We start from the raw sequence: 57,671 nt of genomic DNA on the forward strand, positions 1-57,671 counted from the left end.
TCTTGGAAGTCTGTTGAAGGCTCTTTTGAATCCAATGTGAATGGGTTCTTTCCTTCTTTTACAAGCTCAGGGTTATATCTCCATAAGTGCCAGTAACCTGCATCCACTGCTTCTTGCTCTCTAAGTTGTGTTTTACCCATGCCGTTTTTGATACCATGAGCGATACAAGGTGAGTATGCAATGATGAGTGATGGTCCATCATAAGCTTCTGCTTCTGTTAAGGCTTTCATGAATTGGTTCTTATTGGATCCCATAGCTACTTGTGCAACATATACGTAACCGTAAGTTGCTGCAATCATACCTAGGTCTTTTTTCTTAACTTCTTTACCACTTGCTGCGAATTTTGCAACCGCTGCAGTTGGTGTTGATTTGGACGCTTGTCCACCTGTGTTTGAGTAAACTTCTGTATCAAATACTAGTATGTTTACATTCTCACCGGCTGCAAGTACATGGTCAAGTCCGCCATAACCAATGTCATAAGCCCATCCGTCACCACCCATGATCCACATGGATTTTTTCGCCAAGTAGTCTTTTTTGGATAATACGTCTGCAACAATTTTCTTAGTTGCTGCGTCTTTGGATGTAATGGTTGAAAGCGCATCTTTAACTGCTTTTGCTGCTTCTTTTGAAGCTTTTGCATCTTCTTTTGCTTCAATCCATGTTTGGAATACTGCTTTAGCTTCTGCAGGTATGTCTGATCCGATAAGCGTATTTAAGTTCATTTCTAAAGAGTTTCTTATTTGCTTAATACCCATGGTCATACCATAACCATACTCAGCGTTGTCCTCAAATAAGGAGTTCGCCCATGCAGGTCCGTTGCCTTCTGCATTTTGTGTAAATACAGTTGCTGGTGCTGAACCACCCCAGATTGAAGAACATCCGGTAGCATTGGCAATCATCATTCTGTCACCATAAAGTTGCGTGATGACTTTTAGGTATGGCGTTTCACCACATCCTGCACAAGCGCCTGAGAATTCAAACAATGGTTGTGAAAATTGGCTACCTTTTAATGTATTTACATCCATAAGGTCTGACTTGTAAGTCACTTCATTGTGTGCATAATCCCAGTTAGCTACTTCTGCCATTTGACCTTCAAGAGGCTTCATGATTAATGATTTTTCTTTGGATGGACAGATGTCGGCACAGTTACCGCAACCTGTACAGTCAAGTGGGCTTACTTGAATCTTGTACTCAAGACCTTCAAATTGCTTTCCAACAGCTTTCTTTGTTTTAAAGCCTTCTGGTGCATTTGCTACTTCATTTTCATCTAATAAGAAAGGACGAATAACTGCGTGAGGACATACGAAGGAGCATTGATTACATTGGATACAGTTGTCTACCTGCCACTCAGGCACGTTGACTGCAATACCACGTTTTTCATATGCTGAGATACCCATTGGGAAAGTGCCATCTTCCCTGCCTTCAAAAGCGCTTACTGGTAATGAATCACCGTTTTGAGCGTTCATAACAAAGGCTACATTCTTGATGAAGTCCGGAACTGTTGTTTCTTCTTCAGCTACGTCTGTTGCAGTTGCCCATGCAGCTGGTACATCAATCTTAACAAGGGCATTAATACCTTTGTCAATTGCAGCATTATTCATGCTAACGATCTTCTCACCTTTTGATCCGTATGATTTGACAACGGCTTCTTTAAGGTATTCAACTGCTTTTTCGATTGGAAGTACATCTGCCAATTTGAAGAAAGCGGCTTGCATAATCATGTTAATTCTGTTGCCTAGACCGATTTCTTCTGCAAGATCGGTTGCGTTTACTGTATAGAATTCAGCATTTTTGTTTGCGATATCTCTTTTTAATGATGCTGGAAGATGTGTATCTAATTCCTCAGTTGTCCAATGTGTATTAAGTACGAATCTTCCACCTTTTTTAAGGCCTTTTAATAGATCGTATTTGTCCACATAGGATTGATTATGACAAGCGATGTAGTCCGCTTCATTGATTAAGTAGGTTGAACGAATCTTCTCTTTACCGAATCTTAAGTGAGAAACTGTAATTCCACCTGATTTTTTGGAGTCATAGGAGAAGTAACCCTGAGCGTACATATCTGTTTTGTCACCAATAATCTTGATGGCTGACTTGTTAGCACCAACGGTACCGTCTGAACCAAGTCCCCAGAACTTACAACGAATAGCTGATTCGTTCTCCGTTACAATGTCTTCACCGATTGGTAAGGATAGTCCTGTTACATCATCAACGATACCGATTGTGAATCCGTTCTTAGGTTGATCTGATTCAAGATTGTCGTAGACTGCTTTTAATACGGTAGGTGTTACGTCTTTTGATCCAAGACCATAACGACCACCAACGATAACTGGTCTGTTTTCAGCGTCATAGAATAACGTTCTAATTTCTTCATATAATGCTTCGCCAAGTGATCCTGGCTCTTTTGATCTATCTAGTACGGCAATCTTCTTAACGCTTTCTGGGAATACATTGAAGAAGTATTTTGCTGAAAATGGTCTGTATAAATGAACTTTGATAAGACCTACTTTTTTGCCCTTAGCATTTAAGTAATCCACTAATTCTTCAAGGGCTTCTGTTACAGATCCCATTGCAATGACAATGTTCTCTGCATCTGGAGCGCCATAATAGTTGAAAGGCTTGTATTCTCTACCAACAATCTTAGAAATCTCAGTCATATAATCGTTAACAACATCTGGAACCGCTGTATAGAAAATATTAGAAGCTTCTTTTGCTTGGAAGAAGATGTCTGGGTTTTGTGCTGTACCTCTTGTTACTGGGTGCTCAGGATTAAGAGCTCTATTTCTAAAGGCATCAACTGCATCCATATCAACTAAATCACTGAATACACTATAGTCAATGGTTTCGATTTTTTGTACTTCATGTGATGTTCTGAAACCATCAAAGAAATGTACAAATGGCACTCTTGACTTGATCGCTGCTAAATGCGCTATCCCGCCTAAGTCCATAACTTCTTGAACTGAGCCGGATGCTAACATTGCAAAACCGGTTTGTCTAGCAGCCATAATGTCTGAATGATCTCCATAGATTGAAAGCGCGTGAGCAGCTATAGCACGAGCACTTACATGGAATACAGCTGGTAAAAGTTCACCTGCCATTTTGTACATATTCGGGATCATAAGCAATAAACCTTGTGACGCTGTATAAGTCGTAGTTAATGCTCCTGCTTGAAGTGAACCGTGTACAGCACCGGATGCACCACCTTCTGATTGTAACTCTGTTACAGAAACGCTTTGACCAAAAATGTTTTTCTTTCCACTTGCTGCCCATTCGTCAGTATATTCTGCCATGTTTGACGATGGGGTAATTGGATAGATTGCTGCTACATCTGTAAATGCATATGCAACATACGCTGCAGCCATATTTCCATCCATTGACTTAAATACTTTGTTAGCCATGTTTTGATTACCTCCATATATTTTTAAAAGATTGATGGTTAGCCTTTTCATAGTGTTTACACCAACCATTAAAACCACAAGGCAATATGAATCATTATTATTTGACGAACAAATAACAATGTTTCTATGCCTTATTGTTTAATAATTAGTATAAGCAATATAATCCACGCTACTTTATATTATATCATACATAAAAACACCATACACTAATGAATTAGTCATGTATTTTATTAGTACAATTAATACGTTTTGACTTTCTTTAATGCTTTGAGTTAGTTATTTTTCTAACATACATTGTATACAATGTACTTTATTATTATAACACATCCTTAGTAAAAAAACATCCTTAATCTTACACAATCAAATAATTTTAATGTTTTTATTTTATACACTTTGAAGCTTTAACATTGGTTAAGGTGTCAAAACTATATAGTTGAACTTTTGCATACAATATATAGTTATGAATGCATCAACGTAATCTATATATTGTATGTAAATTTAGTGAAACTTAGTTTTGACCCTTTAACCAACATTGCTAAAACAAACTTAGTTGGTTGGATTCTTGCATGCCTTCTAGAATACCATTGTCTTTCATAATCTCAATAACCGTCTTGCTAATCTTTGTTCTGGTTCTGAGATCTTCTATGGAAATAAAAGGTCCTTTCTCTCGTTCAAGTACGATGTTCTCTGCGGCCTTCTCCCCCAGCCCTTGAAGGGCACTTAGAGCCGGCATGATCTTACCGTCTATAATCCGAAACTTCTTCGCATCCACTTTGTATAGATCTATAGGAAGAAATTCAATGCCTCTGGCATACATTTCTTGAACGATTTTCATATCTTTTATTGTATCTTTTTCTTTTTTGGTAAACTTCTGTATGCCACCTTCATTAGGATCCATCTCTCGGCTTTTTGCCCGTGATTCTTTTGATTTTAACAGTTGCATATGTTGTTCTAGATGATGCTTGCCATGACACATGGTGCCATAATCAAAATCCGTTGCTCTGATACTAAAATACGTAGCATAATAGGCTTCCTTATAATAGACTTTATAATAGGCGATACGGTAAGCCATCATGACATAGGCTACGGCATGGGCTTTGGGGAACATATACCGAATTTGCTTACAAGACCAGATGTACCACTCTGGGACATCTACCGCTTTCATAGCGGTTTCCATATCTGGTACTAGGCCTTTGCCTTTTCTAACGTCTTCCATTATCTTAAATGAGAGGCCTTTGTCCACACCCATATGAATCAAATAGGTCATAATGTCATCACGCGTAGATATGATTTCTTTAATATTGGCTTTTTTATCTCTTATCAGTTCTTGAGCGTTGTTAAGCCACACATTCTCACCATGAGAAAGTCCGGATATTCTGCACAAATCCGAAAAGCTTTTGGGCTTCGTGTCTTGGAGCATCTGAATAACAAAATCAGTCCCAAACTCCGGTATGCCAAGACAACCCAGATTGGTTCCGCCAATCTGATCTGCCGTAATCTCAAGCGCATCCAAGCCTTGAAAAAGTGACATTACTTTGGGTTCATCCAGTGGTATCTTTGTGGCATCAATACCGGTCAGATCTTCCAACATACGGATCATAGTAGGGTCATCATGACCGAGGATGTCCAGTTTTAATAGATTATGATCAATGGAATGATAATCAAAGTGGGTGGTGATGATGGAGGTCTTCTGGTCATTGGCCGGACGTTGCACAGGGGTAAATTTATATATGGATTGATCTTTGGGTACAACAATAATGCCGCCGGGATGTTGTCCCGTGGTTCTTCTTACGCCTATACAGCCTTGTACCAGTCGATTGATTTCTGCTGTTCTGGCTGTTTGATGATGCTCGTCAAAGTATTTCTTTACAAAGCCAAATGCTGTTTTTTCTGCTAATGTACCAATGGTACCTGCTCTAAACACATGGCCGACACCAAAGAGCTCTTCTGTATATTGATGGGCTATGGCTTGATATTCTCCCGAAAAATTAAGATCTATATCTGGTTCTTTGTCGCCATAGAAACCTAAGAAAGTCTCAAAAGGTATGTCATGTCCTTCTTTTATTAATAGGGTGTCGCACTTAGGGCAGTTTGTGTCCGGCAAGTCACAGCCGGAGTTACCGGAATGATTCTTAATGATGTCTGACTCAAAATCAGAATAATGGCAATTCAGGCATATGTAGTGTGCCGGTAGCGGGTTTACTTCAGTAATGCCGGCCATGGTGGCTGCAAAGGAGGATCCGACAGAACCTCTTGAACCAACCAGATAGCCGTCTTCCATGGATTTCCATACCAGTTTTTGAGCGATGATGTACATCACTGCAAAACCATTGGTAATAATGGAGTTAAGCTCCCTGTCTAGTCTTTCTTTGACCTGTGTTGGTAATTTTTCCCCATAAATGGACATGGCTTTTTCATAACATATGTTGGTCAGTGTCTCATCTGAGCCTTCTATGACCGGTGGGTATTTTTCCGGTGGTACAGGGTCAATCTTTTCAATACTATCCATGATTTTGTTAGTATTGGTTACCACCACTTCATAGGCTTTTTCCCGACCCAAATATGAAAATTCCTCTAGCATTTCTTCTGTGGTTCTAAAGTAAAGAGGCGCTTGCTGGTCTGCATCCCCAAAGCCTTTGCCCGCCATTAGGATACGTCTGTAGACCTCATCTTCCGGATCGATAAAATGAACGTCACACGTTGCGACCACCATTTTCTGATGCTCTTCTCCTAGTGCAACGATTTTCTTATTGATCTCTTTTAAGGCATCCCAGTCATCTACGGCTTCGTTTCGAATTAAAAATTCATTGTTAGCTAGGGGCTGAATCTCATAATAATCATAAAAATCACAAAGTCGGTCTATTTCTTCTTTGGGCTTATCTTCAAGCACCGCTTTGTATAGTTCGCCGGCTTCACAGGCTGTACCGATTAAAAGACCTTCCCTTAATGTATTAAAGATACTTTTGGGTATTTTGGGCTGTCTGTAAAAATAATCTAGATGCGCTTTTGAGACCAGCTCATATAGATTTCTAAGGCCGACTAAGTTTTTTGCTAATATGATGGCATGGGCCGCACGGAGCCTTTTTACTTCTCTGATAGATTGGTTGGCGTAGGTTAAAATACCTTCTACGGTGTGGATATTTATCTGATTCATGTGTTCAAACATCTTGAGCACTATATGCGCGGTTGCTTCTGCATCGTCTACAGCACGGTGAGCATTTATGAGTGGCACATTATAATGCTTGGCAATTGTTTGAAGCTTGTGGTTATGCAAATCCGGCAAAAATATTCTAGCCAGTTCTAAGGTGTCAAGGGTGGTGTTTTTTATTTTAATGTCCAATTTCTTGGCAAAATACTCAATAAAACCAAGATCGAAATCCGCATTATGGGCAACTAAAATGCTGTCTCCACAAAATGTCAGGAAGTTCCTTAGTTCTTCTTCTATGGTAGGGGCATCTTTGACCATGGTTATATCTATGCCTGTTAATTTTTGTACTTTAATGGGTATGCTTCGCTCCGGATTAATAAAGGTGCTATATCGTTCTACGATCTTACCTTCTTTGATCTTGACGGCTCCGATCTCAGTTATCTTGTCTTTACCGGCATAAAAGCCTGTTGTTTCAATATCAAAGACCACATATTCGCTATTAAGATTCTGTCCTCTCGGATGTCTTATGATGTCTTTTAAATCATCTACCAAATAGGCTTCAACACCATAAAGAATCTTAAAATCATCTGAAGGATCAATGGCGTGAAAAGCTTCGGGAAAAGCCTGTACCACACCGTGATCTGTTATAGCCATGGCTTTGTGTCCCCATTCCTTGGCTCTTGTAATTAGTGCTTTGGCACTGGTCATTCCGTCCATATCACTCATTTGTGTATGAACATGTAATTCTACTCTTTTTTCCTGAGCTTGATCCATCTTCTTAAGTCTAAAGTCTTCTGTTTTTTCCATGGTACTGATCATTATGCCCAGTTCATTAGAAAAGGTGTCAAAGGCAACGCGACCTTCCAATCGCACAAACATATTCTTAGTCAACATTGAGACGATTCGATCTTCAAATTCTTCTTTTTTTAAAAAGGCTTTACAGGTGATGGAATTTGTAAAATCGGTGATGTCTATAATCAGCAATACTTTACCTGATTTTGTTATTCGAATCTCTTGACTTAAGACAAATCCTTCAATAATGATTCTATCATAGTCACCATTTAAGTCTTTGATTTTTGTAATAATACCGCTGATACCCTTTCTTCCGATTATTAGATTGTCTGGCAATGGTTTGCCTTTTCCTTTTGGCATATCCGGTGCTTTGACTTCTTTTACGCCTGATTGAGACGGGTTGCTACAAGATATCATCATGTCTTTGATGAGTTTCTTCTCTTCTCTTTTACGGTTCTCTACAAATTCTTCAAATACACTATGGTGTTTTTCTTTTCTTATAAAAGCCACTTTAAGATCTATATCGAATTTCATCTTAAATGTCAATTGGATAAACTGATCAATGGTGTATTGTTTCATATAATCATAGTCAAATTCTTCCAATGCATAGGTCAGTTGTTCCTCTTCCCACTGTGGTTCTAACAGACCTAGCTTGGCCGCCACAAAGGGGCTTTCTTCTTTGATGAGATACATGAGACTTGGCTGGTAATAAGCATAGAGTTCTTTGATATCTAAGCCATGATTGGTCGCGTAACGTTCTTCTATACGCACAAATAGGCCTTCTTCATCTAAGAATTCCACAATCTTGTCTCTTAATAATTGGATAATCTGAGGATGAATGACCTGCTTGAGCAACATCTGTATATAAAGTTTATTCTGGTCTTTATTAAAATATACGTTTTCTATAAGGGCATCATCAAAAACCCGGTTCAACTGACCGGTTAAGGGGATACCTCGAAATACTTCGTCTAATTTTTTACTCACAGATTGATCACCTTACTTGTCGTCATTATTTCTGTCATCAAGGCTTCTACCAGTTCTTCTTCTTTAACTTTTTTGATGATAACACCTTTTTTGAAGATAATGCCAAGACCTTTGCCACCGGCTAGACCAATATCTGCTTCTCTGGCTTCGCCTGGTCCATTGACGATACAACCCATGACAGCGACCTTGATGTTTATGTCTAAGTCTGCACATCTTTTTTCTACTTCATTGGCGATACCAATCAGATTAATGTCTGTTCGTCCACACGTCGGACAGGATATAATCTCTATGCCATGGTTCTCATAGCCTAAGGCCTTCATTATTTGTTTTCCGACTTTTATTTCTTCTATTGGCTTATCCGTTAGAGAGACCCGTATGGTATCTCCAAAGCCTTCTGCCAACATGGCGCCAAGTCCTACGGCCGACTTAATGGTGCCTGCCCAAGCTGTTCCGGATTCTGTGATACCAAGATGAAGAGGGTAATCGATTTCTTTTGTTATCTGTCTATAGGCTTCTATGGATTTGATGACATCTGAAGATTTGATGGATACGACCAATTGATTATAGCCTAGTGCTTCTATGGCTCTACATTGATTAAGGGCACTCTCTACTAAGGATTCTGACGTAGGGTGTCCATATTTGGCCAGAATCTCCTTCTCCAAGGAACCACTGTTAACACCAACACGTATGGGTATTTTTCTTGCCTTGCAAGCATCTACCACTTTTTTGAGACGATCACTTGTGCCAATATTACCTGGGTTGATTCGAATCTTATCGGCACCGTTTTCAATGGAGGCCAATGCCAGTCTATAGTCAAAATGTATGTCTGCCACAAGTGGGATATGAATCTGTTTCTTGATTGCTTTTATGGCCAGTGCTGCTTCCATGGTGGGCACGGCCACGCGAATGATATCACATCCGGCCTGCTCCAATTCAAGAATCTGACTTACCGTGGCTTCTATGTTTTCTGTTTTGGTGTTGGTCATGGATTGTATAGCAATCTTATGACCGCCACCTATTGTGACGTTACCTATTTGAATGGTTCTTGTCTGTGTTCTGTTCATACGCACTCCTATATCTTATGTCTTTGGGACTTTTTATTCGACTTTATTTGTCTTACTGTACAATCTTTATTGTAAAGGTATGGAGGGTATTAATCAATGGTGAATTCGCATAAAAAATATTTTATACCCGTCATTAAGACTTTACCCATATATAAAAATAAAGCTGTCTCAGGTTACAATCTGAGTCAGCTTTATTTTTATTTTAGTAATCCTTTGAGTGATTCCAAATGTCCTTCTTCTTCTTTGATGATAATCTCAAGTGTTTCTTTTGTTTTTTCTTTGGAATATTCATATATATCTTTGTAATACTGAAGGGTTAATGTTTCTGTTGTGATGCCTTCTAATATGGCTTCTCTATTGGTTTCAATGTCTTTGATTTCTCTAGAAAATCCGGCACTTTGAGCAAATGCTTCAAAAAAACTGGTTACAGACTCATCAAACATATAGTCAAAGGCGCCTGCTTCTTTGCTGGTCTCATCTAATAGGTTTTGAAAAAATGCTTTGTGGCGGCGCTCATCGTCAGCCAGTCTTAAGAATAATGACCTAATCTCGCCTTCAGACTTTTTCGCATAGTCTTCATAAAACTTAATACCCATATCTTCCATACCGATTGCAAATTTAATGACTTCTAGATTTGAAAATGATGGTTTCATCTTATTCCCTCTTTTCCATAATAAATATTAGTTAATAAACATTCGTTGAAGTTGTTATGTTTTTAACAATATTTAAGGCTTCAAAACTATATCGTTGAACTTTCACATACAATATATAGTTATGAATGTATCCAGGTAATCTAAATGTTGTATGCGAATTAAGTTTAGCTTAGTTTTGATGCCTTAAACTTACTTGTTACTTTATCATAAAACAGGCCCCTCGTCAATAAGACGGCATCTCCATGAAGGTAATAAAATTATTTCGCGTCTTATAATAGTCCTTATTTTGCCAATTCAAAGATAGCCAAAATATCTGACTTAGTAAGCTGTACAAAGGAACCCATGGTGGTGGTGCCGTTATTGGTTGCTTTATTGGCCATTTCTTCAAATCGTAAGTCATCTATGTTGACTTGTGATAATCTTATTGGCATGCCTATTAGTTTATAGAAGTTTTCCATTGCCTCAATACCATTCATAGCTGTTTCTTCTAAGTTCATGGTATTGATCTCAATATCAAACACCCGGTTAGCAAATTGGGCGAATCTTGGTATGTCCGTTTTATAGACATGCTTCATCCATGCAGGGAAAATAATACTTAGGCCTGCACCATGGGCAATATCGTAAATACCACTGAGTTCGTGTTCAATCCCATGAGATGACCAATCCCCTTGTCGTCCTGTACCAACTAAGTCATTGTGGGCTAATGTGCCGGCCCACATAATTTCAGCTCTGGCATCATAGTCATCCGGAACTTGGTTTAGAATCTGAGCCTGTTTGATGACACTTTTCATTATGGCTTCAGCCAATCGGTCTGTTAAATCTACTTTAATGACTCTGGTGAAATACCGTTCCATAACATGGGCTAGCATATCTGAAATACCACATGCTGTTTGATATGCCGGTAAAGTAAAGGTTAGTTCAGGATTAAGAAGGGCAAACACCGGTCTTAGATTCAAGCTTCCAATATCTCTTTTCCATAAACCGTCTTCATTGGTAACCACTGACCCACCACTGGATTCGCTGCCGGCTGCCGGGATTGTTAAGACAACACCGATTGGTAGACATTCATCGAATGTACCTTCCCTCATATATAATTCCCAGACATCCCCTTGATAATAGAATCCGGCTGCAATGCCTTTGGCAGAGTCAATAACACTTCCCCCACCAACCGCCAAGATAAAGTCAACTTGTTCCTCACGACATAATCTTATGCCTTCTCGTACCAGACTCACTCTTGGGTTGGCAACAACGCCACCCAGTTCCACATACTCTACTTTTGCTTCTTGTAGACTGTCGATTACACGGTCATACAGACCACTTTTTTTGATGCTGCCACCACCATAATGCAGCAATACTTTTTTTGCATTGGCACTTACCAGTTCACCAACTTGTTCTTCTACTTTTTTGCCAAATATAATTTTTGTTTTATTATCAAATTCAAAATTCAACATAATTTATTTCCTACTTTCTTTACTTGGGTTTCACTTTTTACGAAAAAGCGGCTTTGACAATATCATTGAACAAAATGAGTACCATCAAAATCATGAGTAATACATAACCTACAAAGTGAATAAATCCTTCTTTATTTGGGTCGACGGGTTTACCGCGTAAAGCTTCTATCGCTATGAAAACGATTCGGCCACCATCAAGCGCTGGAATAGGTAATAAGTTCATAACCCCTAGGTTTGCACTAAGGAGCACAATATAAAAAGCTACAGTGGCTATGACGGATTTTATACCATATTGGATACTCTCTTGATAGCCGCTACTGATTTCGCCAACAATACCTACAGGACCTGCAATATCATTGCCGGATATACCACCGGTAATCAATTGACCTAATGAATATATGACGATTTTTATCCAAAATACGATTTCTATAGCTGCATTTTTTAGGATTTCTATAGGGTTTTTGATGTCAATGAAGGTGAAGTTGACACCTAAACGATAAATACCGTCTTCACCTACATTCGGTTCCATTACATAAGTTATTTTCTCACCACCACGTTTGACGGTTAATTCCATCTGACTTGGTTTCTCTGTGTTTAAGTATATTCTTATTTCTTTGGATGTTAAGACGCTTCTTTCATTATAACCGATAATCCGATCCCCTGCTTGTACGCCGGACTCATATGCCGGATAGCCTTCTACAACTTCACTGATGGTAGATGTCGTGCCGCCAACCAAACTGATGTAAACAATAGCAAAGAAAAAAGCCAATAAAAAGTTAAATAAGGGGCCTGCAAAAATAACTTGAAATCTAGCCCATGTTGATTTACTTGAATACGCTCTGGGGTCATCTTCCACTTCTTGATCTTCACCCAGCATCCTGCAAAAGCCACCAAAAGGAATGGCTCTAATGGAATACAAGGTGTCTTCCACTTTTTTCCCTACAATCTTGGGGCCCATGCCGATGGCAAATTCTTCTACCAATATACCTGCTTTTCTAGCAAATAAAAAATGTCCTAATTCATGGATTAATATAATAAGTCCAAATATTAATATGGATACTACAATGCTCATTTTTATCACCTATTTCTGACAATATTCCTTGTCCAGCTCTCTATTTCTATAACGTCGGTTTCATCTTTACATATTGTCACATTATGTTTTGTCATAGCTTGATCTATAATTGTGACTATATCTTTGTATTTTATTTCTTGTTTCAAAAACATGTCTACTGCTGATTCATTGGCCGCATTGTAAACGATTGGCATGGAACCGCCTTCTCTTAATGCGTCAAAGGCCAAAGCCAATCCTCTAAAGACTTGTAAATCCGGTTCTTCAAAGGTTAAAGTCCCTATGTCGCCCAGCTTTAATCTTGGATATGGGTTAATGACCCGCTCTGGATATGCTAATGCATATTGTATGGGCAGCTTCATGTCCGGCAGTCCCATTTGAGCTATGATGGACCCGTCTATAAACTCTACCATGGAATGTACAATGCTTTGTGGATGAACGACCACCTGAATCTGTTCTCTTCTTAAGTCAAACAGCCATTTTGCTTCTATCACTTCAAGTCCTTTATTAACTAAGGTAGATGAGTCTATGGTAATCTTGGCACCCATGGACCAGTTCGGATGTTTGAGTGCTTGCTCTAAAGTAACTTCTTCTAAACGCTGCTTGGTATAGCCCCGAAATGGCCCACCTGAAGCTGTTAAGATAATGGACTCAACCGCTGACGTCTGTTCACCGTTTAAACACTGAAAGATAGCTGAATGTTCGCTGTCTACAGGCAATAGTCTTACATTATGTTTCTTTATCAGGTCCATGATGACTGCACCGGCTGTTACCAAGGTTTCTTTGTTAGCCAATGCAATATCTTTACCTGACTTAATGGCTGCAATGGTTGGTCTTAGTCCTATCATACCTACAATGGCTGTTACGACTAGGTTGATTTCACTAAGGGTCGATACGGTTATTAAACCATCCATACCCCATAAAACTTCCGTCTTATGACCTATCTTCTTCTGTAGGGTCATGGCCTTTTTTTCATCCATAACCACAACGCATTGGGGGTTAAACTCATGAATCTGTTGTTCGAGCAACTCAATGTTCTGATTGGCTGTTAAGGCGACTATTTCAATGTTTTTTTGCTCTCTGATGACTTCCAGTGTCTGTTTTCCAATGGATCCTGTTGATCCTAATATGGTTATTTTACGCATATTTACCCTCTTTTTATTATTCCACTATATAATTTCTCTGAATCTAGTATAGCATAGTTACGATGATATAGACATATGGTGCTGTGAAAAGTATGCTGTCCAGTCGGTCTAAAATACCACCGTGTCCAGGTATGATGGTGCCAAAATCTTTAATCTCTGTTTGTCGCTTCATGGCTGAGCCTACTAAGTCGCCTATCTGAGATACCACCGATCCGAATATACCGATGGCAAAAAACATTGGCAATGTCACCCAGGTATCTACTAGTCCATACTGTAACATCAATATGCCAAAGACTGTGCATAAAATACCTGCACCTAAAATGCCACCTACGGCGCCTTCTATGGTTTTTTTTGGACTTAACTTTGGCACCAGTTTGTTTTTGCCAAAATTAATCCCAACAAAGTAAGCCGCGCTGTCACTACCAAAGGCTATGATAAATATAAGCCATACGGACCATATGCCTTCCGGTGTGGTCTCTCTTACTAATGCAATATGTAGCAGTAGATAGAGTATATAGACCATACCAAAGGTTAAAAAACCTAATTGATCTAAGGATATCTTAGGGTATTTGAAGACATATATACCTAGTGACATAGCTATGAAGATCAAAACAGATAAATTCATATAGGTGTAATCTCCTATCCAAAATAAACTGTAGGTAATGATGACCAACAAAAAAGCCATACCTCTTAGCAATCGATCTTCTAGCTTTACGGCTGCAAAAAATTCGTTGAGGCCGATAATGGTTACAACGCATAGAACTATGATTAATGGTAGTCTACCATACCATAATAAAAAAATGATTAATGGCAATAATAAGACTGCAGTTATTATTCTAGCTTTCATCTTTTAGGCCTCCAAATCTTCTGTTCACTTTGTTATAGGCGATTATCGCCTCCATCAAATCTTCACTGGTAAAATCCGGCCAATGTTTTTTTGCAAAGAAATATTCACTATACGCCAATTGCCAAATTAAGAAGTTGCTAGATCTCAACTCACCACTTGTTCTTATCATAAGTTCTGGGTCCGGAATTTCTTTGGTATCTAAAAACTTTGCAAATAGACTTTCATCCAGTTCAATCTTAGGGTTGTTTTCTTTTTCTATTTCATAAGCTTTAATAGCTCTTATAATCTCATCTCTACCACCATAATTAATGGCAATCTGCAAGGTCAGTCCTGTATGATCCTTTGAAGCGGCTTCTAAACTTTCTATGGCATCCCTTATGTCCGGTTCCAAGTCAGACCTTCTTCCTATTACAACGACCCGCATATTGTCTTTTCGGGCGTTCTTGATACTGTCTTTTAGATACTGACGCAATAACCCCATCAAAAAAGAAACTTCAGAAGTTGGTCGCTTCCAGTTTTCTGTTGAAAAAGCATATACAGTAAGATACTTAATGCCCATGTCACTGGCTGCTCGCGCAATGACCTTTAGGTTATCGCTCCCGCTTTTGTGTCCGTAGGATCTTTTTTTTCCTTGATTCTTTGCCCATCTGCCGTTACCATCCATAATAATAGCAACGTGCTTTGGTATGTTTAATTGGTTTGTTGTTGTCATATCAGACATCGCCACCTCAGTATTAAATATTCATCAGTCTACTAAAACGCCCCTCCAAGGAGGGGCACTCTCTTAATCTATTGGTTTTATTTATACAGTCATGATTTCTTTTATCTTGTTTTCAACATGGTTATCGATGTCTAGAATAAATCGATCTGTCAGTTTTTGAGTCTGGTCTTCCAAATCTTTTAAGTCATCTTCTGTGATCTCATGGACTTTTTCAGCTTTTTTAAAATGGTCTATAGCATCACGTCGTATATTTCTTATGGCTATTTTTGACTCTTCGCCTTTTTTCTTAATATCTTTTGTAAGTTCCATTCGTCGTTCTTCTGTTAACTCTGGAAAAATTAAGCGAATAATCTTACCATCACTGTTAGGTGTTATGCCGATGTCGGAAGCATGTAAAGCTCTCTCAATATCTTTTACAATCTTAACATCCCAAGGTTGGATCATTAGCACACGAGCTTCCGGTACTGTTATATTACCTACTTGGTTAAGAGGGGTAGCTTGTCCATAATAGTCAACAGTCACTTTGTCAAGAACATGAGGATTGGCTCTTCCAGCTCGAATACTAATAAACTCACCTTCAAGTACATGAACTGTTTTTTCCATTTTTTCCTCATACTTTTTTAATTCATCATACATACTAAATCCTCCTATACCGTTACAACGGTTCCATTTATTTTGTCACTGACGGCATTGACAATACTGTCCTCATCATTTAAGTAGAACACGGACATAGGCATCTTATGCTCTAAACACATGATTGCTGCCGTATGGTCCATAACCTTGAGGTTTTTATTAATCACTTCTGATAAACTGATTGTGTCAAACTTAACAGCTTCTTCATTGGATTTTGGGTCCGCGTCATAGACACCATCGATGTTTTTTGCAAGGAGTATAATCTCAGCTTCAATCTCAATTGCTCTAAGTGCCGCACCAGTATCAGTTGAAAAATAGGGATGTCCTGTACCACCCGCAAAAAAAACAACACATCCTTTTTTTAGATGCTTGAGTGCAGAATCCTTGGAGAAGCGTTCTGTCATCATACCTACCTCAAATGGGGTTTGTACAACGGTATCTATACCAATGGTTCTAAACATAGCTGATGTGTATAGGGCATTCATTATGGTCGCCATCATGCCAATCTCATCTGCTTTGGTTCGATCCATGAAGTTACAGCTTCTACCACGCCAGAAATTACCACCACCAATTACCACACCGATTTCTACACCTTTTTCAATCAGTTTTTTTACCTGGCTTGCTACAATCATCACGTTAGATTCATCAAATCCTACGGATTTGTCACCTGCCAGTGCTTCACCACTAAGTTTTAACAACACTCTTTTATAATTGGACATTTCAACACCTCTAATAATTAATTTAACATATGTTTGGATTATTTACCAGTCTAAAAAAAAGAAGCACAATAGTGCTTCTTCATTATATCTCTTAACCTTGCATTTGTCTTGCAACTTCTTCAGCAAAGTTCTCTGATTTCTTCTCAATGCCTTCGCCTGTTTCAAAACGTGTAAATGCCTTGACTTTGATATTTGCACCTTGCTCTTTGGCTACTTGCTCAACATACTTGGCTACTGTAAGGTCACTGTCTTTTACATAGGCTTGATCTAACAAGCAGATTTCTTTAAGTTGCTTATTCAAACGACCTATAATCATTTTGTCAATGATGCTCTCCGGTTTGTCAGGGTTTTCATTTTTTGCTTGCTCTTTTAGTATTGCACGCTCTTTTTCAATGTAGGTTTCTGATACTTCTGCACGATCAACATGAAGTGGACTTACTGCTGCAATTTGCATAGCAAGGTTACGTCCACATTCAGCAACGGCATCGTTTACGAGATCTGACTCTAGTTCTACAAGTACTCCGATTTTTCCGCCCATATGAATGTAGGAAGCAACGACACCATTTTCTACTGATACTTTCTTGAAGCGTCTGATTTTTAAGTTTTCACCAATAACAGAGATCTTACTGGTTAGTACATCATTAACCGTTGAGCCTGCTTCAAAAATACTTTCTTCAGCTAAAAAAGCGTCAATATCTTCTGCTGTTGTTTTTGCTGCTTGTTTAGCAACTTCTTGAACATAATTTTTGAATATATCATTCTTAGCTACAAAATCTGTCTCTGAATTCACTTCAACGATTGAAGCAATATTGCCATCAACAAATGTATCTACAAGTCCTTCAGCAGCTATTCTACCTGCTTTTTTTGCTGCTTTTGCAAGACCTTTTTCTCTTAGTACCTCTACTGCTTTTTCCATGTCACCATTTGCTTCAGTCAACGCATTTTTACAATCCATCATGCCTGCGCCGGTGCTTTCTCTTAATTCTTTTACCATTGCTGCTGTTATTGCCATGATCTTACCTCCATAATGTTATCTTATTTTTTATTCTTAACGAAAAAAATGCTTCAACCATTAAGGGTTGAAGCATCAATGGTTTTATTCAGCTGCCACTTCTTCTGCTGGATGATTTTGTAATCCTTGATTCGCTTCAATAACCGCATCTGCCATTTTGCCAGTTAATAGTTTTACTGCTCTGATGGCATCATCGTTACCTGGTATAACATAATCGATTTCGTCTGGATCACAGTTTGTATCTACGATGGATACAAGAGGAATATTTAAAATATGTGCTTCTTGTATTGCAATTCTTTCTTTTCTTGGATCTACGATAAAAATAATGTCAGGAATCTTCTTCATTTCCTTGATACCACCAAGGTTTCTCTCAAGTTTTTCCATTTCATGTTTCATACCGATGACTTCTTTTTTCGTGTATAAATCAAATGAACCATCTTCTTGCATTCTTTCAAGCTCTTTCAATCGTCTTACGCGTCCTTGAATGGTCTTGAAGTTTGTTAACATACCACCCAACCATCTTTGATTGATATAGAACATGCCACAACGTTCTGCTTCTGCTTTGATGGATTCTTGTGCTTGCTTTTTGGTTCCGACAAACAATACCGTACCGCCGTCTGCTACAACATCTTTGATTGCGTAGTATGCTTTGTCTACAAGTCCTGTTGTCTTCTGTAAGTCAATGATGTATATCCCATTTCTTTCAGTGTAGATATACTCTTTCATTTTTGGATTCCATCTTCTTGTTTGATGTCCGAAGTGAACCCCTGCTTCTAATAATTGTTTCATTGAAATAACGCCCATTTTAGTACCTCCGTTTTGGTTGATTTCTTCCGCATCCTTCGTCTTTTTCACAGACCACCCTTTGGTAGCACCTTGTCAAAAATCCAAATGCGTGCTATTTTCACGTCTGCTATTGTATCATATCAAGGTCACATTAGCAAGTATTATTACAAAGGAAGCATCTTCTATTATTCCGAAGGTACTTCCTTATATTCCATACCATAGCTTTTCGCCATTTTTATTATATAATCCTTTGTTAATAGGTCAACGTCTTTGATTTCCGTTATATATATCATGCCTAAGTCTCTGGCTATTTCTACGATTTCTTCATTGGTATGTGTCTGTTTTGTCTGAGTCGTTTGCAGATGAACAATGAGACCATAAAAAATTATGGACATGATAATCAATGTTGTCCCTACTCCTTTTAAGAAGCCTTTTATTTCATTTTTTTCCATAGGAGCCTCATTCAAATAAGTTGATGACCAACTGTACTTCACCTTGACCAATGTTTAAGACTTTGGCTATTTCAGACGCCGGATAGCCTTGACGTTTTAGTTCCAAAATCTTCATATTGGTATTGATGGTGGCTGTATTTATTGTTTTTAGTTCTGTTTTTACTTCCTCTTTTACTTCTGTCGATACCTGAAGGTTATTTTTTGTCGCCTCTTCTTGGTAATGGGGCATCTGAATCTGATACACCTTCTTCTCTTTTTCTGAGATCATTTGATAAAGGAATAGAAGTTCTTTATGCTTTTTTTCCATTTCTTTTTGAACATAATCATGGTATTCGTTCATTTCTAGTATTTTTTCATTGATGATGCTGATCTGTTTCCGAAAGGTTTCATCATCAAGGGCTGCTTCATCTTGATTCATTGTTTTTTTAGTCCCATCATATAGGAAACTTAAAACGATAAACAATATACCTATTGCAATAAAACCTATTGTTAATCCATCATATATTGTCACATCATGCTCCTAAATTCTTATATCTATTTTATGGTCTGATTTTGGTGCTTGTGCCGGTTCCTGAATGCCTTTTTCATTTGCCTTTTTTCGATTGTTTTGATAGTCATTACGCCCTTTTTTACGAGCATCCGCATCTGTGCCTGCTTTTGCATCTTTTTGCGATGCATTGACTGTTTGGCCTTCTTTGTGCCGACCTCTATCCGTAGCTAAAGAACCCTGATCTTGTAACAACCCTGATTTTTGTTGGTCTAAATGACTAATTCTAGACACTTCTGACATCCTTGGTATGGCAACTTGTAAATCGATTGGTCTAATAGGCATAAGCACACCTCCTTAATCCAGATCCGTCTGGTTCGATACAAATGTCATGCATTAACGCCTATAATGATGATACTTTTATATCGGCACCTTTTTTCGTAATAATGACACCTTTAAATTCATCCCTGATATGCGTGCTAATATTGCCGATGGAAATCTTCACGCCAGTATAGAGTTCATGGCTCACTTTTACTACGCCGGCATTTTTATTCTCAACTTCTGTTTGCATGGTTTCAAATTTCTTTTTGCCTTGATTGAGCTTGTTGGTTAGGAAAATCTTATTGCGTACGGCTGACATATACATTTCCTGTTTGTCATCATCTAGTTTTCCTGCCATTTCTTTTCTCTTATTGAGCAGTTGAATGACTTGTTCTAATTTTGAGAGTTCACTTTCCATTTTCGGTATTTCTCGTTTTAGTTCTCCATATTCCGAAAGCATAATTGGATCGATACCAACATCTACATTGGTTACAGTACCCATATGAGAACCTAATATTTTTGTGGTCACACCTTGTCCTGCTCGTACTGTACCACCTGAAATCATACCTTTTTTACCTTCTACGGTTATGGTCCCTTTACAGGTTACCATGCTATGTAAAATGGCTTCACTATGAATATCGCCTCCGGCAGTTACATTGGCATTTTCAATGTATTTAGCTTTTATGTTATTGGCTGCCTGTATATTGCTTTTTCCCATACCTTGTATGCCCTTATGAAGTATGATGCTACCACCCGAGATGATCTCTGCACCTTCTACGACACCTAATACCTCAATGTCACCTCTGGCTTTTACCTTAAAACCGGTAATGACGTTGCCATGTACGATGACAGTGCCGTCAAAATCAATATCGCCTGTAGAGTTACCAACATTATTAGGTACGTCATAGGCATCATTGACCACAACCTTATCTTCTATGATTTTAACTAAGCCATCACATGCAGCCGTAATTTCAGTCTTGTCTTCATTAAGACTAATATTCTTGCCGTATTTTAGTTTAACCACCTTGGCTTTTTGGGGTGTTAGTAAGTTACCATGAAGATCAATACCGTCTACACCTTGCGTACCCTGAATTAACCTGGATAAAAGTTGACCTTCCTTTACATGAGCTATGACATTTAATTTATGATAATTGACATTCCCGTCATCATCCATTGTGGGGCGTACGTCATTTTCAGTCTTGAAATAATGCTCAATAACCGCTTCTGTTTCATGGGTTGGTGGTGTACCTTTTGCAATTAAATAGGCATTGTTTAGCTCTCTTTCCACTTCTAGTGCTTCTAAAAGTTCCATGTCAACACCATGTTTAACCCCTCTAGAACCAAGGTCTTTGATAATTTCTTCCTTGTTAAAAGGTCTACTTGACTTATAGAAGGTTATGTAAGCCGACATCTTATTCTCTGAAATCTCGATTCTGAAACAATCATCGTCTTCATCCAGGACTTCAATGGGCTCAGCTATTTTCATCTCTATGCACTCAAAGCCCTCCATCTTTAATAGTTCTTCTAAAGATGCAAGGTCATATATTTCTATATTCATATTTTTTAATTCATTCGTTATTTCTTTAATTTCTGCGTTCTTTCCGCCTTTTTTTGCTTCTAAAACTTCTAAATATATACCATCACTGCCTGTTTTTATCTCAAAATAGCCGTCGTTAATATTCGCTCCCATAAACACCATCCTTTATAGTGATGATAGCAATTCAATATTATTCCCCAATAATTGCTTCATTTTCCCAAGTGCTTTTGTATGCAATTGACTGATTCGTGATTCTGATACTTCCATGATTTGACTGATTTCTTTTAGTGTTAATTCTTCATAATAGTATAAGGTAATTACCTTACATTCTTTTTCAGATAGATTCTGTATGGCTTCTACCAACATTTTTTTTAACTCTTTTTTCTCTAAGTTGGCCTCCGGAAGCATAAATCTTGATTTGTTGAGAGGCTCAACACTACTTTCTCCTCCCTTTTCAACATAATCTTCCAAAGAAGTGAGCTTTAATGCTTTGGTTTGATCTTGCCATTTTAAATATTCATCGACTGAGATATTCATTTCTTCCGCCATATCCAAATCGGATACCGGTCGGTTAAGTTCTGACTCTAGCTTCTGATAGGTGCGTTCAATGTCCTTCTGCTTTTTCCTAACAGATCTGGGAATCCAGTCCATTTTTCTTATGTTATCTAGTATGGCGCCCCTTATTCGAAGGGATGCATAGGTCTCAAACTTAATGCCTTTATCATAATCGAATTTGTCAATGGCATCAATTAATCCAAAAACACCATAGCCTACTAAGTCATCAAATTCGACGTTGTTCCCTAAGTATATATTTAATCTTCCGGCTACATATTTGACCACTTGAGAGTATTCTATGATGAGTTGCTCTTTTATTTTTTTGTCTTTGGTACGACTGTACATCTCCCATAGCTTATCTGTGCTTTGCTTTTCCATTTTGTGCCTCCATATAATTGGTTAAGTTGTCAAAAGCATACTGATATACTTAAAGTAACTTAATTTTGACACTTTAACCATGGTTAGGATTCATCATCTATGTCTTTAGACGCTTCTTTTCCTTCTTCAAGGCTTTTGGCTTCCTTATCTAATAATTGTTTTTCCTTTTCTCTGGCCGTTTGATCTGCTTTTTCTGCTATCGTATTTAGCATCGTTTGTATCACCGTACCCAAGATAAAAAAGATAATCATAACAATCATCAACGTATACACAAGATGATTCAAGGCGTACTTAGAAATCATGCTTACAAGTGTAACAATAATGCCAGCTATTAGCATTATAATAATGTTCAGATTCTTAAATGGCATAATGACCTCACTAAATTGTTTTTGGCGGTTTACCAATTGTTTTGATAAGCAATTCTCCTGTTTCTGAGTAGAACTCTATGGTTCTACCATAATTTTCACCTATATCTTCCGCTAATAGCCTAATTCTTAATGCCTCGAGCTTCTTTTTAGAAGCAATTGCGTTTCTCTCTCCGATTCTCATTAAGTCATTGGTGCTACCAAATGAAAACATTTGAGCACCTCCGGCTATCTTGGATACAAGTCTATTTCTTTTGGCACCCAAAACTTCCATATCTTTGATGAGCTGATCAATCGCTGTGTCTGCAAATTTTGCTACGTTGCTGTTGTTTCTTATTTGCGTGCTATCCGGTAGCATTACATGGGCTAAACCACTGACTTTTGTGATTGGATCATATAATATGATACCGACACAAGAACCCAAACCAAGCGTTGTCAGGACATCTGGCGATTTACATATGTTCAAATCTGCCATCCCCACTTTAATCATATTTGCAGCCATTAAATATCAATCCCCAAACTTCTTAATATTATGCCATATGAAGGCATGTCCGGTATTAGAATAAAATATCCAAAAACATTTTCATGGTCACCACCGAAATCTGTTTGAATCAGAAGCGCTTTGTCACCTACTTTTCCAAACTCGATTGCAGGTACACTGAGTATGGCACCAGCCATATCGATGGCCATATATGGAACAGTTGCAAGGATTTTCAGGTTGGTCAATGAGGATAATGATGATAAGTAAGCACCTGAAATAATATTACCAATCTCTTTTAATGCTGACAAATCCATTTCATCAAAATCATCAAAGTTATCTATACTCTTACCCATAAGCATATTAATCAATATATGGGCTGCAGACTGTTCAAGAACAAACATAATCATACCACTAATATCGCCTTCAAGACCCAGCAATATACCAACGATTGGATTTTCTGCGCCACCTAATACTTCTGATAATTCCTTAAACTCCAATACCTTAACAACCGGTATGCCCATATCAATACGTCTATTGATTAGTTGTGATAAAGCTGTTGTCGCATTACCGGCACCGATGTTACCAATTTCTTTTAAAATATCCAAATGTACACTATCAATATTATCAAAATTTTCCATCATCACATAATCCTCTCTACACTTTTAAAGGGTCATTAACCTTGATGAGCTCTTCAATGTTTAATAGTGTTACAAGCGATTCACCGATTTTTCCTACACCAAAAACATAGGCGTCTTTTTCTTCATGTGATTCTCTGCTAATGTTATCGACGTCGGCTTCGGATAGTTGGATGACTTCTTTGACCTCATCTACGATTAGGCCAATCTCATTACCTTCTAATTTGACAAATATGATACGCGTACTGTCTGTCTGGATGTCTTCTTCCATGTCAAATTTTAGCCTTATGCTCATGACCGGTATGATATCACCGCGTAGATTAACGACACCCTTAATATAATAAGGTGCTTTGGGTACACGGGTAATGTTAATCATCCTGACGATGTTCTGAACATATTGAATATTAATGCCATATTGCTCGACACCTAATTTTACCACGATAAATTGAGATAATTCTATTTTTTGTGCATTTTCATTGTTTTCCATTTAAAAACCCTCCATTATACCAGTGAATTAACGTCAAGTATCAGAGCTACTTCACCGTCACCTAGTATGGTTGCACCGGCTATCATCCTCAAGTTCGTTAAGTATTTTCCAAGTGTTTTGATAACGATCTCTTGTTGTCCGATAAGTGAATCTACGACAAAACCAGCTAACTTGTCACCTTTGTTAACTATAACCACTGTTATGGATGTCTTGTTCTCATCTTCTACCTGCAAATCTAATTTGTCATGTAATCTGATGATTGGTATGACACGTCCTCTAAGGTTAATGACTTCTGATCCCTGAATATACTTAATATCTGTGATTTTGACATCTTCGATGTTTTGAATGGAGTTCAGTGGTATTGCGTACTTCTCTTCATTCAACTGTACCATTAAAGCTTGTATGATTGCTAGTGTTAATGGCAATCTAATGATGAAATTACTGCCTTTACCCAGTGTTGTCTTAACCTCGATATCACCACCAAGGGCTTCTATCTTAGTTTTTACAACATCCAGACCGACACCACGACCGGATACATCAGATATCTTATCAGCCGTTGAAAAACTTGGTCTAAATAAGAGTTCAATAATCTCTTGATCGTTCATAGTACTGGCTTGATCATAGCTAATTACACCACTGTTGATGGCTTTGTTTTTGACTTTGATCACATCTATGCCTGCGCCATCTTCACCAACCTCAATAACAACATTATTACCATCTTGATAAGCTTTAAGATATACGTTGCCTGTTGCATCTTTTCCGCTTCTTACACGTGTATCTGGTGTTTCAAGACCATGATCGCCTGCATTACGGATAAGGTGCACCAATGGATCTCCTATTTCATCAATAACAGTTCTATCCAGTTCTGTTTCTTCACCTGACATATGCAAGACCATTTGCTTATTGAGCTTTCTTGATAGATCCCTTATGAGTCTTGGGAATCTGTTAAATACTCTTTCTATCGGTACCATTCTAACTTTCATGACGGCATCATGCAAATTGGTTGTAATTCTTTCTAAATATTCTATTTGTTCAGAGAAATTGGTGTTCGTATTCTCAACAGTTAACAAACCATTCTTAATGATGATAAGTTCACTCACTAAATTCATTAAGGTGTCTAGTCTTTCAATATCAACCCTAACGGTTCTATTGGTTACCGGTTTATTTGTTGACTTAGAATCTGAATCTTTTGTTTGTCCTTTTTGCTCTTCATCATCTTCATCACTAACAGGTGCTGTTATGGCTGTTTCTAGATTAACTTCATCAATGAGCACTTTTTCCACTTCAGCTATATTGCCTAATTCTTTTAAAAACTTGTCTTCCCCGTCTGAGGAAACGACCACTACTGAAAAATCATATTCAAATTTTTCATCTTCAATATCTTGAACGGCTGGATTGGATTTTATGATGGATCCTAACTTTTCAAGTGTCCTAAATATTATAAAAGCTCTTGCTGATTTGAGTACACAGCCTTCTGATAGATAAATGGTTACACCAAAGCTTTTTAGGTTTTCTTTTTTTGCCTGAACAACAGCATGCCGCTCAAAATCTGTAAATATAAGTGTTTGATGCTTACGTTCGTTAACAGCTTCACCTGTTACTGCATCTTGACTCAAGACAGGTTCAGCTTCTACCGCTGCTTCCGCTGGTTTTTTTTCGCCATTTAGAGCCGCATTCAATGCTTCTATTATAGCTTTATATTCATTCTCACCTTCATTACCAATTTGAACTATGGATTCTACATATTGTTCCAAAGCATCCAGGCATTTGAACATTGTATCTAATAAAACGGGGTCTATTGACATATTCCCCAATCTAATTTCTGATAATACGTTCTCCATGTCATGGGTTAATTGATTCATTCTCTTAAAGCCCATCGTTGCTGCCATACCTTTTAAAGTATGAGCCGATCTAAATACTTCGTTGATTAAATCCTTATCATTTGGCTTATTCTCAAGGGCTAATAAGCATGTGTTTAGGCTTTGTAAATGTTCTTTTGACTCATCAATGAAAATCTCCAGATATTGACTTACGTCCATTAAAGCACCCCCAATTTCTTGGTAATCGTTTCTGATATTTTATTTAGTGACACAATCTCGTTTGCAAGGCCTGCTTCCACCACGGATTTCGGCATGCCGTATACCACACATGATGCTTCATCTTGAGCAACAATATGAATATCTCTTTTTCCGCTTAATTCTTTTAGCCCTAACATACCATCTGCTCCCATACCTGTCATGATTACACCAATATACTGCCTTTGTTGTAGATTGGCTATGGAGCGCATCATAACATTAACCGCTGGCTTGTGGCCACCAACCGGTGCTTCATTGGATAACTCTATGTATAATGAGCCATCGTTTTTCTCACACACATTCAAATGACGGTCGCCAGGTGCTATATAAGCCCAACCATTTTTAATAACATCGCCATCCTCAGCTTCTTTAACATGGATACTGCTTAATTGATCCAGTCTATTGGACAAAGATTTTGTAAACCCAGGCGGCATATGTTGTACGACGACAATGCCGGCGTTAATATTGGCTGGTAAATAAGGCAGTACATATTGTAGTGCTCTTGGCCCACCGGTTGATGTCCCAATGGCAACAAGCTTATTGCTTGCGCCCTGTTTTATTGTTGCTTTGGTTTTTTTCTGGCTCGGTTGAAGGGTAGCGATTAGAGGCGGCTTCATTTCTACAGCTACTCGTTTTCTAACATTAGCTGCTAAAAAGAGCTTCTCTAACAACTCTTCTGTAATCTCTTCTGAATTAACCTTGAAAATGTTACTTGGCTTACCTAAAAAATCAACGGCTCCAAGTTCTAATGCTTCTATCGTCTCCTTGGCACCTTCTTTAGTAAGGGTGCTCATCATAACAACCGGTGTTGGCATTGTTGACTGAAGCTTTTTCAACATGGTTAGTCCATCCATGATTGGCATTTGAACGTCTAATGATATAACATCAGGTTTTAGCGCTTTTACCTGTTCAAGACCTTCTTTGCCGTTTGATGCTGTTCCGACAACCTCAAATCTATTGTCTGAACTGATTATATCACTTATCACCCTTCTCATGAATGCAGAGTCATCAATTATGAGAACTTTTTTTGTTTTTTCCATCCTAATCACAATCCTTTATTGTTTTTTCTACGGCGTCTTTCCTCTTCAAAGATGAATTTAATGATTATTTCTCTTTCTTCTATAGTAATTTCATCAAAGACAACACGATTTTCATATATGTTATCTTGTGTTTTCAGATTGGATACATCAACAATCACACCTGAAAGATAAAGATGGCATTCTTCCTCGTCATAGTTTAATTGCAAATGATTGATGACACCTTTTTTGTCTAATAGTTTTTTCTGAGAAGTAAAGCGAATACCACCTCCGCTTATATCTAAAATAATACCTTCTTCCCAGTTTCCGTTTGTATCGTCTTTATAGTGAAACGTCAGCATACAATCCAAGCGATAATATTGCCGACGCTGATATTTTTGAAGGGCACTTTGAACCTCTAGCTTAATAAGGTATAGATTATCATTTCTTATACGTTCTGTTACTGCCACTTCACATCTATATAAGCCTTTGCTTGTATAAACACACATACCATAGTTTTGATTAAGCTCTAAGGTGATAATTCTCCCACTTTCCATTGGTGCGAGTATGATGATTTCACCTGTTTCTGTGACTTCCTGTATCTTGCTTAAATACTTTTCTTGCTTTTCTCCCATGAGTTGTTGAACCTCAATTTCAATCTTATCTCCTACCTCAATACCTTTATACATAGCCACCATCCTTATGTGAATTTTTTTAATCTTAATATATTAGTAAACAGGTTGCCTAAACCCCGTTCTTGTTCCGGCTGCGCTGTTCCATTAATCATCCTGTCTGCCAATTCTTCAAAGCCTTTTGTTATAATGGCTTTGGGGTATAGGATTGAAACTGGTTTCTGTTCGACAACAGCTTTGACTAAGTGTTTGTCATTTGGCAAATACCCTATGTTCGTCAATTCTAAGTCCAGATACTTATTGGTAACCTTGTTTAGTTTGTTGAAAATCTCTTTACCTTCTGCTACGGTGTCTGTTCTGTTGACTAATAAATTAATTAATTTCTGGTCAACATTGTCATGACGCCGTTTAATGGCTTTTAAAACCGCATAGGCATCCGTAATGGATGTCGGCTCAGGCGTTGTTACTAACAGCACTTCACTAGAAGCCGCTACAAAGTCCAGAACTGAGTCGGATATGCCTGCACCTGTATCAATAATTATTATATCAGCTAAGCGGTCTAATTCATATAGTTTTTCAATCATGAAGGCCAACTGATTTTTATCTAAACGCAGTAACTCCTGAACACCTGAACCGCCTGAAATGAATTCTATACCAAGGGGGCCTGATGTCAGGACCTCCGTGATTCCCTTATTATTATAAATCATATCAAACATATTGTATTTGGGTACAATGCCAAATATGACTTCTACATTGGCTAACCCAAAATCCGCATCAAAAATAATGACTCTTTTTCCCAGTTTTTTAAACTGTATAGCCAAATTTACAGATACATTAGATTTCCCAACGCCGCCTTTACCGCTTGTTACTGTAATGACACGGGCACCAAGTGGTTTAATATTTATATCAGCTTTTTTTACGATATTTCTTAAATTAGCCGCTTGATCCATATCATTCATTGCCCCCTAATACTTGTCTAGCAATTTCATGTGGATTGATGTCACTGATATCATCAGGAACATTTTGCCCAAATGTTACATAAGATAGCTTAGCACCTGTCGCCAGTTTCACATTCAATACATTGCCGTAACAGGTTGTTTCGTCTAGTTTGGTGAATATAATCTTATAATCTGTCATGGTGTCATAAACACCGGTTATGTTTATAAGATCCTTGTAGCCTGTTGCTACACTAAGTACAAGGTAAACTTCTTTTTCATCAACCGCATCTAATAGCCCTTTTAGCTCATTTTGATGCTCGCTATTCTTGTGAGATCGGCCTGCTGTATCAATTAAGATTAGGTCTTTGTCTTTAAAATCATTTACCGCTTCTGTTAACTCTTCTTTGGTATAAACAACCTTAATAGGTATGTTTAAGATATTCGCATAAGTTCTAAGTTGTTCTATAGCGGCAATTCGATATGTGTCTGAAGTGATAAGTGCCACATCCTTACCCATGTTAAGTGTGAAAAAGGATGCGATTTTGGCTATGGTGGTTGTTTTACCTACACCTGTTGGTCCGACGAAAAATACCGTGTTCTTTTTATCCTTGTTGATGGTCGCATGATCGGATAATAGTTTTATGATACGCTTGTAAACGACGGCAATGACATCTGTGACTTCTTCTTGGTCTTCATTACTTATTTGTTGAATTCCGGCTGTAAGTTGATTCACAATCTCTTCTCGAACCTCATGATCGATCAGTTGTTCATAAACCACTTTGATAACAGATGCATTCACAACTTCATGATTGCTTGCTGCTTCTTGCGGTTCCATCTTATCATTTTTGCTCTCATCCGGTAATTTATCCATCAAGGATTTGAACTTTTCTAGGTAAGCTATTACTTCATTTTCCTCTTCCTTTATATCTTCCTGTTTCACAGATGGTTGATTGGTGTTTTGAGTCTGTCTTTTTCTTAAAAAAATAGGTTCTCTATCACCATCATCCAAAATACTATGATCATCTAGCGCTGCCGTCACTTCCACATACGGTTTCTTAAATAGTTTGTAGAACCCTCTTGGCTTAATATTTTTGACGCTTACAATTAACGCTTCTTTTCCAAGCTCTTCTTTTACTTTTAACATGGCGTCCTTTTCATTGACACCTTCATATTTTCTGATCTTCATTATATAGTCACCATCCCCACTGATTGTAATTCGATAGTTGGATCAAGTTCACTATAGGATATAACAATTATATCCGGATAACGTTCCTCAATCATTCTTTTATAATATATTCTAACGATAGGTGACGTCAAGATAATCGGTACACGACCAGACGCTACAAGTTTTTCGGCTTCTGATCCTGTTGCGTTTAACACTTTCTCCATAGACTCCGGATCCAGTGTCAGATAGGTGCCTTGTTCAGATTGTTTGACATGATCCATAATCAGCTGTTCTATTGTGGGATCTAAGGTGATGACTTGACTGGTGTCACCTTCGAAAAATTTTGCACTTATGGAACGCTTCAATGCTTGTCTAACGTATTCTGTTAATAAATCCGGGTCTCTTGATATGCTTGCATTGTCTGCTAGGATTTCAAAAACTGTTACAAGATCTCTAATAGAAATGCCTTCCTTAAGCATATTCATAAGTACTTTCTGAATCTCACCTACCGACAACAATTTGGGTACCAGTTCTTCTACCAGTGTTGGGTGATTTTCACTTACATTGTTGATCAAGACTTTAACGTCTTGTCTTGTAAGCAGTTCATGAAGATGTTCCTTTACAATCTCAGTCAGATGGGTTGCAATGATAGATGGGGGATCAACAACCGTATAGCCAAGGGTCTCGGCCCTTTCTCTTTGACCTTCTGTTATCCATAATGCTGGTAGTCTGAAAGCCGGTTCAATGGTTTCTATGCCATCGATTTCTTCTTCAACATAACCAGGATTCATAGCCATATAATGGTCAAACAAAATCTCTCCTTCTGCAATCTGAGTACCTTTTATTTTGATTATATATTGATTTGGATTCAGTTGTATGTTGTCCCTTAGCCTTATAATGGGTACAATTGTTCCTAATTCTAAAGCTATCTGTCTTCGAATCATGACCACCCTATCGAGAAGGTCACCACCTTGGCTGACATCTGCAAGGGGAATAATACCGTAACCAAATTCCAGTTCAATAGGATCCACTTGTAACAAGGATACAACATTTTCCGGCTTTCTAACCGCTTCTGCCTCAACATCTTCAGTTGATATCTCATCTTCAATGGCTTGAACTTGCATCTCTTTTTGCATTTTTCTGCCAACCAATACAATGCTCAAACCAAAACCGCTTACAATAATAGGATTAAGGGGGGTGACGATTCCAAGGAATATTAATACACCCCCTGCCAAATAGAGTACTTTTGGTAATGAACCTAATTCTTTTAATAATGTGTCACTGACATCGGCTTCCTTAGATACCTTGGTTACCAATATACCGGTGGCGAGTGAAATGAGCAATGCAGGAATCTGACTGACCAGACCGTCACCAATAGTGAGTATGGTATATACGCTAAGGGCTTGATTTACATCCATTCCCCTTCCAAGAATACCAATTAGAATACCGCCAGTTATATTGATCATGGTTATAATTAAACCGGCAATGGCATCGCCTTTTACGAATTTACTGGCACCATCCATGGAACCGTAAAAGCTGGCTTCATCTTGAATCTTTTGCCGTCTTTCTCTAGCTTGTAGTTCATCAATGAGTCCCGAGTTTAGGTCTGCATCAATGGCCATCTGTTTACCAGGCATCGCATCCAGTGTAAATCTTGCAGCTACTTCTGCAACCCTCTCAGAACCCTTTGTAATAACCATAAAGTTAATAATGACCAAGATAATAAAGATGACCATGCCAACAATTAAATCACTACCACCTACAAAGCCTCCAAAGGTTTCAATAACATTGCCTGCTTCGCCTGTTGTTAAGATCAATCTGGTCGATGAGACGTTTAGAGACAATCGATAGACGGTTACAAAAAGTAGTATTGATGGAAAAGAAGACATTTCAAGTGCTTCTTTTGCAAAAAGGGCGTTAAACAATATAATTAAAGCCAACGCAATATTCAAGGTGATAAATAAATCCAAGAAGATTGAAGGTATGGGTAATATCATGATGATTATGGCCATGATAAGAAACATACCAATAATGATATCCCCAGCTTTCATCTTCATACTCTAGCACCTTCTTTCTGACTGTTCTTCAAGTTGTATACAAATGCCAAAACTTCGGCTACTGTCTGATACAGTTCTGGAGGAACTTCATCTCCAATCTCAACTGTATAATATAATGTTCTGGCCAATGGTTTGTTCTCAACAATCTGAATGTTAAGCTCAGATGCTTTTGCTTTGATTCTACCTGCCATGATGTCGGCACCTTTTGCAAGTACATATGGTGCACCAAAGGTTTGTTCATCATACTTAATGGCAACTGCAAAATGTGTTGGGTTGGTTATTACAACATCCGCTTTCGGCAAATCTTGCATCATGCGGCGCATGGAGGCCTCTCTCATTCTTTGTTTGATTTTGGACTTAATCTCCGGATTACCTTCTGATAATTTGTACTCGTCCTTAATCTCTTGTTTTGACATTTTTAACTTCTTTGCCAAACTGAATTTCTGATATATGAAATCAATAATGGCTACAATCATAAAAAATGAGCCAATACGTATTCCCAAATCAAGGGCTATGTCCATAATCAGTGCATAAGTCTTAAGTACCGGCAATTCATAAAATAGATAAATCAAGTTCTCATATTCGCGTAAAGAAAAGTATACAATGATTAAGATGATACCTATTTTTATAATGGATTTGATCAGTTCTACAATTGTTTTTAATGAAAACATCCTTTTCAAACCACTGATTGGACTTATGTTACTTAGTTTAGGTTGCATCGGCTTCATGTTCGGCTTCCAACCTACTTGAAACACATTCGCTAAAAAAGCCACGGTGAATGAAATCATGCACAAAGGAACAATCATAAATGCACCTTCGATCAAAACATATTGCATTAAGTCTTTGGCAAATTCTGGTGTAACTTCCCTTGTCCCAAAGAGGTTGGCAATTTCTTCCAAGAGATTCATGGTTCGATTAATAATGTTCGGCCCTAAAATTTTAATGGATGCAAACATAATGACCAACATGAATGTGGTCGTTATTTCATTACTTTTTGCAACTTGACCTTCTTCTCTTGCTTTTTCCTTTTTTCTTGGTGTTGCTTTTTCCGTCTTTTCTCCACCTCCGCCACCTTCTGCAAAAAGCTGAAGGGACATAGGTAACATTGTTATTCTATTTTTTTCATACTTCATCTTGGCATCAAACCTTCTATAATATCTTGCATCAGCTTTTCTGCATCGCCGATGAGTACGTCACTTATAATTGAGAATAAAGCTAATGTCAAATAGATTGTAATCAAGCCTAATAATATTTTAATCGGAAATCCGATAACAAACATATTTAATTGAGGTACTGCTCTCGCTAGGACGCCAAGCACGACGTTGGTTATAATCATGACAAAGAAAATAGGAGAGGCTATTTGCAGCGCTAATATAAAGTACATATGTAAATATTCAACAATACTTGAGTATAGTTGATTAGAAAGTGACATCTCACCTAATGGTATTAAGTGATAACTATTTATCAAAGCTCTTAAAAACATATGATGGGCATCGGTTAATAATGTGATTATAATTAACAGATAATAATATAAGTTACCGGTTATGGTTAATTGAATCTGACTGGCTGGATCAAATACATTTACCATGGAGAAACCAATCTGAGCATCTATAAATTGACCGGATAAGGTGACAATCGAAAACACAATATAGGCGCCAAAGCCAATGAGCCATCCGATTAAGAACTCTTTGATAGCAATGGCTGCAAAGTTTATCACATCTGTGCTAGATACTGTTAACTCAAATGGAATGGTCGCTATAAGTATTACACTAAGAAAAAAAGTGACGGCAATTTTGGCCATATATGGTACGCTTCGATTACCAAATACCGGAACTATTAGTAAAAGGCCTAATGCACGTACGAATACCAATAATAAAGCATCTAAAAACATATAAGGATCAGATAATAATAGCTGCATATCCCATCCCCTATCTTGTTATATATTGACCAAAATTATCAGCAACCTGAATGAAAAGTTCAACCATTCTCCCCATCATCCAAGGCCCAAAAAAATAAACACCTAAAAAAACGGCAAATATTTTGGGCACAAAAGCTAAGGTCTGCTCTTGAATTGATGTTATGGTTTGGAAGACACTGATGAGCAATCCTACTACCAGTGCCAACATTAGTAAGGGTCCGGACACAATGATAACGGTCATTACGGCCTGCTGCATCAAATCAATTACCAGATCTTCACTCATACTTCCACCCCTTAATCATAAAACGTCTCTACCAATCTTCCAATAATCAGTCCCCATCCATCGGCCAATAAAAAAAGCAGTAACTTAAAGGGCATCGATATCATAACCGGTGGTAACATCATCATACCCATAGACATCAAAACGGATGCAACAACCATGTCAATGACGATAAATGGAATGTATATCAAAAAGCCGATAATGAAGGCCGCTCTTAGTTCACTGATTATAAAGGCAGGAATAATCACTTCTGTTGGAATATCATCATATGCCTCTACCGCTTCCATATTAGCAATATCCATAAAGAGAGCTAAATCCTTAGGATTTACCTCCCCCAACATAAATTCTCTTATAGGCGCAAGGCCCCGTTCAATAGCTATTTCCTGTGATATTTCTCCAGCAGCATAAGGTTGCATAGCATCCACATTTATCTGACTTATAACAGGACTCATGATAAACAACGTCAAAAATAAAGCCAAACCAACCAAAAGTTGATTCGGTGGTGTTTGTTGTGTTGATAATGCACTTCTTACAAAATGCAATACGACGATGATTCTTGTAAAAGAAGTCATCATTATAAGAATAGATGGCGCAAGAGATATGAGTGTCAATATTACGAGAATTTGAATACTGCTCACTACATCTTGTCCATCTTCTGCAGCACCAATACTCAAGTCAAAAGAAAAGGGGATTGGTGCATTGTTTGTTTCTGTGGCATGAGACCTCATTGTGGTGCTACCAAAAAACAAAAGGAACATAACCGTCACCAAGATTATGGTTATGGCACGTTTTTTATTATTTGCTTTCATCTGTATCTTCCCCTAATTTATTATTGCTTTCATGATGTTTAGAAACAAATTTTTTCATATATGCACTAAAGGGGATTACGGTCTCTTTATTGTTTTCTGAAAATGTCAGCTTGGTTTCATCTACTGACTGAATAAAGGTGATATGGTCTTTTGAAACACCAATGACCATGTATTCACTACCGATACGTATCAACTGCAATGTTTTTTGGGGTCCTACCGGTATAACTTCAATAATCTTCAAATGATTGCCATTGCTTTTATTCATTTGAAGATTGCCAAGGTACTTTGTAACAATATAGGCTGCCCATAGAATAACAAAAAAAAGTATGATGACCGTAATAAATTGAAAATAATCCTTTAGATCCATCTAGAGCTCCTAACCATTAGCCCGTAACTTTTGAAACCGCCTCAATGACACGTTCGGCTTGAAAAGGCTTAACAATGAAATCTTTTGCGCCTGCTTGAATAGATTCAATAACCATCGCTTGCTGACCCATAGCTGAACACATGATGATGTTAGCGTCACCTTTTATGCCTCTTATGGCTTTAACTGCCTCAATACCATCCATTTCAGGCATGGTAATATCCATAATTACAAGGTCCGGATTCAACTCTGTAAACTTTTCAACTGCTTTCAAACCATTCTCGGCTTCACCAACTACGTTATAACCATTCTTAGATAGAATGTCTTTAATCATCATTCTCATAAATGCTGCATCGTCCACTATTAATATATTTTTTCCAGCCATTTTTTTCTCTCCTTCGATATATTACAAATGCATCTATTTCATTATAACATACTTCATTAAAATGTATATCACAAAATTTGTCCGGCTTGCTTAATGATATCTGTTATACGTATGCTAAAGTTTTCATCAATAACGACGACTTCTCCTTTTGCTACGATTTTACCATTGACCAGCACATCTATAGGTTCACCTGCCAGCTTATTGAGCTCAATAATGGTACCTGGAGCAAATTCCAGTATATCATGTATCGACTTATGGGTTCTACCGAGTTCTACGGTCACTTCAAGGGGCACATCCATAATCAAATCTATGTTCTCTTTTTGTTGTACAAAAGAGCCCATATCAAAATTTTGAAATTGTGCCTGCTGAACTTCAACGTTTCTTTGATGGTTCATACCATTTTGATTATAACCTGGTGGCATCATACCTTGATTCATATCTTGATTCATACCTTGATTCATAGCTTGATTCATGCCCTGATTCATGTCAAGTTGTTGATATTGATTTTGGGCTTGGGCTTGTGGTGGAGGCGCACTTGCTTGTTGATTTTGTTGTTCTTGCTTTGCTGATAGTTCTTTTTTCTGTTCTTCTTTCTCTTTTGTGTTCGAGAAATTGTCGCTAATCTTTTGAGCAAATTCAATAGGATATAACTGCATCATCTCACTATCAACCAAATCGCCAATCTGTAATCTAAAGGAAACACGAATAAATTCGCCGCCTAAGAATTCAGCTACCTCCGTTTGGTCAAAGGATTCTGTTAAATCAAGATGATTCGATATGGGTGGGGCTATGTCAATTCTCTTATTAAACATAGATGACATGGAAGTCGCCGCTGATCCAATCATCTGATTCATAGCTTCACTAATCGCACTTAGATGTAGGTCCGATAATTCTTCATCCGGATTACTTCCGTCTCCACCCATCATTAAGTCAGTGATTACTCTAACATCTTCTTCTTTTAAAATGAGCAGATTGGTTCCTTCTAGTCCTTCTTTATACACGATTTGTATAGAGACGCAAGGACTTGCATATTCCTTAACGATATCATCCCAATGTACAAGAGACACGGTTGGTGTTGTTATAACCACCTTTTGATTGACCAAACTAAATAAAGTGGTGGCAGCTGTTCCCATGCTAATGTTAGAAACCTCACCGATGGCATCTTTATCCACATCTGTAAGCGTGCTACTTGAGGACTCTGTCTTGCTTGTATCTTCATCTTCATCTAAACCTTTTAGTAGAGCATTTATTTCTTCTTGAGATAGCATTTCTCCCATAAACTATTCCTCCTTCCGTATAATCGAAACGATTTGAACCGCATTTTTCTTTTCAAACAATCCTGCTTTAGCTATAAATTTTTCTATGTCTCCAACCTTGACTTCTATATCTTCGGTTATTTTCTTGTCTAACTTAATGATATCACCAATCTGAAGATTAATAAAATCATTAACTGTAATAATGCTTTTTCCTAAGATGGCTTTTACCGGGATTTGTGCTTGAGCAATTCTTTTTTCTATGATGTCTCTATAAACCTCTTCATTGGATTCTGTCATAGACGAGAACCAGAACTTTGTATTAAGCTTGTCAATAATGGGTTCTACGCAGGTATAAGGTATACAAATATTGACCAAACCCTCTACATTACCAATTCTTAGGTTCAATGTTATTAAGGCGATAATCTCTGTCGGCGATATAACTTGGGCAAACTGAGAGTTGGTTTCGATTTTCTCAAGTCTGGGTTCCAAACCAACCACGCTCTCCCACGGTTCTACCAAAAGATCTACACAAATGACCATAATTTTTTCAATGATGGCCAGCTCGATTTCTGAAAAGTCCCTCTCCTTATCTAAAGTCTCTCCTTTGCCGCCCAAGAGTCGATCAATAATGGAAAACCCTATTTTTACGGACAAATCCATCAATACATTGCCCTTTAGCGGATATAAATCCATAATACCTAGAAGGATAGGGTTGGATAAAGCGTTTGAAAATTCAGAAAATGATACGGCTTCTGAATTGATAACTTCTACTTGACAAGAAGTTCGCATATAGGCTGGTAAAGCTGTTGATACAAGTCTTGCATAATGTTCAAATATAATCTCCAATGTTCTGAGATGCTCTTTGGCAAATTTGGAGGGCCTTGCAAAATCGTACTCCTTGACATGCTTAGCAGACGCGCTATGCTTGTACTCTTCAACATCCAGTTCGCCAGTATTTAATGCATTCAACAGATCATCTATTTCATTTTGAGATAATACCTCACCCATCACTTCACCACCTTTTTTGTTATGTCATCATAAATACCATTATTTTGATGATGTTAATAAATTGTTGAAGTAAACATCTACGATGGACTCTGATTCTAGACGACTTTGTAAATATAGAAGAATCTCATTTTTTAAAGCATTTGTCGATTCTACACTAACAAAATCTTCATAGCTTTTGGATTTCATCAGGGTTTCGATGCCGTCTCTCAAAATGGTCTCCCTTGTTGTCATGCTATCTAAGACTTTGCCTGCATCTCTTTCTGTTTTTAAGATGCCAACACCAATTTCTACAACCACGTTATGGGTTCTACCTGAGTTCCCCGTATCGTTATAGATAAATATAAACTTTTCCGAAAAAGTAAAAGGTTCAATGTCTTTGACCGATATCTGCGGCGAACCGTTTTCCTCTAATATAGCTGCTTCTTCCTCTCCTCTTAGTGCCTTACTAATACCTATAATCGTAATTAAGGATATCATTGAAAAGATTAGGGATACAATAATCAATACGACACCAATCATCATGACAATCTTGCTCTTATCTTGTGGTTTTTTTGCTACCTTTTCAACGCCAGCCTCGTCAACTTCTACTTGTTTCTTCTTAGCCATAATTACTCCTTTATTCCATCAATGTCTTTGGACTTTTTACTCTGCATTGATGGTTAAAGGGTCAAAACTAAGTTTCACTAAATTTACATACAATATATAGATTACGTTGATGCATTCATAACTATATATTGTATGCAAAAGTTCAACTATATAGTTTTGACACCTTAACCATTGATTGTATTATATTCTTCAACCCTTACTTCTTCGCTTTGAAGTACAATCTTCATCTCGACCCTTCTGTTTTTAGCTCGATTTACACTGCTGTCATTGCTCACAATCGGTCGATATTCACCATAACCGGTACATGCAATTTTCTCTTCACTAAAGCCCATATTGTCAATTAAATATTTGCCAACCGCTATGGCTCTACTCGCTGACAGTTCCCAATTGCTGGGGAAAAAAACGGTACTTATTGGTACATTATCTGTATGACCTTCAATTTGAACGTTATAGGTTTCGAAATTTTGTCCTTGTATCATTTCTCCAAGTATCGATATTACATTTAACGCCTCTGGTTTTATAACCGCTTGGCCACTGTCAAATAAGGCTTCACCCGGTATGGTGATTTTAACGAAATTAAGGGCATAACTTACATCCACTTCTTCTCTTACACCTTGGTCTGTTAGGAATTCGTTAACACGTTCATAGACTTCTCTTGCTTCGTCTAAGGCAATAGCCCTTTTTTGTTCATCGGATAGTTCTTCATCCGACTGTGTTGTACCTTCTGACCCTTGAGAAAGGTTATTTTCAACAATAATCTGAATGTCACTGAGTTGATCTACACCACTGGTAATTAAATCTGCCTCAACAAGGGCCTCCCCGCCAGGCATAATATCAATCTGATCATTAAAGGAGGCTATGGCTTCCTTGAATTTACGAATATCCACACTGGACATGGAAAACAATAGTACAAAAAAGCAAAGTAAGAGCGTTACCATATCACCATATGTTGACATCCATGCTGGCGCCCCTTTTTTTGCTTCTTCTTCTCTTTTCTTCATCTTTACTCACCCTCTTTTCCGTTAGGATTGAGTGAAGCTCTAAGTACCGGTGCTAAGAAAGCTTTTAGCTTTTCTTCAATAACCCTTGGATTTTCTCCTGCTTGAATGGATAATAATCCTTCAATCATAACCTCTTTCAACAACATTTCTTGTTGGCTTTTAATTTTGAGTTTTTCTGAAAAAGGGGTTGCTACAAGATTGGCAAGAAGAGAACCATACATCGTCGTTAACAAGGCTACGGCCATTGCAGGACCAATTGCTGATGGATCGTCCAAACTTCCAAGCATATTAATTAGTCCGATTAGGGTACCGATCATACCCCAAGCCGGTCCCATTTCTGCTACTTTTTCCCAAAATGTGGCGACTTCTTTATGTCGACCTCCGATAAAAATTAATTCTGTTTCCAGAATATTCCTTACAAGTTCCGGATCTGTTCCGTCAACGACCAACATGATGCCTTTTTTTAAAAAATCATCATCAATATTCTCAGCTGCCTCTTCAAGAGCCAGAAGCCCTTCTTTACGCGCAACATTTGACAATTCAATGATGTTTCTAATAACGCCAGCCTCATCCATGATTGTATTTTTAAATGCTTTACTTACTGATTTTATTGAATTAATAAATTTGTCTAAGGGATGGATAATTAAAACAGAGGAAAAAGCGCCACCAAAGGTAATCATAACAGAAGGTGCATTCCAAAATGCCAACAGACCTGTAAGTCCTTTATCCAGTATTATTGACATGGCAAAAAAGAAAACACCTGCCGCCAAACCTATAATCGTTGCAATATCCATATGTCCACCTCTATCTTATTACTTAACTCTTGTCGGTCTTATAATTGAGTATTTTTGCTTCAAAATCAATGATTCTCTTTTGAAGTTCTTCAAGACTTTCACTGATAATAATTATTTTGCCATTGGTTAGAACCAAAGTTGTGTCCGGCTTTTCTTCAGCCGATTCAATGAGTCGACTGTTTAACAAATAGCTTTGTCCGTTCAATCTTGTTACAAAAATCATATCATCACACCTCTAAGCGATTGTCGGTTGCTACATGCAACCGAACAAGCGCCACAATTTATTAAATTTTACCATTATCTCTTAAGATTTACAAGTTCTTGTAACAGTTCATCTGAAGAAGTTATGATTCTAGAGTTCGCTTGGAACCCTCTTTGGGTTGTAATCATTTCGGTAAACTCTCTTGATAAGTCCACATTGGACATCTCAAGAACACCTGAATTGAAGCTACCACCTCTTGATGTGATATCTTGGCCTAAGCCGTCAAAGTCACCTGAGTTGGTTGTTGCTATAAACAGATTATTACCCACTTTTTGGAGTCCAGCAGGGTTTTGGAAGGCTGCAACCACAATCTGTCCGAGAATCTTAGTTTGTCCATTGGTATACCTACCTATAACTTTACCGTCGCCACCCACTTCAAATCCAGATATACTACCGGCTTGATTACCTGAACCAATACCATTAATATCACCTGAGATTGCCTCAAGGGTTGTGTTACCGGCAAATAAAGTTAAGTCTCCAAAATCAACTGTCATATTGCTGAAAGTCGAAAATGGTGTTACCAAGTTGGTCATATCAAATGTATCGGCACCTGCTATAATCTTACCTGTAGCCGGATCAAACTCAATAACCTGAGCAATGGGTGCCAAGCCTGTAGCAACACCCACATTGCCGTTAGCATCTGTGATGCTGGCATCTGTTAAGGTGATTGTAAACTGGTTTGCATTTGCAACTGGTAAATTAGTAATACGATACTCTGCAGTATATCTATAACCTAAGCTGTCATAAAAGTTGGCTGTAAAAGGCACACCATTAGGGTCTGATAACTGGGTATCATTAATGTTAATATTTCCTGATAAAGTTATGTTGCTGGTTGCTGTTGGTTCGGAATAAAGATTGACCGGATTTAGAATCTGAATAGGCTCAACTTGTCCTTTTTGTATTTCGCCAGTTGCTGGATTTGTTTTCCAGCCCATCACATTGAGGCCTTCAGGATTAACCAGATTGCCTGCTTCATCAATTCTAAAAGCGCCGGCTCTTGTGAATTTATTGCCTGTGATATCACTGACAACAAAAAAGCCATCGCCTTCGATTTTAAGGTCTAGGGGATTATCCGTACGTTGTGCCGCACCTTCTCCCATATCCACATCTACTGAAGAGATAGATGAACCTAGCCCTATTTGCATAGGGTTTCTACCACCGGTATTTTCACTGGCACCACTGGCACCTTGTATGGTTTGACTAAATACTTCACTAAAGGTTACACGGCTACTTTTAAAACCAACTGTGTTAACGTTTGCGATGTTATTACCAATAACATCCATTTTTGTTTGGTGAATCCTAAGACCTGAAACACCTGAGTACATTGAACGCATCATAATGTACAACCTCCTTATGTCTATACTGTATCGAAACTTCTCTGTCATTTAAAGTTTCATAGCTTCCTTCACGAGGTCCGGCTATATCAATACAGCACCATCTATGTTTGTAAATACATGTTCTCTAGCTTCTGATTGATCTAGAGCGGTTACAACTGTTTTATTCTCAATGTTGACCACTAACGCAACGTTGTCCATTAAGACGAGTGATTCTTTAATCCCTTTTGCTTCTGCTTTACTAACACCAGCCTCAAGTCTGGTTATTTGGTCATCTGATAATTCAATTTGTCTAACATCCAAACGCATGCTGGCGTGTTTTGAGAATTTCAGCTTATCTTGACTTTGAATCTGCTGCTGCAAAATATTAGCAAACTTATTGGTGTCGATGTTCTTTTTTTCTATGGATTTGGTTCTTTGTTGTTCTACTTGAACCTGTCTAATCGGCGGTATAGGTCTATTTTGTATGATCATTTTTAGTCCGCCTCCTTACTGTCCTTCTTCTACATTTCCAACCGCTTCTTCTTCTGTTTCACCTGCTGCTATACGGTCAATTTTTTCATTGATGGCTACCAACGCTTCATTAATCTGATTGATTGCACCAATCATCGCTTCGTTACTTGTTGCGTGATTATTAAGTACGGCTTCTACTTTTGCTAGTGCTACATCTACACCTTCCACATTTAAAAATGCTTCTCCGCCTTTTAGTGTTACACTCTGTACAACGCCTTCTACATACTTACTTTCTCCTGAAACTTCGTTGTATGACAAGCCCAATACTGTTTTCCCAATTAAGCTGTACGCTTGTTGCATGGTCGAACTTGTGTTTAAATTTTGCATCTGTTCTAAGGATGAAAATTGTGCCATCTGTGCTAGAAAATCTTCATTTTTTGCCGGTTCCAAAGGATCTTGATAACGCATTTGTGTTACGAGTAACTGTAGAAAAGCATCTTTATTTAGATTATCTGACTTGCCTTTATCCTTAATTGCATCCATTCCATATTTGGCCATAATATCTTGTATTGAATCTACTGTTGACATTTTGTCACCACCTTACGCTGAGTACTCCACTGTATGCTCCGTATTGCCATCCACATCTTTAGAGATCTCTGTTGACTTGATTTCCGGTTGGACCACTTCAATACTATGAAGTCTATTCAAACGGTTTATTCTGTCTTGTCTGGTCTTATTGTATGACTGACGCTGATCGCTTTGTTCTTTTTGATGATAATGCAAATTGGCATTGCCAAGTGTCACTTCAATCTTGTCCACTTTGATACCTTGTTGCTCTAGCTGACTCTTTAGCTGTCCAATGTTACTTTCAATTATTTGTTTTACCACTTCATTTTCTGCCACAAACTGCCCTTTTACCAAGCCTTGCTCGGCTACTACTGAAACAGCTATTTTTCCTAAGTTTCCAGGGTTTAATTGCAGATTCATAGATGTTCTTGTATCTGATAGATTAACAATGGCTTTTGTTACAATCTGATTGATGATATCGTTTGTACTCACTTGTTGATACTTGACTTCACCGGCCTTATTCACCACAACTACTTCTTTTAGATCTATCATGTTCTGAGAAAACAATGTACTAAAAGATTGATCACCTTTTTGCTTACTTGTTTCCTTTTGATCGTATTGTGTTGTGACTTTTTGGCTTCTCAAATCATGGACTTCCAACTTAACCTCTTGTTTGTCGCCTTGGCCATCATCCAATTCTGTGGCAATCGTACTTGAAGGTATTTCTCCATTTGCGGCTACCACTTGGTTTTCTGTTACAAGTGTTTTGCCTTCCATTAGATGATTCATGGCATCCAAAACTTCTTTTTCACTCATGTTAACGGATTCAAGTAATGCTTTGAGTTCCGTCTGTATAGCCTTAAAACTTTTAAAAGCCTCTCCATGGGTTAATAGGGTGGTTTCTTCTAACTGAAATACATTACCAAGAAGTTCTGATAGACTGTTCATGTTTAATAAATCAAAAACATTCATATTCATGGTCTCCAGATTCATCTGCAAGGATGCCTCCGGTATACCTAATAATTCACTAACGATGGCTAAAGCCATCTGCTCTAGTGCACTATAATCCACCATAATCATGTCTTTTGTAACAGTCTCAAGTTCTGAAGTTTCCTCAACTGATTCCTCTTTGGTTGTCGAAGCGATTGCCTTCTTCACGGTTTCATTCATTGGCTTGATTTTTTCTCTTTGATTGACAGATTGGTCACTGTTTTTACCTACAGCGGTATTGTCAGATTCAAGCTTTGAAGGTTCTTTTGTTTTCTCATTGCTGAGTGCTTCAAATTGTTTTTTATCAAGTTGCTGAATGTTTTTTTCATGGTTATAAACCTTTGAGAACTCTTTTTTTGAGAAATGGTTTAAGTTGGTGTTACTTTTGTGAGTTCCAAAATTCGAATTCATCAATGCTGCAACGTTTTGATTTGCAACTGAATTCATAGTTGTCTCCTTTCTACTTCGGGAAAGTATTATTTTAGCTTTCGTTTTGGTGGCTTCCCACCTTGAACAATTCGCCATCAAATTGTTCCTTATTCTGGATAAATATAAGATGTAATTCTTGCTGCAGTTCTAGGTTCCATCAGCCCCATAATCTTTGCTGCTTGATCCGGTGATACACCTGTAATGATGGCAGCCACCTGATTCATCTGGGTAATACTCATGCTCTCTAAAACCGGTGCCGCTTGAGCTGGTTTCATGTTTTGATAGATGGCCACTGTTTCTTTAAGCGTTTCGTCGAAAACAACTGAACCAATCATGCTTTCGTAAAGTGCTACAGCATTTTCTGGATACATTTTCTCGAACCACTCTGTGTATACAATGGCTTCCGGTGTCGTCGCTAGTAATTCGTCAAACTGGGCTTTGTCTTCTTGAAACTGAACCTGGTTGGCTTCGAATATCCTTAGACGTTCCACTTCGGCTGTCAAAGCTGTTAATTGCTCACCTATATTTTCGGCTTCTTCGCTCTTTTCCTTTAGCATTTTTTCTGTTATTCTCAATATTTCTACAGCTTCATCCACCGTCGCAAAATTATATGCTTCTCTATCTTCCTCACTCATTGTTTCTTCCGGCATTTCAGGCAGAATCATGTTCAGTACAGGTACGTCTATAATGAGCGGTCCTATGACCGTCGTTCCTAACCCACCGACATCAAATTTTATCAAAGCGGCAAATGCTATGGCCAATATCAATAATCCTACTAGAATGCCTCCCACTATTTTTATTATATTGTTTTGCTTATTTTCCGTGTGATCTCTTGCCATTTTTGCCTCCTTTATTCTTCATCGGTTTTAGTTGAATAACGAAAGCCTACGATTTCGTCCAACATCTTTATTTCTTTATATTTTTCTTCTTCTAAGAAAACGTCTAGAGCCTTTTCTTTTAATTTTTCTTGTATCTTTTTCTCTTCTAAAGCATTTTGTAACGCCTTTCTTTTTACTTCTACTTTTTCTTTAGCTTTTACAACCACTTCCTTTTGAGTTTTATAGGCTTTTTCATAATAATTGACGTTATGATTAAGACGTTTAAACTCAGTAACCGAATGAGACTGCTTTTGACGTTCCCTAAAATCCTCTATGGTCTTATCAAGCTCTGCTTTGATTGCTTCTTGCCTCTTTATCTCCACCTTATGAGCCATCATGGCTTTTGCCAGTTCCATTTTTTTTTGTTCTTCAATTTTTGTTTTTACATTCAATATGTTTTCCATCGAATAATGAAACTTCGCCATATGCATCAACCTTATTCATATATTTTTCCTAATTTGTCAACCACTTCATCAAAATCATATTTTTCATGGGTAAATTGTGTTAAAAATGCTTTTATTTGCTGATATTTTTTTATCGCATCGTCTATCTCCGGATTGCTGCCTTTGGCATAGGCACCTATGTTAATCAAATCCTCTGCGTCGTTGTAGACGGACAAGCTGGATTTGAGCTTATTGGCTAACTCTAGATGTTCATTCGTTGCAATGTCCGTCATAACTCTTGAAATACTTTGTAATATGTCAATTGCCGGATAATGGTTTCTATTAGCCATACGTCTTGATAAAACAATATGACCATCTAATATACCTCTTGCTGCATCTGTAATGGGTTCATTCATGTCATCTCCATCTACCAGTACGGTATATAAAGCTGTTATTGATCCAATATCTGAATTACCTGCGCGTTCCAATAATTTGGGCATGACTGCAAAAACCGATGGCGTATAACCTCTACTAACAGGTGGTTCACCTATGGCTAGACCAATTTCTCGCTGGGCCATTGAGAACCGGGTTAAGGAATCCATCATCAACATCACATCTTTGCCCTGATCTCTAAAATACTCTGCTATTGCTGTTGCTGTTTTTGCAGCCTTCTGTCTAATGAGTGCCGGTTTGTCTGATGTTGCAACAACAATAACAGAACGTTTCAAGCCTTCTTCTCCCAGATCTTTTTCTATGAACTCACGCACCTCACGACCACGCTCTCCAATTAGAGCTATGACGTTTACTTCTGCGTGGGTATTTCTTGCTATCATTCCTAATAGCGTACTTTTTCCAACCCCACTACCTGCAAATATACCCACTCTCTGGCCTTTTCCTATGGTTAATATGCCATCTATTGCTTTAACACCCATGGGCAAGACCTCTGTAATTCTGGTTCGCTTCAATGGGTCCGGTGCACCTTGTTCTATTGGGTACATTTCTTTTGAGTAGACCGGCTCCAATTCATCAATGGGTTTGCCAAGGCCATCTAAGATACGGCCCAGTAGTCGACTACCTACGGATATTCTGAGTTCATGACCAATGGCTTCCACAATACATCCTGGACCAATCCCTGCTAAGTCATCTAAAGGCATTAGTAGTATTTTGTTTTCTTTAAAACCGACGACCTCCGCAAGAACTTTTGCACCACTCGTAGGAGAGCTTATGGTACATAGCTCCCCTAAATTAACACTAGGACCCAAAGATTCAATGGTTAATCCAATGATCTTACTGACTCTACCCAAGTGTTTAATATATGATTTTTCGACCAAGGCCTTATACTTGTCCATGCTGATCATATGTACCCTCTCTAATGGCCTGAAGTCATACTTCCCAGACTTTCTTTTATTAGTTTTAGCTCTTTTTGTAAACTATCATGCCTAACTTGTAAGCTACAATCAATGTTTCCTATATCTGTTTCTATAAAACACTGGTTTTTCTCTAAAGTGATTTCTTTAAGTATTTCAAGGTTCACTTTTTCACTTAAATTCTCACTTAAAACATCTTTATGAGCCACTAAGTAATCAAAATCCTCTGGAGAGCATTTTATGACAATACTGCCGTAAATGTTGATTTCTTCAAATGCTAGCCGCACCAAATATAGAATAATATTAGGATCATCTGCATAACGTCCAATCATTTTGTGAAGCAGTTGGCTGATAACTTCCGCCACTTTGGCTTCTAAGTCTCGAATATACGCCTTATTCTGAGCCAACATGGCCTCTCGTTCTTGGTCAAGTTGATCCATTTTTTGGTCTATGGCTGACTTGGCTGCTACGATGCCTTCTTCATAACCCGCTTCAAAACCTTCTTCTCTTGCTTGTTCTTTAATCTGTTCCCCCATACTTTGTGCTTCATCCAACATTTCTTGTATCAGAAGCTCTGTTTCTTCTACAGCAATAGTACGAGAGCCATCAATCACTTCGTCATCAATGGCTTCTCCTTCATATTCGCTATGTTGTGCTTCTTCTTCCACGCCATAATCATGCTCTTCTACTCCCCTATTGACCGGATGTATGATGTTAGGATTATGGGGATCTATGGTTTGAATTTCCTTACGTATTTCCGACATGGATACAAAGGGTGCTTTAATAATCTTAGACAATGATTTCATCCCCTCCACCACGTGATATTACAATTTCGCCTGCATCTTCTAGTTTACGAATAATATTAACAATCTTCTGTTGGGCTTCCTCAACATCTTTCAAACGAATGGGTCCCATAAATTCCATTTCTTCTTTAATCATCGCTGCTAAACGCTTGGATAGATTATTGAATATAACTTTTTGTACTTCTTCTCCAGAACCTTTTAGGGCTATGCCAAGTTCATTATTGTCGACTTCACGTAAGATTCTTTGAATCGAACGGTCATCCAAGGAGAGAATGTCTTCAAAGACAAACATCTTTTTACGAATCTCTTCTGCTAACTCTGTGTCTTCAATCTCAAGGGTTTCCATGATATGTTTTTCAGTACTTCGATCCACTGAGTTTAATATCTGTACGATGGCATCTACGCCACCTACGATCGTAAAGTCTTGTGTCATCAGTGAGGATAATTTTCTCTCAAGTACATCTTCCACATCTTTGATAACATCTGGTGATGTTCTATCCATCTGAGCAATTCTCCTGGCTACATCAGCCTGTTTCTCCTGTGGTAATGCTGCCAAAACCATGGATGCCTGCTGAGGATTTAGATAGGATAGAATTAATGCGATTGTCTGATTATGCTCATCTTGAATGTAGTTAAGCAATTGTCCCGGGTCTGTTTTTCTGACAAACTCAAATGGTCTGACTTGAAGAGATGAAGTGAGTCTTCCAATAACTTCCATCGCCCGATCTGATCCAAGAGCTTTTTCAAGAAGTTCTTTTGCATAACCAATACCACCTTCTGCAATGTAGGACTGCGCCAAACAAATCTGATAAAACTCATTAATTATACTTTCTTTGTCCTTAGGTGATATTGCTCTTGTATTTGCAATCTGTAAGGTTAGTTCTTCGATTTCTTCTTCTTTTAAATGCTTGAAAATCATAGATGATTTTTCAGGACCAAGCGCTATGAGCAAAATTGCTGCTTTTTCAATGCCACGTTGCTGTTGACTTGCCATCTTATCACTCCCAATCCTCATTTAGCCAATTTCTTAAAAGTTGAGCCACTGCATCCGGATTTTCATCTACGAATTTTTCAATTTGAACCCTTGCTTCTGACTTTCCATCATATTCTATGGCTTCTAACTCGTCACCTACTTTTGTTGTCGTCAACATATCTTCAACTGACAATTCCGGTTCCACTTCCGTAATCTCCACCGGTTCTGTTCCTTTATAGACTGCATAGCCTAGTAGTGCAATCATAAGTATAATAATGATGACCGGTATATAATCTGCCACTCTACTTTCTTCAATAGGTGTGTCAACGAATACAGGTACTTCATAAGCCATTACAAATACTTCGTCAATATTAGAAGCATTGGCAATCAACTGTACAATGTTAGGGTCTACTTCTACTGCATTTCTAATACTATTATCTTCTTGGTACTGTTCCCAAGTGGTGTCTTCTAACAAGCCTTGTTCTTCCAATAATGCCTGTCTATGATAAATATATTTGTTTAAAGTAACTGTTACCGTCGAATCCTCCGGTATAATATTGCCAATGCTTCTTACTGTATTGGTCACAGTTGAGTTCGGTACAAGGTCTTTATCTGAGATAAAGACTTCGCTTTCAGAACCACCTCCACCGTCAATAGGATACGCTGGGGTATCCGCATTGGTATCCGTCCCCGGTATGCCACCTGCATCCGTTGAGGTACCTGTCGATTCATATATATATACTCTTGTTGGATAAGGTTCTGTAGCCCCTTCAGCGATCGTATACACTTCTGATTGACTACTGACACTGTCAAAGTCTATCTTTAGATTCACCCCTACAACCGCGTCATCGTATTCTCCACGGGCCAGCAATAGGCTTTCTATGGTGCTTTCATACTTGGCTTCGTATGCATTTCTGTAATCCATGTGTGAATTCAGACTTCCAAATATACTGCTATCATTGCTGCCGTTAAATAGTAGCTTTGCATTGGAATCTAATATTTTTATTTTGTTGATGGATAAATTGTCAACAGCGGTTTCTACAAAAGAAGCTATCCCAAAAACCTGATCTTCAGTTAGTTCCCCATTGGTTGTTAGTATAACCGATGCTGATGCTTCTTTTTCTTGTTGAAGCACAAAACGTTGGGTATCCGGCAAAACAATCTTAACCCTTGCCGATTTAACTTTGTCAATCAGCTCAATTAAACCACCAAGCTCATTTTCGAAGGCTAATTGTTGCATCATGGCTCGATCGTCACTGCTTGTGGTCAAAGAAGTATCGAACGCTTCCTTCCACCGAAAGGTCGTAGCTGACAATATGCCTTGCTCAAATAATAATAACTTAGCATCTTGGAACTTACGACTATCCACATATAAGGTCGATGCATTATCTTCATATCTATGGTCAATGTTATTGGCTGTTAGTATTTCCACCATTGCCGTCATTTGATCCGGTGTCACGTTTTCAGCATAAATTATCATGTTTGGTCGACTTAAAATAACTGTTAAAACGACTAAAGCAGCTACACTTGCTAAAAAAATACCGATAATCTGTAATTTTTGAGTCCGTGTAAATTTATTCCAATACTCTGTAATCTGATTGGAAAAATTTGTTATAAATTCAGGCATCGTGCCACTCCTTATCTTAAAACATCTTTAACTTTACACTGTAATCTTATATTTGAATCCTCATAATTTCATTATAGGCATCTAAAAGCTTGTTTCTTAATTGAACCGTATATTGAAGTGCTATACTTGCTTTTTCTTGGGCAACCATAACATCTGCTATATTATCTATCTTGCCAACTGCAAAATCCAGACTCATCTGATCCGCTTTTTTTGTCAAGTTGTTTGTACCTTCAATATTATTCATAGCTGCTTGAAATAATGCTTTAAATGGCGATTGTTCCTTAAAGTCAACTTCTTCTTTACCTAGCGCTAACGAGGATTGAATCTGATTAACCGGCTGGATATTCATCTATCTCACCTTACCTTCCAATATTAAGGGCACTGGATATCATGGACTTAGATGCATTAAATGCTGTTATATTCGCTTCATATGAACGATTGGCTGATATCAAGTTGGTCATTTCCTCTATGGTATTGACATTTGGCATAGAAACATAACCTTCTTCGTCTGCGTCCGGATGAGATGGATCATAGGCTCTAATTGGTGGTTTATTATCTTCTATAATCCTTGTGACTTTTACGCCTCCGTTAACCGAATATTCATTCAAGTATTCATTTAACATGCCTTTAAAGTTGTTTCGACTTTGGATTTCTTCAAATACAACAGTTTTACGACGGTAAGGCTGACCATTTTCACCTCTGGTTGTGTTTACATTGGCAATATTCTGTGAAATCGTATCCATACGAAGTCTTTGAGCGGTCATCCCTGAAGCGCTAACATTCATTGAACCAAAAAATGACATGTAATCTCCTCCTTAATATTTGCCTAACTATTCAAAACGCTTTTTATTCGACTGAAGTTATAGTTAACTTGACTTATAAGGGCATTATAACGCAGTTGATTTTCCGCGAGATACCCCATTTCTGTATCAATATCGACTGTATTGCCATCAAGTCTAAAACTTGCAGCACTCATATCTTGAATTTTTTTTGGTGTTATTCTCGATAAATCTTCTTGACTGATTTTTCTGTTTCCTCGCATTGCATCTCTTAAGTATGTCTCAAAAACCACATCCTGCCTTTTATAACCTGGTGTATCCACATTGGCAATATTGGCTGATATTGTTTCATTTCTAGCCCAAGTGCCTTGCATTGCTTTATTAATAATATCGGTTGTTTGAAAAAGTCGATTATTTATCATCGTTTCATCTCCAAATCCATTTTAATCTATGATTGGTTAAGGTATCAAAACTATATAGTTGAAATTTCACATACAATATATAGTTATGAATGCATCAAAATAATCTATATATTGTATGTGGATTTAGTGAAACTTAGTTTTGCCCCTTTAACCATGATTGGTTTTAATGTCATATCTATTATCGGCACACACAATATATTGTATCAGTTTATAGTCAAATATACAATCCATAGTTATCTGATTCCTCAAGAAAAGAAGCTTCGCTTCGTTATGAGCTCTGCTCATATTTCTGAACGGTTCGACCGGAAAGGTCTTTGACGTATTCTGCCACGCTTTTAGGCTGAATACTAAAGTATGACGCTCCTAGAGAACCAAAAAAGAGGCTGCACGCAACCTCCCCTCGTTATCGCTTATATTTTTCCGATTTCGTCTAATAATAAGTCGTTTAATACTTTTATATATGTGCCCTTCATTCCTAGAGATCTGGATTCAATTACACCGGCACTTTCAAACTTTCTTAGTGCGTTTACAATGACTGATCTGGTAATTCCAACGCGATCTGCTATTTTACTCGCTACCAGAATGCCTTCATCACCTTCAAGCTCATTAAATATATGTTTGATGGCTTCTTGTTCTGAAAAAGATAAGGTACCTATAGCCGATTTAACAATACTGGTTTTTCGAATAGCTTCAGAGTTTTCATCATTGACAGACCGCATTATTTCTAGCCCTACTACCGTAGCACCATATTCACCTAGTATTATGTCTTCGATGTCAAACATTTCTTCATTCCTATAGATAAAAAAAGTGCCAAGCCGTTCCCCAGCAATATCAATAGGTACAATCATGCCAACAAACTTAGATGCACTAATGCGTTCACTAAATCCAAGGGTTGCCATGTTTACATTCTCTTTGGTAGACAAAATATTCAACAAACGTTCATTTAACTGTTCATCCACCAGTTCTCCAAGTTCGTCTGTAAGAAGCTCTTCTATATCATGGATACCATCTTTGGAATAAGATGCCAACAACTTACCTTTCTTACTAAGAACCAGACCGTTTGCATTTAATATATCACTCATCACTTCACAAATATCTGTGAATATGACCCTTTGTGTCCCAGTTTTCTGCAGTAGCTTGTTAATCTTTCTTGTTTTATCTAACAATTGAACGCTCAAAGTTCTACCTCCTGATTATAGCCTGTATAAATTATAGTACAAATTACATACAAATTCAAGTTCTTATTTAACTATTTCAACACTTTATTCTTTTGACACAACATTCTTACATTCATCGTTGCTACACATTAATTTTTTGCCTTTATCAACCATTATTGCATTACATCTATCACATTTGACGGACGTTGGAAGGTTCCATGTCATAAAGTCACACTCCGGATTATGTTCACAGCCATAATAACGTCGACCTTTTTTGGTCTTTTTGACCAGGACTTCACCACCACACTTATGACATTCTACTCCTTCAACTTTTTCAAGGATTGGTTTGGTGTTTCTGCAGTCGGGAAATCCGGGACAGGCTAAAAACTTGCCATAGCGACCCATTTTTATGACCATATTGCGTCCACATTTTTCACATATTATATCTGTTTCTTCATCTTTAAGTTCAATTTTCTCAATTTCTTCTTCTGCAATTTTTACCTTTTTTTCGAAATTAGGAAAAAAGTTTCTAAGTACGTCTTTCCATTCCATAACCCCAATTTCTACATCGTCCAGCTGTTTTTCCATACTTGCTGTAAAGGTCACATCTATAACACCATCAAAGTAATTACTGATCATTTCATTAACAATCTCACCTAATTCTGTTGGAAATAGCTGTTTGCTCTCTTTTGAAACATAACCTCTTGCCATAACTGTCGCTATGGTCGGTGCATACGTACTGGGTCTGCCAACACCATTTTCTTCCAAGGTTTTGACAAGACTTGCTTCTGTATATCTAGGCGGATGTTGAGTGAAGTGTTGCTCATCTAACATCTCCATTTTTTTCAATTTGGATGTATCATTTAATTTTGATATGGACTGCTTATCTTCTTTTTCTTCATCTTCTTTGTATACTTTTAAGAATCCGTCAAATAATTGCGTTGTTAAGGCAGTAGTAAATCTGTAATTGCCTGCATCGATTTTTACAGACTTGACAATATTGATGGCCGACATCATTCTACTGGACACAAATCGTCTCCAAATGAGATTATACAGCTTATACTGATCACGGCTTAATGATCCTTTTATCTCGTCCGGGCTAAGGTTTACATAGGAAGGTCTGATGGCTTCATGGGCATCTTGAACCCCTTCCTTTTTTTTGTTTTGACTATGGTCCCTATTAACATATGTTTCACCATAATGTTCTATTATATACTCAATAACATTATTATGTGCTTCATCTGAAATTCTTGTTGAGTCCGTTCTCAAATAGGTAATCAATCCTATGGTGCCTTCATCCTTTATTTCAATACCTTCGTAAAGCTGTTGGGCAATTCTCATGGTTTTGATTGCTGTAAAATTCAATTTTTTTGATGCTTCTTGTTGTAAGGTACTTGTTGTAAAGGGCAATACTGTTTTCTTTTTTCTTTCTTTTTCCAGTATTTGAACTATTTTAAATGATTTACCTTTTAGATCTTCTAATATGTCTTTGACTTGTTTTTCATTTTTTAGCTCTATTTTTTCATCTAGAGTTCCATAGAACTTGGCTGTGAAGATATCCTTGGTTTCTTTGATTTCCAATTTGGCGTCTAGGCTCCAATATTCTTCCGGTATAAAATCGTTGATCTCGTGTTCACGATCGCAAATCAACTTCAAGGTAATTGATTGAACACGTCCTGCACTTAGGCCTTTTCTTACTTTTTTCCATAGTACCGGACTCATCTTATAACCTACTACCCTGTCTAGCAATCGTCGTGCCTGCTGTGCATCAACAAGATTCATATCAATTTCTCTTGCATTTTTTATAGAGTCTTTAACCGCATTTTTTGTGATTTCATTAAATGTGATTCTATAGGTACTTTTGTTTTCAAGCTTAAGAGAATGAAGTAAATGCCAAGATATGGCTTCTCCTTCTCGGTCAGGGTCAGTTGCAAGATAGACTTTCGTTGCTTTTTTAACTTCCTTACGAAGCTTAGCAAGTAGTTCTCCTTTGCCTCTTATGGTGATATATTTGGGTTCAAAGTCATTTTCAATATCAATACCTAATTGACTTTTTGGTAAATCACGGACATGACCCATAGAAGCTTCTATCTTATAATTAGGTCCTAAAAATTTTTTAATTGTTTTAGCCTTTGCAGGCGATTCAACAATGACAAGGTTCTTGGCCATAGTTATCCTCCTATAGATCTTTTAGTCTTCTTAGCGGTAAACTGCCAAGCTAGATGCCTTCACTTATGACTGCGTTTACTTTATTGCCTCTTGGATGATCTCGTATATAATATTTGTTTGGCAACTGTATGACAGCGCCTTTTATCTCAAGTTTGGTGAGTATAAATTGTAACTCATTCATGGACATCTCAATTTGTCTTGCTATCTCGTCTATAAATACCGGGGCAAGACTTATACAAGAATATACTATTTTTTCCTTTTCTTCAAGTGTTTTTTCAATTTCATCAATAATTGCGTGTTTATTTGTTGAAAAAATTGAATATTCTTCAAGTACATCTTCTACTGAAAATACCGGTTTCCCCCCCATTCTAACAATGTTATTAGACCCTCTATTGGTGCCACCTAAAACATCTCCAGGTATGGCAAAAATATCTTTTCCATATTCAAGCGCAAAATCAACTGTGATGAGTGAACCGCTTTTTTCTCGCGCCTCTACTAAAAGTATGCCATCACTTAATGCACTAATTAAACGATTGCGCATAGGAAATAAACCCGGCCTTGGTACAACGTCTAAGCCATATTCCGAAATCACACACCCATGCTTTATTATATTTGTCATTAAAGATTCATTTTCTTTAGGGTAGCAAACATTGATTCCAGATCCTAATATTGCGGTAGTAAATCCCTTGCCTTTTAGAGCACCTATGTGACTGTAGCTATCTATGCCTCTTGCCATTCCACTAATAATGTTCACTTTATTGGTTGCCAATTGTTCAGCATAATACTCAGCCACCTTCCTACCATAGGCGGTACAGTTTCTAGAACCAACCATACCAATGGATAATGGATGTTCTATGAATTTACCTCTGTAATACAGAACAAAAGGTGGGTCAAAGAGGCTAAACAGTTGTGTCGGATAATCTTCATCCTTTATGGTTACATATTGAATGTTCAGCGCTTCTAATCTTTTTTCATAAGCAATCAAGGACTTTAGGTCCCTTGCATCTAATAAGTTTTTCAAGTCTTTCTTATCAAATACAGGATGTTGCATACAAAGGGTTATTGCTTCTGACTTGGCATAATACAGCGTGTATGGTGTTTTAAATGTATTAAGTAAAATCTTTATTTTCTTATACCCGATGCCGGGAATTCTTGTTATCCATAACCAATATTTTCTATGATTCATAAGACACCTACCTATTCCAATATTTTCTATCTAATGTTCTGTATTGTATGGCTTCTGCTACATGATTTTCTCTGATGATATCGGATGCTTCCAAATCTGCTATGGTTCTTGATACTTTAAGGATTCGGTGGTAAGCTCTTGCACTTAAACCCATTTTCTCAAAGGCAAATTTGACCATTTTCTTACTTTCTTGATCCAAATTACATATTTTGTCGATATCTGATGCGCCTAAATGAGCATTATATATGATGCCTAGGTGCTTATGACGTTCTTCTTGGATGCTCTGAGACCTTAGAACCCTTTTCATGATGTTTTCCGAACTCTCAGATAGGTCATGGTTACTTAATGCCTCAAAATCTATTGTAGAGGCCTCCACATGTAAATCAATACGGTCCAATAGAGGACCACTTATTTTGCTCAGATATTTTTTGATCTGCAAAGGCGTACAGCTACATTTTTCAACATCCGGATAATAACCACAAGGACATGGGTTCATTGAACATACCATCATGAATTTTGCTGGAAAATCTACCGTTCTATTCACTCTTGATATAGTTACTTCGCCTTCTTCTATTGGTTGTCTAAGAACTTCAATTACGTTTTTTTGAAATTCCGGTAACTCGTCCAGAAAAAGAACACCTTGATGTGCTAAAGATATTTCCCCTGGTTTTGGCAAAGCGCCACCGCCAATCAGTGCTGCATTAGATATGGTATGATGAGGTGATCTAAAAGGTCGTTTGACGATTAAAGATTCTCCTTCTTTAATTTTTCCGGATACGCTATAGATCTTGGTAATGTCAATGCTCTCTTCAAAGCTTAAGCCGGGCAGTATAGAGGGTAGTCTTTTTGCCATCATAGTTTTGCCGGCGCCTGGAGGCCCAATCATTATGACGTTGTGCATCCCGGCCGCTGAAACCTCTAATGCCCTTCTCACATTTTCTTGACCTTTGACATCCGAAAAATCATAATGATAGGTTGTCTTATTTTTACAAAACAGGGCCTTAATATCTACGGTTGTAGGTTTGATAATATGCATTCCCATTAAATGAGCCACAGCTTGTTTTAGATCATCAACACCTATGACTTTCATACCTAAAATGACGCCTGCTTCTTTTTTGTTGGCATTTGGCACCATACAATGAGTGATGCCTGATTTGAAAGCCGAATGTACCATGGGCAGAACCCCATTTACCGGTTTGACCTCACCGCTTAATGACAATTCCCCTAATATAAGCATATCTTTACAAGCTTCTAATAATTCATTCTGTTTACAGGTTAAGATGCCAAGTGCAATGGATAAATCATAACCGGCCCCCTCTTTTCTTAGCTCTGCCGGCGCCAGGTTAATGGTGATCCTCTCTGTTGGAAAATCAAACCCGGAGTTCTTTAAGGCTGTTCGTACCCGATCTACAGATTCTTTGACGGCCGAATCCGGCATACCTACAATATCAAATCTAGGAAATCCATT

The 57,671-nt window shown here is 37.8% G+C and carries 57 protein-coding genes (1 of these 57 running past the window's edge); all 57 read right to left on the reverse strand.

Annotated features, from left to right (window positions below; all coding sequences use genetic code 11):
- Positions 1 to 3,398 (reverse strand): pyruvate:ferredoxin (flavodoxin) oxidoreductase (gene nifJ / locus AC6F8J_RS03395; protein WP_500721006.1); only part of this gene is annotated, 3,398 nt, incomplete at its 3' end.
- Between the two features lie 535 nt (positions 3,399 to 3,933).
- Positions 3,934 to 8,322, reverse strand: coding sequence for a PolC-type DNA polymerase III (locus tag AC6F8J_RS03400; protein WP_500721008.1), 4,389 nt, complete (start codon positions 8,320 to 8,322; stop codon positions 3,934 to 3,936).
- The gene (gene ispG / locus AC6F8J_RS03405) at positions 8,319 to 9,386 is read right to left on the reverse strand and encodes a flavodoxin-dependent (E)-4-hydroxy-3-methylbut-2-enyl-diphosphate synthase (RefSeq protein ID WP_500721010.1); all 1,068 of its coding nucleotides are present in this window, start codon (positions 9,384 to 9,386) and stop codon (positions 8,319 to 8,321) included. The genes AC6F8J_RS03400 and ispG overlap by 4 nt, the downstream gene beginning before the upstream one ends.
- 197 nt (positions 9,387 to 9,583) lie before the next feature.
- Positions 9,584 to 10,039, reverse strand: coding sequence for a ferritin family protein (locus AC6F8J_RS03410; protein WP_500721012.1), 456 nt, complete (start codon positions 10,037 to 10,039; stop codon positions 9,584 to 9,586).
- Between the two features lie 281 nt (positions 10,040 to 10,320).
- The gene (locus AC6F8J_RS03415; RefSeq protein ID WP_500721014.1) at positions 10,321 to 11,490 is read right to left on the reverse strand and encodes an iron-containing alcohol dehydrogenase; all 1,170 of its coding nucleotides are present in this window, start codon (positions 11,488 to 11,490) and stop codon (positions 10,321 to 10,323) included.
- Positions 11,491 to 11,527: 37 nt separating this feature from the next.
- Positions 11,528 to 12,562 carry a site-2 protease family protein gene (locus AC6F8J_RS03420; RefSeq protein ID WP_500721016.1) on the reverse strand — a complete coding sequence of 345 codons (1,035 nt, stop codon included), beginning with the start codon at positions 12,560 to 12,562 and terminating at the stop codon, positions 11,528 to 11,530.
- 5 nt (positions 12,563 to 12,567) lie between these two features.
- Entirely contained in the window at positions 12,568 to 13,704 is a 1,137-nt protein-coding gene (locus AC6F8J_RS03425; RefSeq protein ID WP_500721018.1) for a 1-deoxy-D-xylulose-5-phosphate reductoisomerase, read from the reverse strand.
- Positions 13,705 to 13,747: 43 nt separating this feature from the next.
- On the reverse strand, positions 13,748 to 14,551 hold the full coding sequence (locus AC6F8J_RS03430) for a phosphatidate cytidylyltransferase (protein ID WP_500721019.1): 804 nt from the start codon (positions 14,549 to 14,551) through the stop codon (positions 13,748 to 13,750).
- Positions 14,541 to 15,263 carry an undecaprenyl pyrophosphate synthase gene (gene uppS / locus AC6F8J_RS03435; protein WP_500721021.1) on the reverse strand — a complete coding sequence of 241 codons (723 nt, stop codon included), beginning with the start codon at positions 15,261 to 15,263 and terminating at the stop codon, positions 14,541 to 14,543. The genes AC6F8J_RS03430 and uppS overlap by 11 nt, the downstream gene beginning before the upstream one ends.
- A 90-nt stretch (positions 15,264 to 15,353) precedes the next feature.
- Positions 15,354 to 15,908, reverse strand: a complete 555-nt coding sequence (gene frr / locus AC6F8J_RS03440; RefSeq protein ID WP_500721023.1) for a ribosome recycling factor — start codon at positions 15,906 to 15,908, stop codon at positions 15,354 to 15,356.
- Between the two features lie 11 nt (positions 15,909 to 15,919).
- The gene (gene pyrH / locus AC6F8J_RS03445) at positions 15,920 to 16,624 is read right to left on the reverse strand and encodes a UMP kinase (protein ID WP_500721025.1); all 705 of its coding nucleotides are present in this window, start codon (positions 16,622 to 16,624) and stop codon (positions 15,920 to 15,922) included.
- 91 nt (positions 16,625 to 16,715) lie between these two features.
- Entirely contained in the window at positions 16,716 to 17,636 is a 921-nt protein-coding gene (gene tsf / locus AC6F8J_RS03450) for a translation elongation factor Ts (RefSeq protein WP_500721027.1), read from the reverse strand.
- Positions 17,637 to 17,720: 84 nt separating this feature from the next.
- Positions 17,721 to 18,440, reverse strand: a complete 720-nt coding sequence (gene rpsB / locus AC6F8J_RS03455) for a 30S ribosomal protein S2 (protein ID WP_275841764.1) — start codon at positions 18,438 to 18,440, stop codon at positions 17,721 to 17,723.
- Positions 18,441 to 18,607: 167 nt separating this feature from the next.
- The gene (locus tag AC6F8J_RS03460) at positions 18,608 to 18,874 is read right to left on the reverse strand and encodes a hypothetical protein (RefSeq protein ID WP_500721029.1); all 267 of its coding nucleotides are present in this window, start codon (positions 18,872 to 18,874) and stop codon (positions 18,608 to 18,610) included.
- Positions 18,875 to 18,881: 7 nt separating this feature from the next.
- Positions 18,882 to 19,385: a DUF6115 domain-containing protein gene (locus AC6F8J_RS03465; RefSeq protein ID WP_500721031.1), complete on the reverse strand. Its 504-nt coding sequence runs from the start codon at positions 19,383 to 19,385 to the stop codon at positions 18,882 to 18,884.
- A gap of 9 nt (positions 19,386 to 19,394) precedes the next feature.
- Positions 19,395 to 19,706: a hypothetical protein gene (locus AC6F8J_RS03470; RefSeq protein ID WP_500721033.1), complete on the reverse strand. Its 312-nt coding sequence runs from the start codon at positions 19,704 to 19,706 to the stop codon at positions 19,395 to 19,397.
- Between the two features lie 58 nt (positions 19,707 to 19,764).
- Complete coding sequence (locus tag AC6F8J_RS03475; protein WP_500721034.1) at positions 19,765 to 21,372, reverse strand: FapA family protein; 1,608 nt, start codon at positions 21,370 to 21,372, stop codon at positions 19,765 to 19,767.
- A 12-nt stretch (positions 21,373 to 21,384) separates the two neighbouring features.
- Positions 21,385 to 22,152 (reverse strand): FliA/WhiG family RNA polymerase sigma factor, encoded by a 768-nt coding sequence (locus AC6F8J_RS03480; RefSeq protein WP_500721036.1) that lies wholly within the window; start codon positions 22,150 to 22,152, stop codon positions 21,385 to 21,387.
- A gap of 83 nt (positions 22,153 to 22,235) precedes the next feature.
- Positions 22,236 to 22,520 carry a hypothetical protein gene (locus tag AC6F8J_RS03485; protein ID WP_500721038.1) on the reverse strand — a complete coding sequence of 95 codons (285 nt, stop codon included), beginning with the start codon at positions 22,518 to 22,520 and terminating at the stop codon, positions 22,236 to 22,238.
- Positions 22,521 to 22,530: 10 nt separating this feature from the next.
- Positions 22,531 to 23,019, reverse strand: coding sequence for a chemotaxis protein CheD (locus AC6F8J_RS03490; protein ID WP_275841723.1), 489 nt, complete (start codon positions 23,017 to 23,019; stop codon positions 22,531 to 22,533).
- Positions 23,019 to 23,639 carry a chemotaxis protein CheC gene (locus AC6F8J_RS03495; RefSeq protein ID WP_500721040.1) on the reverse strand — a complete coding sequence of 207 codons (621 nt, stop codon included), beginning with the start codon at positions 23,637 to 23,639 and terminating at the stop codon, positions 23,019 to 23,021. Before AC6F8J_RS03495 ends, AC6F8J_RS03490 begins: the two co-directional genes overlap by 1 nt.
- A gap of 13 nt (positions 23,640 to 23,652) precedes the next feature.
- Complete coding sequence (locus AC6F8J_RS03500) at positions 23,653 to 24,120, reverse strand: chemotaxis protein CheW (protein WP_500721042.1); 468 nt, start codon at positions 24,118 to 24,120, stop codon at positions 23,653 to 23,655.
- A 14-nt stretch (positions 24,121 to 24,134) separates the two neighbouring features.
- The gene (locus AC6F8J_RS03505) at positions 24,135 to 26,159 is read right to left on the reverse strand and encodes a chemotaxis protein CheW (protein WP_500721044.1); all 2,025 of its coding nucleotides are present in this window, start codon (positions 26,157 to 26,159) and stop codon (positions 24,135 to 24,137) included.
- The gene (locus AC6F8J_RS03510) at positions 26,159 to 27,235 is read right to left on the reverse strand and encodes a chemotaxis-specific protein-glutamate methyltransferase CheB (RefSeq protein ID WP_500721046.1); all 1,077 of its coding nucleotides are present in this window, start codon (positions 27,233 to 27,235) and stop codon (positions 26,159 to 26,161) included. Before AC6F8J_RS03510 ends, AC6F8J_RS03505 begins: the two co-directional genes overlap by 1 nt.
- 5 nt (positions 27,236 to 27,240) lie before the next feature.
- Positions 27,241 to 27,900, reverse strand: a complete 660-nt coding sequence (locus AC6F8J_RS03515) for a PilZ domain-containing protein (protein WP_500721047.1) — start codon at positions 27,898 to 27,900, stop codon at positions 27,241 to 27,243.
- A gap of 11 nt (positions 27,901 to 27,911) precedes the next feature.
- A complete protein-coding gene (locus AC6F8J_RS03520; protein WP_500721049.1) occupies positions 27,912 to 28,793 on the reverse strand; it encodes a P-loop NTPase in 882 nt (293 codons plus the stop codon).
- Position 28,794: 1 nt separating this feature from the next.
- On the reverse strand, positions 28,795 to 29,967 hold the full coding sequence (flhF, locus tag AC6F8J_RS03525) for a flagellar biosynthesis GTPase FlhF (RefSeq protein WP_500721051.1): 1,173 nt from the start codon (positions 29,965 to 29,967) through the stop codon (positions 28,795 to 28,797).
- Complete coding sequence (gene flhA / locus AC6F8J_RS03530) at positions 29,967 to 31,997, reverse strand: flagellar biosynthesis protein FlhA (protein ID WP_500721135.1); 2,031 nt, start codon at positions 31,995 to 31,997, stop codon at positions 29,967 to 29,969. Before flhA ends, flhF begins: the two co-directional genes overlap by 1 nt.
- A 2-nt stretch (positions 31,998 to 31,999) precedes the next feature.
- Complete coding sequence (gene flhB / locus AC6F8J_RS03535) at positions 32,000 to 33,136, reverse strand: flagellar biosynthesis protein FlhB (RefSeq protein ID WP_500721053.1); 1,137 nt, start codon at positions 33,134 to 33,136, stop codon at positions 32,000 to 32,002.
- Positions 33,133 to 33,921 carry a flagellar biosynthetic protein FliR gene (gene fliR / locus AC6F8J_RS03540; protein ID WP_500721055.1) on the reverse strand — a complete coding sequence of 263 codons (789 nt, stop codon included), beginning with the start codon at positions 33,919 to 33,921 and terminating at the stop codon, positions 33,133 to 33,135. The genes flhB and fliR overlap by 4 nt, the downstream gene beginning before the upstream one ends.
- A 10-nt stretch (positions 33,922 to 33,931) precedes the next feature.
- Positions 33,932 to 34,204, reverse strand: a complete 273-nt coding sequence (gene fliQ, locus AC6F8J_RS03545) for a flagellar biosynthesis protein FliQ (protein ID WP_500721057.1) — start codon at positions 34,202 to 34,204, stop codon at positions 33,932 to 33,934.
- An 11-nt stretch (positions 34,205 to 34,215) separates the two neighbouring features.
- Entirely contained in the window at positions 34,216 to 35,010 is a 795-nt protein-coding gene (fliP, locus tag AC6F8J_RS03550; protein WP_500721059.1) for a flagellar type III secretion system pore protein FliP, read from the reverse strand.
- Positions 34,997 to 35,377, reverse strand: coding sequence for a flagellar biosynthetic protein FliO (gene fliO, locus AC6F8J_RS03555; RefSeq protein WP_500721061.1), 381 nt, complete (start codon positions 35,375 to 35,377; stop codon positions 34,997 to 34,999). Before fliO ends, fliP begins: the two co-directional genes overlap by 14 nt.
- 16 nt (positions 35,378 to 35,393) lie before the next feature.
- A complete protein-coding gene (locus tag AC6F8J_RS03560; RefSeq protein ID WP_125135841.1) occupies positions 35,394 to 35,759 on the reverse strand; it encodes a response regulator in 366 nt (121 codons plus the stop codon).
- 68 nt (positions 35,760 to 35,827) lie between these two features.
- On the reverse strand, positions 35,828 to 37,036 hold the full coding sequence (fliY, locus tag AC6F8J_RS03565; RefSeq protein WP_500721063.1) for a flagellar motor switch phosphatase FliY: 1,209 nt from the start codon (positions 37,034 to 37,036) through the stop codon (positions 35,828 to 35,830).
- A 3-nt stretch (positions 37,037 to 37,039) separates the two neighbouring features.
- Positions 37,040 to 38,023 (reverse strand): flagellar motor switch protein FliM, encoded by a 984-nt coding sequence (gene fliM, locus AC6F8J_RS03570; protein WP_500721065.1) that lies wholly within the window; start codon positions 38,021 to 38,023, stop codon positions 37,040 to 37,042.
- A 39-nt stretch (positions 38,024 to 38,062) separates the two neighbouring features.
- Positions 38,063 to 38,629 (reverse strand): flagellar basal body-associated FliL family protein, encoded by a 567-nt coding sequence (locus AC6F8J_RS03575; RefSeq protein WP_500721067.1) that lies wholly within the window; start codon positions 38,627 to 38,629, stop codon positions 38,063 to 38,065.
- Between the two features lie 164 nt (positions 38,630 to 38,793).
- The gene (locus AC6F8J_RS03580; protein WP_500721069.1) at positions 38,794 to 39,630 is read right to left on the reverse strand and encodes a flagellar motor protein MotB; all 837 of its coding nucleotides are present in this window, start codon (positions 39,628 to 39,630) and stop codon (positions 38,794 to 38,796) included.
- Positions 39,631 to 39,632: 2 nt separating this feature from the next.
- Positions 39,633 to 40,424: a MotA/TolQ/ExbB proton channel family protein gene (locus tag AC6F8J_RS03585; protein ID WP_500721071.1), complete on the reverse strand. Its 792-nt coding sequence runs from the start codon at positions 40,422 to 40,424 to the stop codon at positions 39,633 to 39,635.
- 22 nt (positions 40,425 to 40,446) lie between these two features.
- On the reverse strand, positions 40,447 to 40,647 hold the full coding sequence (locus AC6F8J_RS03590) for a flagellar FlbD family protein (protein ID WP_500721073.1): 201 nt from the start codon (positions 40,645 to 40,647) through the stop codon (positions 40,447 to 40,449).
- A 74-nt stretch (positions 40,648 to 40,721) separates the two neighbouring features.
- Complete coding sequence (locus AC6F8J_RS03595) at positions 40,722 to 42,023, reverse strand: flagellar hook-basal body complex protein (RefSeq protein WP_500721074.1); 1,302 nt, start codon at positions 42,021 to 42,023, stop codon at positions 40,722 to 40,724.
- An 81-nt stretch (positions 42,024 to 42,104) separates the two neighbouring features.
- Positions 42,105 to 42,494 carry a TIGR02530 family flagellar biosynthesis protein gene (locus AC6F8J_RS03600; protein WP_500721076.1) on the reverse strand — a complete coding sequence of 130 codons (390 nt, stop codon included), beginning with the start codon at positions 42,492 to 42,494 and terminating at the stop codon, positions 42,105 to 42,107.
- A gap of 15 nt (positions 42,495 to 42,509) precedes the next feature.
- Positions 42,510 to 43,061: a flagellar hook capping FlgD N-terminal domain-containing protein gene (locus AC6F8J_RS03605; protein WP_500721078.1), complete on the reverse strand. Its 552-nt coding sequence runs from the start codon at positions 43,059 to 43,061 to the stop codon at positions 42,510 to 42,512.
- A 12-nt stretch (positions 43,062 to 43,073) separates the two neighbouring features.
- The gene (locus AC6F8J_RS03610; RefSeq protein ID WP_500721080.1) at positions 43,074 to 44,477 is read right to left on the reverse strand and encodes a flagellar hook-length control protein FliK; all 1,404 of its coding nucleotides are present in this window, start codon (positions 44,475 to 44,477) and stop codon (positions 43,074 to 43,076) included.
- Between the two features lie 89 nt (positions 44,478 to 44,566).
- Entirely contained in the window at positions 44,567 to 45,298 is a 732-nt protein-coding gene (locus tag AC6F8J_RS03615) for a MotE family protein (protein WP_500721082.1), read from the reverse strand.
- An 11-nt stretch (positions 45,299 to 45,309) separates the two neighbouring features.
- Positions 45,310 to 45,762, reverse strand: coding sequence for a flagellar export protein FliJ (fliJ, locus tag AC6F8J_RS03620; RefSeq protein WP_500721084.1), 453 nt, complete (start codon positions 45,760 to 45,762; stop codon positions 45,310 to 45,312).
- 11 nt (positions 45,763 to 45,773) lie between these two features.
- Positions 45,774 to 47,078: a flagellar protein export ATPase FliI gene (gene fliI / locus AC6F8J_RS03625; protein ID WP_500721085.1), complete on the reverse strand. Its 1,305-nt coding sequence runs from the start codon at positions 47,076 to 47,078 to the stop codon at positions 45,774 to 45,776.
- An 11-nt stretch (positions 47,079 to 47,089) separates the two neighbouring features.
- Complete coding sequence (locus AC6F8J_RS03630; RefSeq protein ID WP_500721087.1) at positions 47,090 to 47,893, reverse strand: FliH/SctL family protein; 804 nt, start codon at positions 47,891 to 47,893, stop codon at positions 47,090 to 47,092.
- Complete coding sequence (gene fliG, locus AC6F8J_RS03635) at positions 47,877 to 48,884, reverse strand: flagellar motor switch protein FliG (RefSeq protein ID WP_500721088.1); 1,008 nt, start codon at positions 48,882 to 48,884, stop codon at positions 47,877 to 47,879. Before fliG ends, AC6F8J_RS03630 begins: the two co-directional genes overlap by 17 nt.
- A 4-nt stretch (positions 48,885 to 48,888) precedes the next feature.
- Positions 48,889 to 50,490, reverse strand: coding sequence for a flagellar basal-body MS-ring/collar protein FliF (gene fliF / locus AC6F8J_RS03640; RefSeq protein ID WP_500721090.1), 1,602 nt, complete (start codon positions 50,488 to 50,490; stop codon positions 48,889 to 48,891).
- A 46-nt stretch (positions 50,491 to 50,536) separates the two neighbouring features.
- Positions 50,537 to 50,839: a flagellar hook-basal body complex protein FliE gene (gene fliE, locus AC6F8J_RS03645; RefSeq protein ID WP_500721092.1), complete on the reverse strand. Its 303-nt coding sequence runs from the start codon at positions 50,837 to 50,839 to the stop codon at positions 50,537 to 50,539.
- A 10-nt stretch (positions 50,840 to 50,849) separates the two neighbouring features.
- Entirely contained in the window at positions 50,850 to 51,293 is a 444-nt protein-coding gene (flgC, locus tag AC6F8J_RS03650; RefSeq protein WP_500721094.1) for a flagellar basal body rod protein FlgC, read from the reverse strand.
- A gap of 23 nt (positions 51,294 to 51,316) precedes the next feature.
- Entirely contained in the window at positions 51,317 to 51,691 is a 375-nt protein-coding gene (gene flgB, locus AC6F8J_RS03655; RefSeq protein ID WP_275841754.1) for a flagellar basal body rod protein FlgB, read from the reverse strand.
- A gap of 410 nt (positions 51,692 to 52,101) precedes the next feature.
- Positions 52,102 to 52,869 (reverse strand): GTP-sensing pleiotropic transcriptional regulator CodY, encoded by a 768-nt coding sequence (codY, locus tag AC6F8J_RS03660; RefSeq protein ID WP_500721096.1) that lies wholly within the window; start codon positions 52,867 to 52,869, stop codon positions 52,102 to 52,104.
- Positions 52,870 to 52,953: 84 nt separating this feature from the next.
- Entirely contained in the window at positions 52,954 to 55,017 is a 2,064-nt protein-coding gene (gene topA, locus AC6F8J_RS03665) for a type I DNA topoisomerase (protein WP_500721098.1), read from the reverse strand.
- Positions 55,018 to 55,066: 49 nt separating this feature from the next.
- A complete protein-coding gene (gene dprA / locus AC6F8J_RS03670; RefSeq protein ID WP_500721100.1) occupies positions 55,067 to 56,203 on the reverse strand; it encodes a DNA-processing protein DprA in 1,137 nt (378 codons plus the stop codon).
- Positions 56,204 to 56,210: 7 nt separating this feature from the next.
- On the reverse strand, positions 56,211 to 57,671 hold the 3' portion of the coding sequence (locus AC6F8J_RS03675) for a YifB family Mg chelatase-like AAA ATPase (RefSeq protein ID WP_500721102.1). Its footprint extends 75 nt past the window's final position; 1,461 of the gene's 1,536 nt are visible here — the last part of the coding sequence; its start codon lies beyond the right edge, outside the window — the gene reads right to left on this strand; its stop codon occupies positions 56,211 to 56,213.

It is taken from the genome of Petrocella sp. (assembly GCF_059865615.1).

Coding starts and splice junctions, on each gene's coding strand:
- ispG (WP_500721010.1), bottom strand. CDS start 9,386: ATGAACAGAACACAGACAAGAACCATTCAAATAGGTAACGTCACAATA.
- AC6F8J_RS03410 (WP_500721012.1), bottom strand. CDS start 10,039: ATGAAACCATCATTTTCAAATCTAGAAGTCATTAAATTTGCAATCGGT.
- AC6F8J_RS03415 (WP_500721014.1), bottom strand. CDS start 11,490: ATGTTGAATTTTGAATTTGATAATAAAACAAAAATTATATTTGGCAAA.
- AC6F8J_RS03420 (WP_500721016.1), bottom strand. CDS start 12,562: ATGAGCATTGTAGTATCCATATTAATATTTGGACTTATTATATTAATC.
- AC6F8J_RS03425 (WP_500721018.1), bottom strand. CDS start 13,704: ATGCGTAAAATAACCATATTAGGATCAACAGGATCCATTGGAAAACAG.
- AC6F8J_RS03430 (WP_500721019.1), bottom strand. CDS start 14,551: ATGAAAGCTAGAATAATAACTGCAGTCTTATTATTGCCATTAATCATT.
- uppS (WP_500721021.1), bottom strand. CDS start 15,263: ATGACAACAACAAACCAATTAAACATACCAAAGCACGTTGCTATTATT.
- frr (WP_500721023.1), bottom strand. CDS start 15,908: ATGTATGATGAATTAAAAAAGTATGAGGAAAAAATGGAAAAAACAGTT.
- pyrH (WP_500721025.1), bottom strand. CDS start 16,624: ATGTCCAATTATAAAAGAGTGTTGTTAAAACTTAGTGGTGAAGCACTG.
- tsf (WP_500721027.1), bottom strand. CDS start 17,636: ATGGCAATAACAGCAGCAATGGTAAAAGAATTAAGAGAAAGCACCGGC.
- rpsB (WP_275841764.1), bottom strand. CDS start 18,440: ATGGGCGTTATTTCAATGAAACAATTATTAGAAGCAGGGGTTCACTTC.
- AC6F8J_RS03460 (WP_500721029.1), bottom strand. CDS start 18,874: ATGGAAAAAAATGAAATAAAAGGCTTCTTAAAAGGAGTAGGGACAACA.
- AC6F8J_RS03470 (WP_500721033.1), bottom strand. CDS start 19,706: ATGCCTATTAGACCAATCGATTTACAAGTTGCCATACCAAGGATGTCA.
- AC6F8J_RS03475 (WP_500721034.1), bottom strand. CDS start 21,372: ATGGGAGCGAATATTAACGACGGCTATTTTGAGATAAAAACAGGCAGT.
- AC6F8J_RS03480 (WP_500721036.1), bottom strand. CDS start 22,152: ATGGAAAAGCAAAGCACAGATAAGCTATGGGAGATGTACAGTCGTACC.
- AC6F8J_RS03485 (WP_500721038.1), bottom strand. CDS start 22,520: ATGCCATTTAAGAATCTGAACATTATTATAATGCTAATAGCTGGCATT.
- AC6F8J_RS03490 (WP_275841723.1), bottom strand. CDS start 23,019: ATGGCTGCAAATATGATTAAAGTGGGGATGGCAGATTTGAACATATGT.
- AC6F8J_RS03495 (WP_500721040.1), bottom strand. CDS start 23,639: ATGATGGAAAATTTTGATAATATTGATAGTGTACATTTGGATATTTTA.
- AC6F8J_RS03500 (WP_500721042.1), bottom strand. CDS start 24,120: ATGGAAAACAATGAAAATGCACAAAAAATAGAATTATCTCAATTTATC.
- AC6F8J_RS03505 (WP_500721044.1), bottom strand. CDS start 26,159: ATGGACGTAAGTCAATATCTGGAGATTTTCATTGATGAGTCAAAAGAA.
- AC6F8J_RS03510 (WP_500721046.1), bottom strand. CDS start 27,235: ATGGAAAAAACAAAAAAAGTTCTCATAATTGATGACTCTGCATTCATG.
- AC6F8J_RS03515 (WP_500721047.1), bottom strand. CDS start 27,900: ATGTATAAAGGTATTGAGGTAGGAGATAAGATTGAAATTGAGGTTCAA.
- AC6F8J_RS03520 (WP_500721049.1), bottom strand. CDS start 28,793: ATGGATCAAGCGGCTAATTTAAGAAATATCGTAAAAAAAGCTGATATA.
- flhF (WP_500721051.1), bottom strand. CDS start 29,967: ATGAAGATCAGAAAATATGAAGGTGTCAATGAAAAGGACGCCATGTTA.
- flhA (WP_500721135.1), bottom strand. CDS start 31,997: ATGAAAGCTGGGGATATCATTATTGGTATGTTTCTTATCATGGCCATA.
- flhB (WP_500721053.1), bottom strand. CDS start 33,136: ATGAAGTATGAAAAAAATAGAATAACAATGTTACCTATGTCCCTTCAG.
- fliR (WP_500721055.1), bottom strand. CDS start 33,921: ATGCAGCTATTATTATCTGATCCTTATATGTTTTTAGATGCTTTATTA.
- fliQ (WP_500721057.1), bottom strand. CDS start 34,204: ATGAGTGAAGATCTGGTAATTGATTTGATGCAGCAGGCCGTAATGACC.
- fliP (WP_500721059.1), bottom strand. CDS start 35,010: ATGAAAGCAAATAATAAAAAACGTGCCATAACCATAATCTTGGTGACG.
- fliO (WP_500721061.1), bottom strand. CDS start 35,377: ATGGATCTAAAGGATTATTTTCAATTTATTACGGTCATCATACTTTTT.
- AC6F8J_RS03560 (WP_125135841.1), bottom strand. CDS start 35,759: ATGGCTGGAAAAAATATATTAATAGTGGACGATGCAGCATTTATGAGA.
- fliY (WP_500721063.1), bottom strand. CDS start 37,036: ATGGGAGAAATGCTATCTCAAGAAGAAATAAATGCTCTACTAAAAGGT.
- fliM (WP_500721065.1), bottom strand. CDS start 38,023: ATGGGTGAGGTATTATCTCAAAATGAAATAGATGATCTGTTGAATGCA.
- AC6F8J_RS03575 (WP_500721067.1), bottom strand. CDS start 38,629: ATGGCTAAGAAGAAACAAGTAGAAGTTGACGAGGCTGGCGTTGAAAAG.
- AC6F8J_RS03580 (WP_500721069.1), bottom strand. CDS start 39,630: ATGAAGAAAAGAGAAGAAGAAGCAAAAAAAGGGGCGCCAGCATGGATG.
- AC6F8J_RS03585 (WP_500721071.1), bottom strand. CDS start 40,424: ATGGATATTGCAACGATTATAGGTTTGGCGGCAGGTGTTTTCTTTTTT.
- AC6F8J_RS03590 (WP_500721073.1), bottom strand. CDS start 40,647: ATGATTTTTGTAACAAGATTGAACGGACAAAGCTATTTGTTAAACAGT.
- AC6F8J_RS03595 (WP_500721074.1), bottom strand. CDS start 42,023: ATGATGCGTTCAATGTACTCAGGTGTTTCAGGTCTTAGGATTCACCAA.
- AC6F8J_RS03600 (WP_500721076.1), bottom strand. CDS start 42,494: ATGATCATACAAAATAGACCTATACCGCCGATTAGACAGGTTCAAGTA.
- AC6F8J_RS03605 (WP_500721078.1), bottom strand. CDS start 43,061: ATGTCAACAGTAGATTCAATACAAGATATTATGGCCAAATATGGAATG.
- AC6F8J_RS03610 (WP_500721080.1), bottom strand. CDS start 44,477: ATGAATTCAGTTGCAAATCAAAACGTTGCAGCATTGATGAATTCGAAT.
- AC6F8J_RS03615 (WP_500721082.1), bottom strand. CDS start 45,298: ATGGCAAGAGATCACACGGAAAATAAGCAAAACAATATAATAAAAATA.
- fliJ (WP_500721084.1), bottom strand. CDS start 45,762: ATGGCGAAGTTTCATTATTCGATGGAAAACATATTGAATGTAAAAACA.
- fliI (WP_500721085.1), bottom strand. CDS start 47,078: ATGATCAGCATGGACAAGTATAAGGCCTTGGTCGAAAAATCATATATT.
- AC6F8J_RS03630 (WP_500721087.1), bottom strand. CDS start 47,893: ATGAAATCATTGTCTAAGATTATTAAAGCACCCTTTGTATCCATGTCG.
- fliG (WP_500721088.1), bottom strand. CDS start 48,884: ATGGCAAGTCAACAGCAACGTGGCATTGAAAAAGCAGCAATTTTGCTC.
- fliF (WP_500721090.1), bottom strand. CDS start 50,490: ATGCCTGAATTTATAACAAATTTTTCCAATCAGATTACAGAGTATTGG.
- fliE (WP_500721092.1), bottom strand. CDS start 50,839: ATGAATATCCAGCCGGTTAATCAGATTCAATCCTCGTTAGCGCTAGGT.
- flgC (WP_500721094.1), bottom strand. CDS start 51,293: ATGTCATTTTTTGGTTCAATGAATGTTAGCGCTTCAGGGATGACCGCT.
- flgB (WP_275841754.1), bottom strand. CDS start 51,691: ATGATAAATAATCGACTTTTTCAAACAACCGATATTATTAATAAAGCA.
- topA (WP_500721098.1), bottom strand. CDS start 55,017: ATGGCCAAGAACCTTGTCATTGTTGAATCGCCTGCAAAGGCTAAAACA.
- dprA (WP_500721100.1), bottom strand. CDS start 56,203: ATGAATCATAGAAAATATTGGTTATGGATAACAAGAATTCCCGGCATC.